This is a genomic window from Paenibacillus oceani, assembly GCF_014705615.1.
GTDB classification, from domain to species: Bacteria; Bacillota; Bacilli; order Paenibacillales; family NBRC-103111; genus Paenibacillus_AB; species Paenibacillus_AB oceani.
Map to the genome: position 1 here is coordinate 1 of NZ_JACXJA010000059.1, position 46,424 is coordinate 46,424.

The following is a 46,424-nucleotide window of genomic DNA, read 5'->3' on the forward strand; positions in this document are numbered from 1 at the left end:
GGGGGTTTTTGGGGTTCTGGGGGTTCTTGGGGTTCTTGGGGTTCTTGGGGTTCTTGGGGTTCTTGGGGTTCTTGGGGTTCTTGGGGTTCTCGGGGTTCTTGGGGTTCTTGGGGTTACTCTGTTTCTTTGGTTTGTTCGGGGTTCCTCAGGGTTCCTCGGGTTGCTCGGGGTTCAGCAGTTTCAGCGGATTTCAGCAATTCCAGCCGTTCCAGCCGTTCCAGCAGTTCCAGCAGTTCCAACTATTTTTTCGCGAATTCCGGATCTGCCCATCATATCTTTTGGGGAACTGATCCCGATGATGAATAAAAAACCAAGAACAAGCTTGCAAAGCTTATTTTTGGTTTTTTTAGTTCCTAGTGGTTGCCGAGTACCCTATCCAAAGTTAGTGACCAGACAAAAAAGCCCCGCTCCTTCACACTTAAGGAGAGGGGCTTTCCGCAAGTAAATCCGCCTTACGGCTGAGGATTCACCAAAATTTTGATTTGACTTTTGTTTTTCGTCAGCGCCTCGAACCCTTCGGTTACGATATCGTCGATGGCGATTTTTTTCGTAACGAGCTCCAGTGCCTGAATTTGTCCGTTCGCGATCAGTTGGATCACTTGCGGGAAAATGTTGCGATACGCGATAATGCTCGTCATCTTCCGTTCCGTCAGAATAAGACCGTTCAGCGGAATGCTGGCCGGCTTCTCCCAAATGCTGATGTTGACAATATTGCCTTCGGAGCGCGTTGATAAAATAGCCGCGTTGATCGTCTGCTCGATCCCCGCAACTTCGTACGCCACGTCAACCCCCAGCCCGCCGGTATGCGAACGGATCGTCTCGACGGTGTCGCATTCCTTCGGGTTGACGATTACGTCCGCGCCTACCTTGCGCGCAAACTCCTGACGCTCCGGAGACACTTCCACGGCGATTATTTGGCTCGCGCCTGCCGCCCGGGCCGCCTGAATCACCAGAAGACCGATCGGACCGGTGCCGAATACGGCTACCGTACCGCCGATCCGCAGATCGCTTTCGCGCACCGCATGTACGGCTACGGCCGCGGGTTCGACCAGCGCCGCCTGCTCCCATGTCATATGATCGGGAATCAGGTGAATCATGCTTGCCGGAACGACGCTATATTCCGCAAAGCCGCCGTAGCCGCCCGACAGTCCGATAAAACCCAGCTTTTCGCAAACGTTATAATGACCTCTTTTGCAAGAAGCGCACTCCCCGCAATGATAGATCGGCTCGATGCATATGCGGTCGCCCGGCTTCACATTCGTGACGCCTTCGCCCACCTCGACGACTTCCCCTGCGAATTCGTGGCCCATCACGACCGGCGCTTTGTCTTTGGAGATCGGATGAGGCTGATCGACCGGAATAAAGATCGGTCCGGCCAAATATTCGTGCAGGTCGGAGCCACATATGCCGCAATACGCCACCTTGATTTTCACTTGTCCTGCTTGTACTTGGGGGACCGGAATATCCTGTACTTGAATGTTGCGAACGCTTTGCCATAGTGCTGCTTTCACAGGTGTACACCTCTCTGGTTGTTTGTTTGGGTTAGATAACCATGGTACTACAGCACTAGTATGCGCGGAAGTGATTTTTCTCACAAAGCTAAGCTGAACAAGCGGGACATGGACACCTGCAGAAAACCGTCCGCTAATCAAGCTGCTTGGCCGATGCCTCTGCCGCGTATCAAAACCGCCTGTTTGGATAAAAATAACGGCGCAAGGCAATCATGCCAACCCCTAACTTGGACTAGCAGGAGGAGAGCCGGTTTATGCGTTTGCTTCACAAGCTCAAACGTCTCTTCCATAAATCGCCCTCCCCGTCCCGCCAGCAAACGGAGCCATCCATGCCCTCCAGCCGTTTGCATCGGAGGCTCCAGCCGAATCTTCGGTATATCCGGCAAGTTCTCGGAAACAGCGGCGACCTGATCATCCGGGAATTTCCGGTCGGACCGGACGCCCGGCTGAACGCCGCGATTTTATATACGGACGGTCTTGTGGACGCGCCTTCGGTACAAAGCTTTATCCTCGAGTCTCTTATGACCGATCTGGACAAGGCGGAGCTGGAGAAAGCGATTCGCACGGGACGTAACATGCTGCACTACTTGAAGGATCATGCGCTTACCGTAAGCGGAATTCAACCGCTGCTTGACTGCGACAAGCTGTTTAACGCTTTATTGTCCGGCAGTGTCATCTTTTTACTGGACGGCTATGACGAAGGCTTTACCATCGATTTGAGCAAGCACGAGCATCGGCAAGTTTCCGAACCGGCCGTAGAATCGGTCGTGCGGGGGCCGCGGGAAGGCTTTACGGAAAATTTGCGAACGAACACGGCGCTTGTCCGCCGGAAGATCAAAGACCGGAATTTATGGATGGAGAACCGGACGATCGGCACCGTGACGCAAACCGAGGTCGCCGTCATGTACATCCGCGGAATCGTGAACGGGCAGATCGTGGAAGAGGTTCGGGCAAGGCTGGACCGGATCGATATCGACGGCATCCTGGAGAGCGGATATATCGAGGAGCTGATTCAGGACGAGACGTTTACGCCTTTTCCGACCATCTACAATACGGAACGGCCTGACGTAATCGCTGCAGAGCTGCTGGAAGGCAAGGTTGCCATCTTCGTCGACGGCACTCCGTTCGTGCTGATCGTCCCCGCCCTGTTCGTCTCGTTTCTTCATTCCGCCGAGGATTACTATCAGCGTGCCGATATTAGCACCTTGCTGCGGATGATCCGGTATGTCGGATTTTTTACCGCCTTGCTCGCCCCGTCGCTGTATATCGCGATTACTACGTTTCATCAGGAGATGCTGCCGACCCAACTGCTGATCAGTCTGGCCGCCCAGCGCGAGGGTATCCCGTTTCCGGCGTTCATCGAAGCGCTGATGATGGAGATTACGTTCGAGATCTTGCGCGAGGCCGGACTGAGGATGCCCCGGGCGATCGGTCAGGCTGTCTCGGTCGTAGGCACGCTGGTCATCGGGCAAGCGGCGGTAGAAGCCGGCATCGTCTCCGCAGCGATGGTTATCGTCGTATCGATAACAGCGATTTCGAGCTTCGTCTTTCCGGCTGTTAATATGTCGATCTCGATTCGGATGCTGCGCTTTCCGCTGATGATTTTGGCCGCTACATTCGGCTTGTTCGGCACGATCTTCGGGCTGCTTGCGCTTGTGCTTCATCTGTGCAGCCTCCGTTCGTTCGGCGTGCCTTACATGTCGCCGTTCGCCCCCTTCCATCTGGAGGAACAAAAAGATACGATATTCAGGCTGCCGCTCTGGATGATGCGCAAACGCCCCCGGTCCATCCGCCCGGGAAACGCCGTCCGGCAGCAACCGGCGCCTGCCCCGAAATCCAGGCCGAAGCCCCAGCATTAAATCGGCGGCGGATGCCGGGAAAGGAGTACCGCGGATGAAGCCTGCTACGATCATAGCCGTATTGTTGACGGTCGTGCTGCTGTCGGTCACGACTGGCTGCTGGAACCGCAAAGAATTGAACGATTTGGCGATTACCGCTGGACTCGGGATCGATTTGACGGATAACGGGGAGTACCGCGTCTCGGCTCAGGTCGTCAAACCCGGCGAAATTACGAAGAGCAAAGGCAGCAGCCTGAGCTCGCCGGTGCTTCTGTACAGCGAAACCGGAAGCACTGTATTTGAAGCGATCCGCAAGATGACGATCTCCAGTCCGCGAAAAATATATTTGGCGCACCTGCGCATACTCGTCATCGGAGAGAAGCTGGCCCGGAAAGGAATCGGAGAAGCGCTGGACCTGGTGTCCAGGGATCAGGAGCTGAGAACCGATTTCTTCATCGTAGTCGCCAAGGGCGGCAAGGCCGAAGATGTGCTGAAGGCGCTGACTCCGCTGGACATCATCCCTTCGGTCAAAATGTTCAATTCCTTGGAAATATCCGAGAAGGTATGGGCCCCTACGGCGAAGGTGACGCTCGACAAGCTGGTTACCGCATTTGCAAGCACAGGCCGGCAGCCGGTTTTAAGCGCGATTCAATTAATAGGCGACAAAGAAATCGGCAACCAAACGGCGAACCTGGAGCGGATCGAGCAGGCGGCCTATCTGAAATATACGGGTCTGGCCGCGCTGAGGGAGGATAAACTGGTCGGCTGGCTAAACGAAAATGAGAGCAAAGGGCTCAATTACATGCTCGGCAATGTGAAAAGCACCGTCGGATTCGTAAATTGCCCGGGCGGCGGGAAAACGGCGATGGAGGTCATCCGGACCAACTCGACATTAAAAGCCCGTATCGTAGACGGAGAGCCAGTCGCGGATGTAGTCGTCAGAATGGAGACCAACGTCGGCGAAGTGATGTGCAAAATCGATTTGACGAAGGAAGAATCGATACTCGACCTGGAGAAACGCTCCAATAAAATGGTCCAGTCGTTCATTGCGGCCGCTCTTCAACAAGCCCAAAAACAGCTGAAGGTCGATATTTTCGGATTTGGCGAAGCCGTTCACCGCGCCGATCCGAAGGTGTGGAGACAGCTGGAGCCGGATTGGGACCGGCATTTCTCGAACATGCAAATCCATGTGAAAGTCATATCCAAAGTACGTCGCGTCGGTACGACGAACAACTCGTTTCTGAACAAGCTGAAGGGGGACCCCGGATGATTGTCGCTTCCATCATCGCTTCCGCCGTCCTGATCGCTTTGCTCGAAGCTCCGGCGTTATGGCGCAAGCAGTCTTGGAAAGAGCTGTGGACTGTCTGCGTTCTGCTGACGGCCGGAGCCTTTTTAAGCGTCGCGCAGGCGCTGCATTTGCCGATTCCGAACCCGGTCGGCTGGATCACTATTATATTCAAGCCGGCCAGCGAGGTTGTAACCCGATTATTATCGTGAGCGCAGAACAGACCTCAGTCCGAATAACGCTGGCACCAAGAAGGGAGGGGCTTATGCCGAACAAAAACGCGATCAGCCTGCGTCAGTTCACCGTGCTTGTCCTGCTTATGACCGTGGGCGACTCCCTCCTCGTTCTGCCGGCTATTCCGGCATCCGAAGCGAAGCATGATGCATGGATATCGGCGCTGGCCGGCCTCGCTTTCAGCTTGCCGATCCTGTGGCTGTTCGGGATCGCGAACCGGCGTTTTCAAGGACTCAGCCTGATCGAATATGTCCATGAACGGCTTGGCCGAACGGTTGGAACAGTGTTGGGACTTCTGTTCCTCCTCTTTCCGCTCACCTGCTCGGCCGTTCAAATCCGCGAAATCGGAGATTTTATGATCACGCATATTTTGCCGGAGACACCGATTCAGGCGATTCATCTGCTGTTTATCGCCGTCATTTTGTTCGGCGCCGCACAAGGCCTCGAGCCGATCGCGCGTACGGCGGAAATATTGTTTCCCTGGTTTCTGCTGCTGTTCACCACATTCGTGTTTTTTCTATTCCCGCAAATCGACTTCAGGAACGTCCAGCCGGTTTTGGGGGAAGGAGTCAAGCCTGTGCTGCGCGGAGCTCTCACAGCTGCTGCGTTTCCTTATTCGGAGCTTGTCATTCTGCTCATGATCGCCCCCTACGTGACCAACCGTGAGAAGGCAGGCAAAAGCCTGTTCGTCGGCGCCGTGCTTGGAGGGTTGGTGCTGATCACGGTCGTCTCGTTATGCATCTGTGTTCTCGGACATTACGTATCCGGCAGCCAGCTGTATCCCACGTATACGCTTGCCAAGAAAATAAGCGTTGGCTTGTTTCTGGAGAGGCTGGAAGCGATTATGGCGATCATGTGGTTTATCAGCGCGTATTTTAAAATTACAATATACGTCTATGCGCTTCATCTGGGGATCGCGCAAACGTTCAAGCTGAACGGCTACAAGCCGCTTCTGCTGCCCGGGGGCATGCTGCTCGTCTCCCTGTCCATCGCCATCTCCCCGAATATCGTCCATTTCCAGACGTTGATCACCCGCTACTGGCCGTATCTCGACTTTTTCTACGCCATTGTGTTTCCATTAGTGGTTATAGGCGCCCATGCGTTGCGGAAAGCCGAAAACAGCGGACCCGGCGGAGCCGCAGGCAAGATGAAGCCGGAAGCCCGGTAGCAGTGCCGTTTAAGAAAAGCCGGACAAGGCGCGCGTAAACCGGAGCTCGATCAAAACGATCGATTATTCGTCCCTCCCCGTTCCGTCCTCATCCGGCGGTGCTGCAATCCGTATTATGGCAAGAGCGCGATCTTAGCGGTCAAATGTGAACACCGATGTGCAAAGCCCCTCTATGCTTACCTCGCGCCGTAAACCGGATGATCCGGTATCGGTTACGGTTAGGGTGCAGTTCGATACGCTGCGGGCTTCATTCGTCACATAAACCCGGGCGCCGGACACCGTCACTGTCAAATGGAATAAATCCGGTAAAGACTCCGGCAGCTCAAGCCGGAAACGGCTCGCGGCGTAGCCGGCATAACTCGCCTCGACCGTTCCGGTGCGAACAATCTGCCCGCCGTTCACATGCTGCGTTCCATCGAACAACTGGACAGTGCGGCCGGCTCGCACGGCTGTTACTTGATACTCCGTCCGTCGTCCGCCAAAGTTGACGAGGATTAGATAGCCCTCCGTCTCCGCTACGATGCAATCGTCCATTCGTGCCGACAAAAGGCGGGTTGCGTTAGCCGACTCGCGGGTCAGCTCGACCGAGGCGTTCGGAAGGGCCAGTACGGCAAATACGGGAAGCTCGGCCGGTCCACCGAAGAGAAGCCCGCTCCTGGCATTCAGCGTCAGAACGTCCTCCACGCCTTTCCACTTCGCATATTGGTGACGATTCCAATACGTAACATTGTCCGAGCCGATTACGACGTATCCGATCTCCCCGTTAACGTTAATGTAAGGGACCGGCCCGAACGATTCAACGATGTCGGGGTCCTGTCCGTAATATCCTTCAAATTGCTTCGTGCTGCCGGGAACGGTCACCGTTTTCGAGCCGTCCGCATAACCGGGAAGCGCGGAGTAACGCTCGTTGCGGATGCCGATCAGGCCCGTCGACAGCCTCTTGATCGTGCAGGGCCGCTGGATGCGAATGCGTTCGGCGTAGAAGCTTCTCCCGTCCGGAAGCGACACGAAGCCGATTCGCTGGAGCAGCTTGCCTCCCTTGCCGCGCTGAAGCTCGGCCACAGCCCCGAAGCCGTCGCTGAACCGGTGCAGATGCTGCTCGTCGCATTCGACCGGCGTCGTCTCATTGTACGCCACATCCGGTTGTTCCCCATCGAACTCAACCTCGCCGATGTAGCTCGAATAAGCGGGCGTGACGCTCCACACCCCGTTCCGCGGCAGGGTGATCGCCATGACGTGATTGCGCCAGCTGAAGGCGGTAAACGATACATCCGTCCGGTGAACGATCGAGCTGCCGTACGGGTAGTAGTGAACTCCGTTGACAGCCTCGCTTAAGTCCCTCTCTCCCGACGGCTCCGTCCCCGCTCCGCCGAAACGGTGCAGCAAGTACGCGATCAGCACACTATGCGCGCAACCAAATTCCATCTCCTTGGCCGTCTGATGGCCTTCGGTCACGATGCAGGCTTCCCCGTTCTGCTCCAGTAGGCAGCCTCTCGTATTGCTGATCTGCAGCTTTTCGACGAATTCAAGCGCCGAACGTTCCAGGGCGGCGGCGTCCGGGTTGCCGTGCAGGACATGGATAAACGCATGGCACATCATCGAAGCGTGATGAAGGTTGTACCACCAGTCCTGCCCTTGGATCGGCACCGGGATTCCGTCCGTATAGCTCCACAGCTTGATCGTCCGCTCGTACATCGGCACGTTGCCCACGGTCAACTGCTCGGGGACCGGACTTCCCGCCATCATTTCCAACAGCGCATACAACCCGCGCAGCGAGATCCCCGCCATCATATAGGAAGGATGGACGAATGCATGGTTTTCCGTCGTATAGTCCGGATGAAACGTAACCGTGGACACTCCTCCGGTCCGCTTCACGTTATCGCCCGGTGTCGTCACCGAATTGCGCGCCCAGCGAAGCGCCGCTTGTCTCCACTCTCCGCCGCGCGGATGGTTGGGCAGCAGGGCGGCGGCGGCGCCGATTCCCGACGACGTCCAGCCGTTCTCCTCGCATTGCGTGTCGAAGTAGACGCCGGTGCCGGGTTTCATCGCGCTGTAGCGGTCGGCGTAATATTCCAGCACCGACTCCATGAGCCGCTTCGTTTCCTCGTCCAGCTCGTCGTGAAGGAGCCAGGCTGCGCAAGCCATCGCGTGTACGACCGTCCCGGTCTGGCTCGCCCGGAAGAATGGATCTCCCCTTCCTCCCCACTTTTTCCGGCTGCAATGCGGATTCGGCCCTTCTACTCGGACACATTCCTCCGGACCCGTATCATGCGTAAAGCTTAAATAACGGATGGCCCGGATCGCTTTGCTTCGCACCTCCTGCTGCGGCATGCCGGTAACCGCTTCGTCGTATTCGGGCATCGTGCCGACCGCCGCGAATACCGCCGCCGTGTAAGCGCTCTCGATCCCGTACCAGTAAGAGCCACCGAAGAAATGTCCGCAATTTTCCCGGTCCGGCCAATCGGCGTATTGTTCGTTGGCATACCGGGTCCACTTCAGCAGCACTCGGGACAACCGGCGCGTATATTCGTTCTCCCCCGCCCTTCCCCAATCGATCGGCGTCCACGCCGCCCGCGATGCGGTTTCCTCATTCGGCATGATCTCATCTCCCATCCCAACTCTTTTCGCAGCCGTGAAAAGCCATCAGGCACATTGCTGTATTTTACTTATTTGCGTATATATACGTTCGTTCCGCCAAAACGAAGTCCTTCCGGGGTTGGAATTAAATTTGAACGGCATGCCGTCTGGCAGTTATAAGGCAACGCCTGCCTGTGCGGGGAGCGGCTCGACGTGTGCGAAGGATTTTTTACGATAGGCACCTCACATTACGGCCAAAATCGTCGGTTTTGCATTCATTCGGAAATGTGTTAGCCTGCCACAACTTGGAGATAAGAGTCTTTGGTATGTTCTATATTCGGCATATTGGAGTAACGGGGACGAATATAGGCGGTTTGCACCCTTATATCAACACTTTAATGCTTTAGTAAAGCCGAACATTTCATTCCTTGATGATAAAAAAACGGCTTGAGCAACGAATGCCCAAGCAGTCTATTCTGTAACAACGCCACGGTCCGAATTGTGCGAGAAGTACCAGCGGATTACGTCTACCGCATTACGCCCCGGCGCAAAAATCATGTACCGCCTGCCAATCTACCATCGCCAGCTGCAGAGGTACGTTAGCTGCATTCGACCGGAAACGGCGGAAGCCAGTTAAGACGAAAACCGGTTAAGGCCTGCCGGTACCGGTACTTGCCCCGGTGCCAGTTGTGCCCGTACCTGTTGCACCTGCTCCGGTTCCGCCGCCGCCACCTGCGCCTGTTGATCCCGTTCCCGTTCCCGTTCCCGTCCCCGTGTTGCTGCCGGTTCCGGATCCCGCGCCGGTGCCGGCGTCAGCTCCACCATTGCTTCCGGTACCGGAGCCGCTGCCGTTGCTTCCGGTGCCGCTGCCGTTGCCGATTGGCGGCTGGCCGCTCAGCGGCGGCACGATGGTCGTGCCTCCCGGCGAAGTGCCGCTGCCGGACGGCGTTCCGCTTCCGGGCTGGCTGCCCGGCGAAGTGCCTGTTGACGCGCCGGTACCCGACTCTGTCCCGGGAGCGGGAGGGCCAAGCAGCGGATCGTTCTGCCCGGTGTCTCCGCCCGGCACCTGCTGCACCGGCTGGACGGGCTGGAACCACGTCTGGTACCCGACGATTCCGATCGTCACCAGCACGGCCACTCCAGCGAATATGCTTCCGAATTGAATGAGCATTTTCCGGTTCCCCTTCATGAACCGGATGAGCGGATTCGCCTGCGCCAGCCGGATATCAGCCAGCACTTTCCGCATGGAGGCGTTCGGGATACTTTTCAGCTTCAGCCAGACGTTTTTCTTATTCAATGCTCCGCGGTCCGACCTGAGAAAATATCCGCGAAGCGCCGCTTCGTATTCCTTCGTCATCGCCATGTTCGGAAGGTGAAAATAAGCGTATCCGGCCGACCAGTGGATAAAATCATTAATCTCATCGGCGTGGTCCGCCTCCTGCCGGATGTACGCAAGCATCTGCATAAAGGCAAAGGAGCATTCGCCCGGCTCCAGCCCGTTCTCATAGAAGGCGTACGCGATCTTCTCGTAGTTTTCCGGGCGGGCCCGTCCCTTCAACACTCGCTGCAGCAGCGCTTGAAGCTGATCGAGCTCCTTGGGCATAAGCCGGCTCAGCACCATATAGCTCTCGGCTTCCTTCGAATTGACGTTGCGCAGCAAATAGGAAGCGCATTGCAGCGTATGGAATACGGCCTGATCTCTCGGACCCAGACTTTCGGTCAACACGTGAGAATGATTGCCCAGCATATATTTCATGCTTTCCAGCTGCTGCAGCGTGACTTGGTCCAGATCGATCTTGCCGATAATCGTTTTCTGCGCGTGCACGTCCAGATCGTTATAAAAACGCTGCAGCCGCTTCGTGTTGCCGGTATCACTTTTGTACAGCATATCCAAAAACACGTTCAGACTGCCGCCCGACGCGATTCGTTCGCGGTCTTTCTCAAGCAGCTCCTTCGTTCTGCGCATCAGCTGTTCCTGGAAATAAGCGGAGCCGACCGCATCTTCGATATGTTTGAGCCAAAACGAGATTTCTTCCTGCAAAGCCTGCATCGTGCCCGCCTGCTGAATCCGGTCGAGCATATACGCCTGCAGCACAGGCGCGAACTGCTCGGTGGCGAGCATTTTATGGGCAACGGCCTGAAACAACTCCTCGTGCTTGAGGACGGCGTCGAATACCCGGTTCGGATAACCGCTGTCTTCATGGAAGTTCCAGCCGTTATAGAGCAGCTTGATCAGCGAAAACACCAGGTTTTCCTTTAAGCCGCCGATCCGGTAATAGTCGATCATCGCTTCCACGTAACCGAGCGACAAGATATGGCCTTTGCCGAACAGCGAGATTTCCCGTTCCGCCAGCTGCCAGAACAGCTCGTCCAGCCGCGGCTTGCTCTCGACATTCCGATCGTTCAGATAGGTCAGGATGCTAGTAACGATCGATTCCTTCTTCGATTCATAAATATCTTCGCCGCCCTGCTCGATCTGGTACAGCACGTTCAACTGATGATAGGCCGGCAGCGATGCCGCCGTCTGAGCGTCCACGTCTTGAAGCGCTTCTTCGGCGAAATCGAAAAAAGCTTCCAGCTCCGCAGGCTGCCCCCGGTACGCCCAGGCAAAATCCAGATAAGGCATCTCCGCCCCGGGAGGCTCCGTATTGACGAACCTGCGATTCGGAAAATCGAACAAGTAATCCTTGTCGATCTGGCGGTCGCCGCTGCGGATGCTGCCTTTCTCCACTACCATCACATCGATATACTTCTTGCCCTGCGGCTCGTGCGAATAAGTCGTAAAGCCGAACTTGCGGCGCATTCCATACGGCAGGCAATGATACAAAAGCTCAAGCAGCTGATTCGCATACAGCGAACTTTCGGTGACGTCTACGTCCAGCGCGATGTACACCTTTTTGTTGCTGGAGATGGACATGCATACCGACCAGAGCAGCTGTTTAAACAACGCTTCGTCGATTCCGAGCCGGTCCAGCATCTGCTGCTGGCCCGTTACGTAGGATTGCTTGTCGTACTCCAGCTCGTCCAGCTCGGGGAGCTCCTTGATTTCTTCGTTATATTTGCTGGCAAAGCTGGTGATCCGGAAAATCGAGTTCGGCAGCCGGTACACCGACTCGGCCAGCTCCTGCGGGACGATGTAATGGTGCAGAAACACGGTATCCCGCTGCCCGGTAAAATCCGCCCCCGCAAATACGCCCCGTCCGATGACGAGTTCCCCGGTTTCCGCCGTAAATACGGTCAGCGATTCGGGATACTTCGACACGTCCTCTTCGCCCCGCTGCCGCAGCTCCTGCGGAGCATGATACAGGCAAAACGGATGAAGCGTCTTCTTAATGAAGTTGTTGTCTAGAGAGGGGGATTTGGCCACCGTATCGAGCCCTTCGTTCGTCCGGAACACGCCTGACCGGCCGCGCGTATAGTATTGCTGCTGGATTTTCCCGCTCTGGCTCAACTGCCTTCGCCCCCTTCTCTCCCCTCGATATAATTCAGCTTGTAGAGCAGCCATACGAAAGGTTCGTCAACGCGCCACGGATTCACGACCCCGGTAATTTTCCGGTCCACCGGGTTGGACCCGAGCGCCGATACGGCAAAGTAGGCGGTATCTGTAAAGTAGACGTCCAGCGCGTCTTTGAACGGCCGGTCGACCTTCTCCAGAAACCGGCGTATTTCGCCGTTAATGTTTTCAAATTCGGTCATATTCAAATGCTGCCGATGAACGACGTCGCGGAATACGTTGCTGTTCGAGCGGATGTACTCCCCGTCTTCCTCCTTCAGATGCTGCAGCATATCGCTTTTGGTCAAAACAACGGCGGTCGGGATGTCGGTCTTGGCTTTGTCCTGATGCCCGATAAAATTTTCAAACATCGTAATAGCGACCTCACGCGGCTCGTCGTAACGGCTTGCGAATTCGCCGGCCTGATTGCCGACGTTCAGCAGCAGCCTGTCGCGGATCGTTTTAATTTGCAGCGGGTCGACCATGAACAGGATGCCCGACGAGTTTTTGATATGGGCCGCGTACAGGTCGAGCAAATCGCGGTCGGTCATAATCTCGCCGGCGACATCAAAGAAGACGAGCGTAAGCGGAGCTACGTCTTCCCCTTTGAAGACGAACTGGAAAATAAACGGCTCCTGCTTCTCTTCCTTCTGGGTCATTTCCAGCATCGTGCCCCGTTCGAATATCGGCTCCTCGTAGTTTTGCCGGAACCGGCGGCTGATCTCGGCGTTAAGCGGGATGCAGGCCGCATTGAAATTCGAGGCGGTGGCGTGCTGCAGCGTATGAATGAGCGAGGTCATGTATACCGACTTGCCGACCTGGGAAGCGCCGACGATCGAGATGATGTTGCTGGCGACTTTCCCCGACGTGATCGGAAGCTCGTTATGACAATGGGGGCACAGCCGCTTCCGGGTTACCCGGCCGTAACGGTCGTTTACGCCGACCAGCACTTTGCCGGAATAAATTTTGGATTCGTCCGGGATGGAGATCGGATCGATAACCGCTTCGATCTCATCGATCGGCGACAGATTGAACCGCCCGCGGTATTTGTTCAACGCTTCGTCTTCCTGCAGCGCGTAATCCTGATCGTCCTCTACGTGGTGCGCCGCCCGGAACACTACGGCATCGGGATTAAATTTGCTGAAGCAAAACGGGCATACGATCGGATAAAACTCGGGTTTTACTTTCTCCGGCGGCTTCTTCTCAAACATTCCTTTCAAAAACTGCAGCATGCTTCGTCCACTCCTTATTCCGGTATGAGTTCGAACAGCTCGCCGTACTTTTTACCGTCTGTAAAAAACAATTTGATCCGGCTGTTTTTCGGAATTTCGATGTCCGGCAGCACGTTTCGTCCCGGCTGAATATCGTCGATGAACGGATACACCGTTCCGTCCTCCGGATGTAGCGGCATCCTGCCTTCTTTCAGGACGTAACACAACGCTTCCTTCGGAACGGCAACCTCGCTCGTCAGCTCGATCCGGACCGGCTGGTATTTGCGAAACAGAGCCATGCCGGTTTTGATCGAATACCGGATTCTGGCTTTGGCGGCAGCGAACCGGATGAGGTTGTCCCCATCTTCCTGACGCAGCACGACGATGCCTTCCGGTTTGCGCACACACGGGTAGACGCGATACGCATAACGTCCGATTCCATCGAGGCGTCCGCGGTACCCCGCCTTCGCTTTGTATTCCTCGCGCGTATACAGCTTCATCGCAGCCGGCGGCCGCTGCTGCGGAGGTTGCTCCGCCTCGGCCGGGAACAGGTACACATAGACGAAGTCAATACCCGCCGGCCATTTCCACGTCAACACACTCTCGTTGCTGCCTTGTACCCGGTGACGCATCTCGGTGATCCGGCTTGTCCCGGACAGCTCGTCGCTCCATTGCATCCGCGCGTTCCTCCTTCTTGGAGAGATGACTTTATATATATCGCTTTTTAACTAAGTAGGTTCCTCAATACATGCTGCTTATCCATGGAGTACAGTGAGTTCAACTTGTATAGTCAGTCAGCTGTTTATCTGAACCTCTTATTCACGTTCCCTTGCTGCTGCCCGAAAGTGGTGGCTGTGTTTTTCCGGAAGCGGCTGAACGGGCCATTTCCCGATTCTTCGGCTCCCCGGCTCTCCTTGAACGGGATAAGCAGCGTAGCCAGCGACAGCACGGCGGCAAGCGTCAGATCGGCGGCAGCCCGTACGGCCCAGAAAGGGAAATCGCCGCTCTGCAGCCCTTGCTCGAGAATCAGCCCGGCCAACAGTCCGGCTAACGCCCCACCGGCGGAGAAGGAACGCGCCAGAAAGCGGTTATCGAATATAATGCCGAGCGACAAGCCGATCAGCAGTCCGATTACAGCCACGATGACGATCCGTTCTAATGCGTACAGGAGACTGCCCGCGGCCGGTCCGGTCCGTTCGCCGACCAGATGCCAGCTCTGATTCGCCCTGTAAATTTGCTCAAATACGTTCGTCAGCTTCTGGACGTCATCGACGCTGTGGTACTCGCCGCCCGTCCTCAATGCGATATTCCTTAACAGTTCGTTGCCCTGGACGTCCTGCGATTTGACGCCAACCGTATTCACGATGATCTGGTTGCTCGTATACGGATGAAGCGCCCGATTCAGATCGACGTCGCTGTAACCGTCCGAGATGAGGATCACCATGCTTCTGCGCTTATCGGTCTGATCGGCTTCGATCTGCTCCATCGCCATGGCCAGCGCTGCTTCGATATTCGTGCCGCCGATCGGCGGACCGTAGCTGTCCAGCTTGCCGATGACCGTATCCTTCGCGGCTTGGCTCGAGACGGACGTAAGCGGCTGAAGCAGCTCGGCCTGATCGCTGAACGTCAGTACGCCGACGCGTTTGCTCGGCTTCATCGTCTGTACAAGCTCTTTGGCTGCGCGGAAACTTTCACGGTTCGGATCGGTTTCCTTCATGCTCTCCGACACATCGATCGCGACGACAATATTTTGTGCGGGCTTGAAGCCGCCCAGATGCAGACCGTACACCAGTTGGAGCAAAGCGCCCGACACGAGCAGCAGCACTAGCGTCGCGGGAACGAGCAGCTTCCAGCCGTCCTTCGCATACCGCAGCCGCCAGCCTTTGCCGTTCAGCTTCGGAGACACCAGCTCGGCGATCAGGCACATAAGGCCGATCCACAGCGCCAGCTGGCCGAAATAAGCGCCCATCAGCAGCGCGTTTGGAATCCGGCCCTCCCACTCGGCGAGTATGACTTCTCCAACCGCGAATCCGGCCAGCCCGCCGATCAGACTGCATACGAGCAGCAGCACATTCACTTTCCGTTGGTACACCGTCCGACTCCCCCCTTTGGCGAAATTTCACAACCCTGGACCTCAAGCTAATTAGTGGACGTTTGCAAGATTCTTATTATGCGAAACCCCGAACACGTGCTAATTAGCGGACGTTGGCGACTCTTATTATCTCGAATCCCGGAACACAGGCCAATTAGCGGACGTTTGTAACTCCTATTTTCGCGCATCCCGGAACACGTGCCAATTAGCGGATGTTTGCGACTCTTATTTTCGCGATTTCTCGGAACACGCGCCATTTAGCGGATGTTTGCGACTCTTATTTTAGGCAAAATCCCCCTATCCGGCAGAAACACCCCACAATAAGAGCTGCTAAAGACTCGTATTCGGGAAGGACGAGTTATTTTACCTAAAATAAGAGTTGCTAGAGACTGTTATCTGCGCACTGGGCTTGGGCTTTGAGCTTTCGGCTCTTGCCTCTTGCCTCTTGCCTCTTGGCTCTTGGCTCTTGGCTCTTGGCTCTTGCCTCTTGGCTCCAGAACCCGGGGAGCAACCGGCGGCTGGCGGCTCTCCGCCGGGCATTCGCAGCACGGGCGACTGGACGCTATCTCCAGCGGGTATCGCCGCAAAAGCCGTCCGGCAAACCGGCCAGTCTCTTCAATCGGCCGGAACGTTCCCCCGCCAACAGCCACCCCCAGCCGCACAACCTGTTCTAGTCCAACTGCACGGCGTGGAACTGATACCCGTTCTCCCGGTAGCTGTCATAATACTTCCTGCCGTTCCGGAACACAAGCAGGTCCTCGATCCGGAAGCCGCCCATCAGTATCAGCTTCTCGATGCCGCTGTTGCGGTTCTCGTGCACGCAGCCCAGCTTGTGCGTCCGGCTGTCCCGGTCCACCTCGAACGCGTACCGGATAAACTCGCTGTCGGCATCGCCGAAAAAGTAATGCTCCTCGTACCGGTGCTTTTGCGTATAGTTGTATACGTCGAGATGAACGGCTGCCCGCTGCCTCAGCGTATCGTACAAATCTCGGAACAACTGCTCCTTGGACAGCACCTGATCCCGGTCGTCGAACCGGACGGTGACGTTCGCCCTGCGGATCAGCTCATCCTCGAACGACTCGCGGAACGGCTCGTACAGAAACACCTCTCTTCGGCACAGCTCGATCAGCCTCTCCAGGAAAGGCTCCGCGCCTTCCTTGAACTGGATCGCTTCCCCGCCGATATACCGGTCCTCGAACCAGAACTCGTCGCCGCGTTTGCCTTGCAAATCTTTGATAACGCCTTGGACGACCGAAGCGTAATATTCCGATATGTTGCGTCCGAGATAATCGTCGGCTTCCGATACGCTTTGCCGGCTAACCTCGCGGATCCGGTTTTCCAGCTCGTGAAGCTGCTCGATCCTCGGGCTTACCCGCTCATGCAGCCGGACCAGCACCGCCTCGTACCGTCTCAGCAGCGCCAGCTTCATTTCCAGATACAGCAGCTCCAGCCGCTCGCCGTAGACGTGTTCGAACAAGTAACGGCTAAAATGCTTAAGTGTGCTTTTCTTCATAAAAGGCACGCGGCGGAACGGCTGCATATCGACCGATTCCCCGAGGAGCGCCTCGAGCCTGTGCCGCCCTTCCTCCAGCTGCTTCGCCGTTTCCTTGACCGTCTGCCGCAGCTCCTGGTACACGACGGCCGCATCTTCCTTCTCGTTCGTCCAGGCATAGGCGGCGTATACGCCGAAACGCGGGTTGCCGATGATGTTCCGCTCGAGCGCTTCCCAGCCTTCCCGCTCCAGATCGAGCTGCTCCAGCTTCCGCTGCGCCCTATCCGCGAACTGCTCTCGGAAAAAATTCCCCGCATGCCGGCCGTACATGGCCTCTTCCGCTTCCGCAAGCGTCATCGACTTCACTTCGTCGAAGGAGACCGGCGAAGCCAGCAGCGCGTTCATCTCCTCGAGCTTGCCACGTTCCGGCATAAGCGTCTCCGTTCTCCGCTCGATCGAAGCGGAATCGGCCTGAAGCAGCTCTACGGCCGTCTTGCGGTCGATCTTGCTCCGCTCCTTCAGCAGCCCGGTAACCGATTGAGTCAGATGATGCAGCACCGTCAGCGCGATCGCCTTGTTCGGGCGCTTTACTTTGGAGAAGCCCGCCGTGGAGTAGACGCCGCCGCCCCCGCTGCCGGAACCGATATGCTGCTTGTAATGCTGATTGTTATACGTCTCCAGTCTGCGGTCCGTTTCAGCGGCCGTCTTCCGGTTTTTCAAGAGGCACAGGCTGCAAATGATTTCGTAGTTCGCCTCCATGCTGCCTTCGACGAAGAGACCTTGTTCGTTTTTGTCGCTGAGCAGATAAACGAGATCGAACAGCGGCGCCTCCTTGTGCTCAACCAGCAGCCGGATGCCGTCCTCCGTCACCTGCAGCGGCGCGCTGAAGCTGTAACGGCGGTCCTGAATCCGCTCCAGCTCCCGCATAAAAGCTACGCTAACCGAAGCGGAGTAAGCAAAATCCCCGTTCCCCTGCTTCTCCCGGATCAATCCGTGCAGATCGGTCTGGATTTGCTGGAACGACTCGCCAAGCACCGCCTTAAGCAGCAGCGCCACTTCCGGCAATACGACATTGCACGGATCGTCCGCCATCGTCACGACTGCGATATTCACCTGCTGGAATGAGGCGTAGACACGGCCGAACTCCGCTAGCCGGGTACCGAGCTGCCGGACGGTGCGGTTCAGCTCCGCCAGCTTAACCGAATCGTCGTGAAACCGGCGGTGAAGCTCCGGCCTGACCGTCTTGCGGTCCGCGATTGGGGCATCGAGACGGAAGCCGAACACATTGTCCCGCTCCAGCGTCTTCTCCGTATACAGATGCAAATAAACGACGCCTCTGCTGTTGCTCCACTTCGTTTCGTTCCACTCGTACACAGCGGTCAGCGCATCCAGACTCTTGTCTCCGATAAAGGCAAAGACGAGCGGGTGATGAATGCCTCGCTGTCCGTCGTTCTCATACGCCAGCTTGTCAGCCCGGGCGTCGAATTCGCCGGCGAATGCCCATAGTCTCTCCTTCACGCGCGCTACCTCCACTCGCTGTAAGTTGTGCCGCCGTTACTGCACCGTTCTCAGCATATCGCTCACTTTCGCCGCAACCTGCTTGTAGAACCGGTACATCTCTTCTCCGTTAGCGTAATCGCCCCGGTCGTAGTCAAGCGCCGACTTCGACTCCTGGTACGCGGCCGCCATTTCCTTCAGGGCTGCGACCAGTCCCGATATGTCGTCCGACGCCGTCATCTGCTCACTCCGTTTGGACGCCTTGCGCTGCAAGAGCGCCTGCCGCTTGGCATCAAGCCCCCGCATCTGCTCGAAGATGACGAACTCGTAAAACTTGTTCACTTTCATCAAATTGACGAACGGTTCCCACGTATCCTCATCCGCGTCGTGGTCGTAGACGTACTGGGCGCCCCGCTTCATAATCGTCTTCGTATACATCGCCTCGATAAACCGGTCCAGCAGCTTCTCCTCGTCCTGGTGCGAATTCAGCACCGTCTCCAGCTCGGCGATTTTGGCGCGGATCTGCTCGTACTTCGCCACTTCCTTGCGCAGACGCTCGATCATCTCCGGCGAACGGACCAGGTTTTCCTTGGCCATCTCCTCCGAGGTGCTGTTGAAGATGTCCTTCGTCTCCACGCGTTCGATTCCGTTTTGGAGCAGCTCCTTGAGTCCCGCGATGCATCGCTTCAGCTCGCCGAAGTTGATCTTCCCGCCTTCCAGCTGCATCGGGTACTGCGCGGTGTACGCCTGAATATCGAACGGTTTCGTCATGTAGCATTCGAACCGGCTGCTCGTATTGGCGGTGCCGGACTTCTCCGCGATGCAGCCGAACGATACCGCCTTGCCGAACAACGTCCGGACATCGTGGTTGTATGTTCGGACGCGGGAGTTGACATACACGTCTCCCCACGACTTCTCCGGGATTGGCGAAGGCAGATACGTCCAGTTCGTCTTCTCCGTCTGCACGAGGTGGCGTCCGACGCCTTCCGGCTCGAGAATCGTCTTCTCATAGCTTTCCTCCAGCACTTTCAGCGGGGAATAGGCGAACAGAGGAACGCCGTTTTTCGTATTCAGCCAGAAGATCCGGTTTTTGACCCGGCTTTCCTTGATCGTGAATTTCGTCTTGCCGAGCGCCAGCTCCTTGAAGCCGTTCACGCCCTTGAAAATGTTCGGAGCATCGGCCGGCACGGATACGAATCCACATTCCGGGAAATGGAAGCTGCCCGCGCTGTTGCTCAGGTGGAAGACGGGAATCGCCTCGTCGTCGAGCCGCTTGGCGATAATCCGCTCGATCACCTTCTCGATCGATTCATCCTGCCCGTACTTGATCGCCAGGAAATCTTCCATCGAACGGGTAATCAGCTCGCCGAACTGGTCGGTCAAAAATTCCGAGATCGAGCCGACGATGTCAATATCCTGCTCCCGGATCCACTGGTTCGTCTTGCGCAGCAGCTCGCCGGTGAAGTCGCGGATCAGATCGCCCGCATTTTTGTCGTCCATCATCCGTCCGATCAGCTTCTCGATGTCCGGCACGTTAACGACGTTCCAAAAGTACGTTTTATTGCCTTTGTGGTCGACCTGCTCGTCCCCGTTGATCAGGATGTCGCCGTTTTTCTCGAAGATCCGGTTGAGGGCGTTCAAGATTTCCGTAAAAATCGAATAAATCCGCGAGTTCTGGTCGTTCAGCAGGTTGTACAGATCCTCGTAAAACTCGATCATCTGCTCCATCCGCTCGCGGTCCGCGTACAGGAGATACTCCTGGATTTTCGCCTCGATGTAGGCGTCCTTCTTCTTGTCGCGCGAGATGAAGGCGCTCCGGGCGTCGCCCAGCTTCTGGCCGGCGCTCGTCTTGGCCGCCTCGACGTCCTGGGGAATCCGGTACACGTTCTCCTTCAGCGCCTCGATATACGAGCTGATCAGGTTCAGCAGGCTGTAGCCTTTATTCGAGAAAATGGCCCGCGACGCGTAAAACGGCCCTTGCTCCGGATTCAAAAACATCCGGTTGATCTGCTCGGTGAACCGTTCGAGGCACGCTCCGGGAAGCTGCTTCTTGGACTTGATATACTCTTCCCGCGCGCGGGACAGGAAGCTTTGCTCCAGCTCGGTATCGATGCTGACGACCTGCTGCTTAATGACGTTGTTGTAGCTCAGCCGCTCGCTGTTCTGGTAGCCGGGAATCGGCTCCGGCACCCGCTTGTTGAACTCCCGGTGCACGGAGTCCGGGTCGATCTCGAGCTTGCGCGCCAGCTTTTCCACGTCTTCCTGGGAAGGAGCGGCGTCGAACATGCCCTCCATCTTTTTAAACAGGCGGTAGGCGAGAAACGTCGTCATCTCCTCGATCGGCAGCACGGCCGACGAAGCCCCGATGACGTTGTACTGATAGTTGGCCGCATACTGCTTCGGCATCTGGGCGATGTTCGTATGAATGTTGCTCATATAGTCGTGAATGGCGAATTCTTCGCCCGATTGCTTCTCTTCGCTGGCCATAAAGGTCGTGATCTTCTCCGCCGTCACGTTCATGCAGTAATCGTAGCCGTTCTCGAGCAGCGTCCCTTCGAGATTGGTCGCCGAGATCAGATGCGCGAAGTTAAACGGTGCGACCGGAGAATTCACCGACAAAATGCTGCCGTACTGCTGCTTGAACCTTTCGTTGCGCTCGTTGACGTTCATCCAGTAGTCGAGCTCTTTGAGGGCGGCGTAGCCGTTTTTCTTGATGTACTCCCGCGTATGATCGGAGATGCTCTTGTTCGACAGGTTGACGTCCGGCATGAACAGATAGCCGAACATATTGATCTTGTCCACCCCGGAGTCGCCGTAGTCGCGCTCGATGAGCCCTCTCGTAATGTAGGCGATGTCGAGGAAGCAGCCGCTTCCAGTGCCGCCCGACAGCCCTGTCAGCAGGAAGACGATCAGTTTTTTGTTCGTGCCGACGGATAGCGCTTTGATTTTCTTCTCGATCGCCTGCACGACCTGGACGATCTTCGTAAACAGCAGCAGTCTTCCGGCTTGCCGGATGCCGGACGCTCCGTTGATGCCGTCGGTGATCAGCAGCTCCGGCGACAGCCAGTCCTTCACATGAGGCTCAAGCAGGCTCCGGTTCTGAAGCAGGCCGCCCACCTCGGGGTTGGACAGCAGCACGTATTCGGTCAGCGGGTCAAGCCCGATGCCGCGGTATTTTTTGTTCCGGTCGTGCTCGTTCGTCTCGAACGCGAGAAATTCGACGTTGTCCGGCTTGTCCTGCTTTTTCTTCGAGATCGGATCTTCCGGCAGCTTGAATCTGCGGTTGATCTGGTATTTCAAGCGGAGCAGCGCGTCGATGCCCGTCCCGCCGAGTCCGATGACCAGCATCGGGTTGTCGATCGTGTCGACCCGGATCTTGTCGCTGACGATCCCGCCGCCCTTGGATACGTCCAACTGCTCGATATGCTCTTTGACGACTGCCTTCATGGTAGGTTCCTCCTAATGGGTGTAATCCGAATTAATGAATATAGTCGAGCCAAATCGACTTATGAACGTTTTGCAGCGTAATTTTGATCCGGTCGTTGTTTTTGAGCTCCTTCGGCTTCGTGACGTCGAACGCTCTGCCCGACTTCTCGACCAGGCAATCCGTCTGACTTATTATAAACACCGAGTCGCTGCCCGGGGTAAATACGATTTTGTCCGTCTCCGCGAATTCGGGCGCGAGCTGAAGCAGTTGATGCAGCTTCACTTTGCCCTTGAAGGCGTTTAGCTTCCTGTATTGCGGACTGGAGCGCTCCCCCGTATCCTCGTCGATAATCTCGATGACCAACTGGCCGTAAAAGCCTTTGTTCGCCTGCTTCACCTTGCTCAAAATGAACAGGCCCAGCGCAAGCAGCACGATCAGGAGAACCGCTCCGCCGATCACCATAACCCATGGAAACGGCTTGGCCGGTTCGGCCGGCTCCACAGGAGTCGTAGGGGTCGGGGCCGGTTGCTGGCCCGATGCTCCTTTCGCGTTGATCGTTACCGGCGCGGTTTCCCGGAAAAAGCTCGAATCCTCTACACGCACTTTCGCTTCGTAGTTGTGCCTATCCGCGATCGTGAACGATCCCGTAAAATCTTTGCCGCTGTTCGTCAGCGGCACTTCTTTCGTCTGCTTCGTGTCCAGATCGGTGAGCTGCAGGACCGATTTCAAGTTTTTGTACAATTCCGCATCCGCCACCGGCTGCCCGTTCGACTGAAGCAGCGCGTTCACCTGGATCGAATCGCCTTTCTTCGCTGTCTGAGGCAGCCCGTTCACAACCAGCTCCAGATCGTAGTTGTAGACGAGATTGATGTTGATTTTGTCCTGGCTGACCCCTTTAATTTGCAGCTTCCAGTCGCCTAGCGCCGGTTTCAGCAGCTTCACGAGCGAGTAAGCGGCCGACTTGGAATAAACGACGCCGTCCGACGGCACCTTTCGCTCTTGCCCCGAAGGGTCGAACAGCTTCACCTCGACCGGCTTGCCCGACATGATCGAGATGTTCGCTTCCATCACATTGGCGTTCGGGATCGTGACGATAACGTCCTGATAATCGCCGTTTGCGGTAAAACCGGTGAGCGGCACGACTTTCAGCTTCAGATGGTTGGCGAATATTTCGCTTAAAATTTGCGGCAGCGTGTCCGCCGTGCTCGTAACGAACGACTTGCCTCCGGTTTCCTTCGAGATGCTCTCCAGCACGTCCTTGTTCAGCTGCCCGTCCGCGTTCAGACCGATCGTATAGATCGGGATGCCGAGATCCTTCGCATTTTTCACGGCGGCCTGAAGCTCCTGATCGGATTGCTGCTGCGTACGTTCCTTGTTCAAGGAGTTGTTTCCGTCCGAGAGCAGCACGATCAGCGGATGACGGCCGGGATCTTTGCCCCGCTCCAATATTTTGACCGCTTCGGCTACCCCGACGGCGATATCGGTATAAGGACCTCTCGACAGCTGATCGATAAACGATTTGAGCTCCTCTTTATCTTTGGCCGAGTTGATCGTAAGCGGCGCTTTTTCTCTCATGACCTGGTCGGTATACGAAAGCACCCCGATTTTGTCGCCGCTGATCGAGGCCATATCGACGAACAGCTTCATCGCTTCGTTGGCCACTTTGTTTCTGTCGCTGTCGTTCATCGAAGTGCTTGCGTCCATGGCGAGCACCGCGTCCATCTTCTGATCAGCGTCCGCCGCGTATACGGCTGCCGGGCTTGTCCCCAGGATCAGGAGAACGATGAGGATGGAGGCAAGGACCGACCCGATGCCGTGTTTGGTTAATTTGTTCACGATTCGCACCCCCGTGTAAGTCTTCGCTAGTTGCAGAGCTGGTTGTAAGGTTTTGAAACTCATTTCTACCTCTATAAATGTATCGCAATCATGGCGGTCCGGCAAAGAAGTGGTCAAACGTGCGGACAGATAGTACAATGAATGTGTGTCGAAATGGGTCGGAATGCTAGAATTTACAAGTTTATGATACCCTCTAGAAGCGACAATTTCCATCGTTTTCTGCCAATCCGATCCGCTTGCGGGCGGATAAACGCACAATTTGAAAGAATGGGAGAGTAGACCGACTATGCTGACTTACATCCTGTTGATCGCCGCAGCGATATACCTTCTAGTAAAATGGGCGTTTTATCACGCCTATAAGAAAAAAGCGATAACCCGCGAGCAGATCGATTCCTCCCTGATCAACCGATTGAAGATGGGGGACAGCGCCCATGCAGACTAAGCTCGCCGTCCAATTCCGCCCGAGCAGGAACACGTCCTGCGCCTTCGAGCGTTTAAAAACTTGCAAAAAGTGCGGAGCCTACTCGGTCCTGTTCGACGATCGCTGCAAGGAATGCGGGGCAACCGGGAAGTTCATCCCCGTCGCCCGCTATATCGCCTCCCTGAACCGGGTGCTGCCGATGGCGGAAGCATTCGGCGCGGTCGCTCTTGTGGCGCTGGCCGTCGTTCTGGCGAACGATTGGATGCAGATCGCCGCCGCCGGGATCGGAGGAGCCGCGTTCCTTGCCCTGCTCTTTCTTCTCCGCCAACGATACAAACCTTACGCCGACCTGTACCGGTTCCATGAGGTGCTCGTCGATCATACCCCGGCTATCCTCAAGGGAATCCGGGCCGACCTGCAGGAGGCCGACGGCGATATGAGCGCTAACCATCCGAAGGAGGCGTATGAGAAGCTCCGGGAGATCGGATATTTGTTAAACAACGAGTCCATCAAACAGCGTAAAATCGCCTGCCTGCGCCGCTTCTACATCCGTAAAGACATGGAGCTGGAGCTCGACCCGCTCGTCCCGAAAAAGTTCGATCCGGAATTCGTCCTGTACATGCGCGATGCGGTCAAAGTGAACAGGCAGCTGGTCCGGCACAGTGCGCTAGACTATGTCGTCGCCTTCCGTCCGCAAATCGAAGCGATGGAGGGCGGCCGGGAATTTCTCGTCTCGATGGCCGGCAGCGCTCTGCGCATGAAAAAATATGTACAGATGTACCCTCGCTTCATCATTGATTACTTAGACGAATTGCCAAGGGAAAGGTTTCATCGGTTATGCAAGCTCCTGGCGGATACGCCGGTCCAGCAGCGCAACGAGCTGTATGCGAAATGCAAAGAAACGGCCCAGACCCGTTACGCCGTCGATCCCGATTTCCAGGGAATGTTTTAGAAAGGAATAAGATGTTATGCAACTTACCCTATCCTATAGGAACGCCTTACGTCTGCGGGCAGCCGCATTCGTCCTCATGCTCGTTCTGCTCGGCGTTGCGGCCTGCAAGCTGTACAACGGCTACATGAAGGTGAAAGACTATGAGCGGGCGCTCCTGCTGTACGCAGAACAGGACTGGGTGCAGGCGGAATTATACGCAGCCAAAGTCGTGCAGAACCGGTGGATCAGCTACAAAGATACCGATATAACGCAAAAGGCGGACGAGTTGAAGCCCGTGACCGCCATCCGGCACGAGCTCAGCCAGTTGGCCGGTCGAATCCAAAGCGCGGATCGCAACGGCGAGCTTCAAGCGCTGCTTGGCGTATATGCCGAATACGGGGAGAGAAAAAAGGCGGCGCTTGCCGAGGTAGGTCTCATTGCCGAAAGCTTCGCGGAATTTGCCGCCGCGGACGACATCGAGGACAGGCTGGCGAATGCGCTGGCACGCGCCGCGGAGAAGGCGGAGAACGAGATCCGCACCGGGATCGCGGGCAAGACGTTTTCGGACGAGCCCGCCATCGCCCTGATGCTGCTGCCCGCGGATTTTTACGGCGGAGAACGGCAAAAAAACGAGAAGATCCGCACCCTGCTGACGCCCTACGATGCAGCCCGCCTCGACACATGGAACGCCCAGAAAGGACTCGCCGATTTATTCAACGAGGGCGGCCGGCTGAAGAAGCTGTACGAGCCATACGGCAGAAAGGCGGACTGGCTGCTTCCGAAAATCGAGCAGGTCGTGTTTGGCCGGCTGTCCGCCCAGCAGGCGGCTAAAGATTGGGCTACCTTTTTCCAGACGGCCAAGCAATTCGAAGCGGCCAAGGATTGGGCCGTATCCGGCTCCAAATCGTTAAAGCTGATTCAGGACAGCTACAAAAGTCAGCTTGCGGCCGCCGATCAGCTCGTTAGCGCCGGCAAATTTGCCGAGGCTGTGGCTCTGTACGAGACGCTCGGCACTTACCGCGATACGTCCGCAAAGCTGAAAGACGCCGAGCTCGCTTGGGCAACGGCCGATCCGAAGCATCTGCTGCAAAAGGCGCTGCCGGACGCCGCATTCTCGAGCGTCGTAACGGGCCAGTCCCAGTTCGGCGCGCTTGTATACGCCGCCGGGATTACTGCCGATAACAAGCTCGTGCTCGTCCGAATGAAGGGCGATAAAACCGTGGACACGCTGGAAGCGTCCCTGGACAAAAACACGAAGATCAAGGAGCTGCGAGCGGCGGAGAGCCCCGCCCAGCAAGGAGCGCAGGCACTCCTGCTGCAAGCGGCCTCGGCGGACCGCGCCTCCCGGTACATCGCCTACGACTACACGTCGTCCGGGCTGCGCAAGCTGTTCGATTTCGAAGCCGACGGCTACCAAGAGGAGCGCCCGGGCGTCCTGGCCGTCGACAACGATACCGGTAAAGGAGCGGGACGGATATCGCTGTACGAATACCGCAGCGGCCAATTCGCGTTCAGCCGGATCAAGCCCGACTTTACGGAGATTAACTTGGCCGAGCTGGGCAGCTACAAAAACGTGAAGGTTCGTTTCCGCTGCACCATCTCGGCAGTCGACAACGATAAAGCGTTCGTCGTGCAGGGCGGGCAAACGATCGTGCTCACCGGGATGAAGCTGAAGCCCGGTCAGGCGACGATTACCGGCATCTGGACGGGCAGCGAGAACATCAAGCGTGGAGAATGGACGGTCAGCGCGATGATCGTAGCCGTGTCGGAGGCCCAGCAGTAAATGCCGGAGCATCAATCGGACCGCCCCGCTCCCTTTGACTGTGTGATAGCGGAAGTTTCATTTCCTTTATTACTGAGAGTATACGCATAAATAAGGGATAGCGGAAGCTTTACTTCCGCTATCCCTCCCTACCTGACCTCATTCGGCCTCTTTTTCAAGAAATAACGGCAGTTTTTCTTCCGCTTTGCCCTACTTTGCAGCTGTACGAATCGATTAGAGGAAGTAAATCTTCCGCTGACGTTTCAGATCACCTGCTCCTAGCGCGGATGGGCGGCCCCGGCCGTTGAGCCTTTTTTCCGTCTCCAATCATACGTATCTGTTCTGACATCGAGCTTATGACCATTAATTGTAACGGTGTGGTCGTCTAAGCAAGTTACATTGGTTTGCTCTTCACGATAGCCCCATGAGTGACTCTATGAGAAAAAAAAGCAGCCGTAACGGCAGCCGTCGCTTGATATTTAACTATCTGATACAGTTCTCCATTTATAATGGCAATTAATTGTTACTATGAAGAGCGTGAAGTGCTTCCTGTTTATCTTTTAAAAAGAATACCTGTTTGCCATTGTTACACTCATAAATAAAATCCTTCAAGCTTTTGCTGTTATACTTATCGAAATCTCCAACAATAGCGAGCTTAACCTTGTAGTTCGCATATTTCTGCAGTACATCACCTGCAAGTCCGGTTTTTAGCTCGAAGAAATCTTCCGTTATGTTCGATTTGTTAATCAATATTTTATAGCATCCATTGTTGTTGTAACTAATAGAAGCCATTAAATCCAATGCATCTTGAACATCGTGTACGAACAAATATCGACACCCGGACCAGCGATAACGCGCCATACCTCGGTTTGATGTTTGCCACATAAAATGAACAATACACCCCCGGTCTTTGCCGGCAAGGGGGCAGGAAAGCAAGCTATCCTTTTCTGGGAAGAAAGCTCGCCAAAGCAAGGAGTCGATCCTTCCAAGCAATCCCAAACTTAGCATTGGAGAAGACAGCGTTTTGCTTTATAATGAAAGGGATTTCACTTTGCTGCACAACATGGACAGAGGAGGCGCGAAGATGGGAAAAACGATGCTCTCCGGCCTGCATCCGCGTGTGAAATTCAGCGTCTACTGGCTTGAGAAAGAACGTTTTTTGCTATATGAGGATACATACGACATTTGGGTCATGTTCGCGATCGAGTCGGGCTCGTTTTATTATGAGATCGGCGACCAAAAAGGCTCCGCGACATTCGGCGATCTGGTGCTTTGTCCACCGGGCGTCCCCTTTCGCCGGGTGATCAATACGCCCCTTACGTTCTACTACTTCGAATTGACCTGGCGTCCCGCGGACGGAGGGCCTCCCCATGATGAAAGCGTGCTGCCGACCGGAAAAATCAGCCTGTTTGACACAAGCCGTCTTACCCATAACTACAATTTGATGCGCAAGTGGCAATCTTGGCCTTCCGATATCAGCTTGCCGCAATACTCTCACTATTGTCTGGATATATGGCTGCTTTACTGCGAGGAGCTTGGCGAAGGCTTCATTCAGAGCATTTCGTCCAAAAGCAGCCACACCGACCCGCTGATGCAGGAAGCGCAGTTGCTGATTCAGCAGCATGCGTTCTCGCCATTGAACCTGAGGACGGTCGCGGCCGATCTCGGCATTTCGCCGGCGCAGCTGACCAAGCGGTTCAGCTCTTGCTACGGGATAACACCACTCCGTTACTTGACCTCGCTGCGTCTGGAAAAAGCGAAAACGCTGCTGCTCGAAACGCGTATGACGATCGACAGTATCTCCGAATGCTGCGGCTACCAAAATGGCTTTTACTTGAACCGCGTTTTTGTCAAAAATGAGAAAACAACCCCGTCGCAGTACCGAAAAGCGAGCCGCCTGTAAGCGCACGCAACGAACAAAAGCCCCCGATCTCCTTCGCAATCGCGAAGAATCGGGGGCTTTGTTCGTTTACTCCGAGCCTCCGCCAGCTGTCACCAGCGGCGTAATCGTGCCTCCGGCGATGCTGCGGATGCCGGTTGCAGTCGTTGCCTCCAGCCGGTACGTGAAGCTCTTCGAGCTGTCAGGCACCTCGATAATCGCCTCGTACGGATATACGTTTGTCGTCTCTACCTGCTCCGGGCCGTTGCCGATCCGGTAGTAGAAAGATACGCTCTGCGTCTGATCCGGCTTATCCGTCATATACACATAGGCATAATACGATTCCGGGCTCATCTGGAGCACCATCGCTTTGCCGTACGCGTGCTCGGATACGGTCTGCCCGAGGTCGGGGTTTCCATCCAGCACATAGCTCATCCGGGCAAAGGCAGGCTCCTGGACGCCAGGGATGCGTAATATCGCTGCGCGCAGGCTCTTGCCCGGGATCGTCACTGCAAAGCTGCCTTGAACCACATCCACTTCCGTCATGCCGCCGTTCGGCTCATACAGCTCCACCTTGCCGGAATAGCTGCCGCCTCCGGGCACTTTGCTGCCCAGATACACCTGGGCTGTGACGCTGTCCGCGCTTTCGTTGAGCAGCGCGACGCCGAGCACGCCATTTTTGCGCGACGCCAGCCAGTCGATCTGGATGCTGTCCGTCGTGACAATGCCCTCGTCCAGCCAGGGCCACATGCCCTGCTCTCCGAAAAACTGCCCCGGTTCATGAGCATACTGATTCGAATTAAAGTAGGCGTATCCCTGCTGGCGCAGCGAAGGGAAGGAGATACGTCCTTCCGACCAGAGAAGGGTCTGATTGAACAGGAAATCCTCCAGCATCGCCAGGAACGGCGGCAAATGATGCCAGTAGATGCCCGTGTAGTCCGGCCCAAGCAGCGGGTAATCCGCCTGCTGTTGGAACGTGGAGAACGTATTCTGGTAGTAGCCGGAATAGTTGGCGAACCGGCCGACAATCGCGTTGCGCGCCGTGTCGGCAAAATACGTATCGCCCGTATATTCGGACAGCCGCAGCAAATCGCCGACCCAGCTCGACATAATAATGTTGGAGCTGCGGCCGAAGGTAGACGCCTGCTCCAGACCAAGTCCGACGCGTGACGGAATCCATGCCGGCTCCTGCGTCATCTGCTGCTCGATCCGCACATTGCTTGCCAAATTGCCGGGATCGCCCGTCGGCCGGCCGATCCGCTCCTGCTGATCGCCATGCCACCAGAAATTCAGGTTGCCTTCATTGCCATAATGGAAAACACTTTTCATCTGATTGATATCATTGACCGTAACCGGCTGGTTCAGCTTCGCGCCGTCGATTCCCGGCACCCACAGCGTCGTTACCAGCCAGCGGGCTACCTGCTCCGCCACCGCCAGATCCTGCAGATCGCCGGTTGTTTCATACAAATCCAGCAAGGACGCGAGGTTCGGGTAGTAGGAGATATAGATAAAGCTGGACCAGTTTATCGGCTCGGTTTGCGGCTGGTAGACGACATTGGTCACATACTGCTGCGCCTGCTGACGGGCCTGCGTCAAATACGCCGGATCGCCGGTATATTTATACAGCGCCAAATTGTTGGCGAAGGCAGGGATCGAGCCGTACGAGTTCGTGACCGACGACATCCCCTTCTGCAGACCGTATTCGTACAAATACGGCACGGCGCCGCGGGTCATTTCGTACAAGCCGCCGACGACATTCAGATTGTACCCGCTGATCGGATCGCCGATCGGCTTCGGCACATCGCCGACCTGATGAACACCGCCCTCATCGTTCGTCCGGTTGAAGTGCAGCCCTTTGCGGGTCAGCAAATTCGCCAGAGTCGGAATCGCCCGGCGGGTCAGAATCTCCTTGTCCTCCGTCAGCAAATAGTCCTGAAGCGCCTGCATCGGGTTCGCCGACGAAGTCGTATTTTTGCCTTCCATATTATAGTGGGCTTTGTCGTACGGGTCCCAGCCGCCGAAATGATCGTCCAGCATCAGTTGCCGGGCATTGAAGATCGCGTCGTTCAGCGTGCTCGTGACGTTTTGACGGTAATCGTGGACGCCGAACAGATCCCGGGCCACGAGCTTATACGTATCGTACCAGTCCGCCACCCGGCTGATCACGCGGTACTGGAGCGTGTAGCTTTGCTCAGCGGCAAAGTTCGCTTCCGGCGAGCCGAGCACCGGAGCGAAGATCGACCCGCGCGGGCTGTAGCCGGTGCCGCGCATCGTGATCCCGAATGCGCCGTTATTGCCGTACACCCAGCGCAGCGGAATCCAGGACGGCTCGGCGGCGATTCCCTTCGTTACCGGGCGGCCAGGCGCATAGCTGTTGTCCGGGCCAAGGGTAATCGTGCCCATCGGCGTAAACAAATGCTGCTCGGTCATCAGCCCCGCCTCGGGCGCAATACGCTTGCCGAGCACCCGGTAAGGCGCCAGGGCGAACGAATAGCGGTCATCCGTAAATTCCCGGCCTTCCCAAGCGCCGATCGAATAGCTCCCCGCCTCGTGGAAGGTCGCGTCCACCGTTACTTTGGGCGCCGGATGGTTGCCCTCCAGCTGCCAGCTCGCGCTGAAATCCGCCAAAGGCTGGTCGAACAGCAGTTCCACTCCGCCCTCCGGCGTCGTCGTGTAGTCGAGCGGAATGAACCAGTTGATCCGGCCGGACTTATACAGATCGGTGCCCGCATACCCTTTCTGCTGAGCGGCAGCCGTACTGTAGCGGCTCCTGAACATATACATGTCCTGTGATGTGGACACCGTCGAAGCCGCATCGGCCGCCAGTACGACATAACCCAGCTCCTCCGAGCGGTCCTTCGTCTTGATCCACACTCCCTCCGACTTGGCATACACTTCATTTTGCACCACTTGGCCGTTTACCGTCGGCACCTTGTAGAAGACGACCTTGGTATGGTCGTTTTGTATCGTCGTACTGGCAGTCGGCGCGGCGTCGCTCAGCGCCCAGGCCGGAAAACGCTCTGCTTCTGCTCCGAGCGGCACAGCGAGCTGCAGCAGGGAATGGTACGATTCAGGCGGGGTCGCCTGCAAATCCGCCGTCAGGAGCACCGCGTCCGCGCGGGCGTAGAAGCCAGACGTATCGTGCAGCTCCAGCGTATGCGCGCCCGCCGCAAGCGCCACGGTTCCGCCTGACGCCCATCTGAAGCCTTCGTAGCCGTGGGTGCCGAACGTTTGAGGCAGCATCTGTCCGTCCAGCCCGACATGGAAGGAGCGCGTTCCCGGCTGGTTGGTCGCGAAATCCCGCGAGCGTACCCATACGTTGTACGTACCGGCCTGATGGACCTGAAACGAAGCGACAGCCGGCTCCGTCGATTCCGGATCGCCGTCCTCCGGCGTAGATCCCGCGCCACTCGGGTTGACGCCCCGCAGCAGCATGCCTTCGAAAGCGCCGTCCACGCCGCTTTCCATCGTCCACGTACCCAACTCGTCAAAGCTGCCCGGTCGGAACAAATACGCGTTCGCCGGTGTATTCGCCACAATCACGGCCGTTTGCCCCCCTTCGTCCCAAGCTGTTAGCGCCCCGAAATAGTGGCGCACAAATTCCAGCGGCACTAACGCCGCTCCTTGCTCCCGGATAACCGGATGCGCGAGTGAGACATTTCTCCCGTTCACGCTGGCCATATCTTCCCCGGGCCGCACCTGAAATCGCTGGCCGTTGCGCACGGCCGTCTCCTGATACGTCGCCGCGTCCACCGACACATCCGCGCCCAAAGCGGCGAACACTTCGCCGAACGGCACCATCACCGTTCCTTGACGGATCACCGGCTCCTCGTTCAAGGTGACATAGCTGCCGTTCAGACGCAGCGCTATATCGACAGGCGGGCGATTCGGATCAGGAGCCCCGTTTGATACGCTGCCGGGCACATACCGCTGATTGGCGGCCAGCCATTGCAGCGCGGACGCGCTTTCTTCGGCAGTAAAGTCCAGATCGTCGGTCAGTACGACCATATCGAAGCGGGCATAGTTGCCGCGAAAATCGAGCGCCTCCAGATCGTATTCCCCGCGAATCATCGCCAGCGGTCCGCTGGACTCCCAGTACCATCCGTTATTGCCGTGCGCGCCATATACGGCCGGTTCCCGCGAGTCCAGCTTCAGGTGAAACGGCCGCACGCCTGGACTGACCGCAAAGTCCCGGGAATGGACCATCATCTTGTAAAAGCCGTCCGTCGGAATGCCGTATTTGGCCAGCGCCGGCGTAGAGCTGTGGTTCTTACCGTCCGTCTTGCCCATCATAATATTGGAAAGCGGGCTGCCGCTTCGATCCGCCGGGTGCGTCCAGTTGCCCATCCGGTCCGTAAAGCTTTCGGCCGTCAGCACAATATAATGCTTGCCCGGCTTGATGTCGGGCAGCGGTCCGGAATCCGCCCGCGCCGAGTCTGGGCCTAAGCCCATCCCCGTCATTAGCAGCGCTGCCGACAGCACCAGGGCCGCCGTCTTCTTCAAGCGCATCTTCATCATTACACTCCCTCCTTATGGACGCCCGCGCCTGCTTCCCCTAATTCCGGGCGCATCTATCCGCTGTCTGCTCCTTCCCCTTACGCATCTCGTGAAGCCTATTGGACTTGTATCCGGCCGCTAATAGCCGCCTGTGCTTCAACGCTGCTCGTTCAGGATGCCGATCGCTGCGGCTGCCTGTGCCCGCCGGGTCGCATCCCCTCCTTTCCCGCTTTCAATCTCTATACGCAGACGACTTCGAGGAGGCAGACAGAACCTGCTGCCAGCCTTCTCCCCTTTTCGGTCATCTGCCCGTACTCGGGACACGCCTGCGCGCCGGCCGGCTGCTTTGCCCTTACTTGCCGGCTTCCGCAGCCACCTTCGCGTTGATCGACTCTTCCGTTTCGCGAATAAGCGTGTTGATGTCCTTCGCATTGGTAAACAATTGGACGCCTGCGGCATTAAGCGCGCTGTCGGCAATGGCGTCGTATTTCGTCGGATTGTTATGATACGGGACCGGACGGTGTTTGAAAATCGCCTGCACATTTTTGCCCTTCAGCACTTCGGAATCTATGCCGAATTGGTCGGTAATTTCTTTTTTGCTGAGCGGCGGCACGCTTGCGCCCTTTTTGGCGGAATCGAGCTGCGCGCTTTCGTCCAGCACGGCGCCGATCAGCTGAAACGCCTCTTTCTGATGCTTGCTCGTCGGCGAAATGAGCAGGAAGTACCCGTCCGCCTCGCCGTACAGTCCCTTTTTGTCCGGGTACTGCGGATAGGTCGCCAGATCCCAGTCCAGGCCGCCCTTGGCCGCTTCGGCCATCCGGTGGAACAGCCCGATGAACGGATACATGGAAATCGTTTTTTCGTACAGGAACGCGTTCAGCTCATCCGAGTTTTTCTTCGCCGTCGTGTTGCCTGGAATCGACAAGATCGCCTGGTACGTCTGGAACGCCCGCTTCCATGCCTCCGTGTTAATGCTGGCCTTCCCGGTGACCGGATCAAACCGGTTCAGGGAAAAGGGAGACGCGACGCGCACGATGTTGCTGGAAGCAAGGCCCCGGTATTGGACGCCGGCGTCGGTGCGGCTCACTTTCCGGCCCAGCTCAATCACTTCATCCCATGTCATTCCGTCCTTCGGATAAGCGACGCCGAACCGGTCGAACAGCGTTTTGTTGTAATACAGCGCATTGTAGTTCATCCCATAAGGCAGCGCGACAATTTCTCCGTTTTTGCCAAAACTTTTGACCGTCTGTAAAATGCTCGGGTCCAGCCGGTTCAGGTCGAAGTTTTGCAGCTTGATCTGCTCGCGCAGGTCAAGCGCTACCCCAAGATCGAGCAGGCTCTGCATCCCTTCGACGCCGGTAATGAGCAGGTCGGGTACATCGCCGGCGGCGACCATGTTGCGAATATTAATGTCGCCGGACGCAGTGATCGTCTCCACCTTGATATGCGGATATTTCGCCCGCAGCGGCTTGAAAAAGATTTGCTCGTAATCCTCGTCCGTAATTTTCCACCCCGCATACAGCTTGAGCGTCACTGGCTGCGGCGGCGCTTCTTCCTTGACCGACGGCTTTTCATCCACCGGACTGCCGCTTCCTCCGCCTTGTCCGCAAGCCGCGGTCACGATGGCGAGCATAGCCAGCGCAGCCGGCCAAATGATCGGTTTACGTTTCATTTCAAATTCCCCCTGTAAAATTATTTACTTGAATGAAAAGGATAAATTTCTTAATTTTTAAAATATTTCTAAAGTAAGCGCATTCAATTCGATGTCGCATCCTGAGCTCAAGCGCTTTCCCCTTCGGTATGACATCTGCCGCAGAGGCGGACCTCCTTCCCCGAAAACTGACGGCTCGTTCAAGCTTGCCGGGTCAATCTATCCATAATTGCCCCTTACTATTAAGATAAAGAATTCTCCCGGCAAGCAACATACACATTTTTATAGCAAAATTTATCCGAAATTTCCTTTATCCGCCTACCCGTTCATGAGCGGTCACAAACCGGCGCATCACCGTTTCATCCATCGTCACGCCGAGACCGGGGGCATCCGGTACGGTTAGGTGCCCGTTCTCCAGCCGGAATAACACCTGGGCATAATCCGCGCTGGCCCGCAGCGCATTCGGCTGGTACTCGTAGATCATAAAATTGGACAGCGCGGCGGATACATGAATGGAGGCGGCATGGCCGATGCCCTGATGTGCGCTTAAGTGCGGGGCGAACGGAAGGTGAAACGCCTCCGCCAGATGCCCGATGCGCATCATCTCCGTTATGCCGTTGCGCCCCATATCCGGCTGCACCACCTCGACCGCGCCCGAGGCGATCCATTCCTTGAACGTATAAATCGTCCGCAGCGGTTCTCCGACGGCCACGGCTGTATCGATCGCTTCCGCCAGCCTGCTGTGCCCAGCCCGGTCCTCGAACGTCAGCGGCGATTCGAAAAACAGCGCATCCAGTTCTCCCAGCGCCCGGCCGATCCCGAACGCCTCAGAATGGGTGCATTTGCCGTGAGCGTCGTACATCAGATCCAGCTCATCCGGGCCGTACCGCTCGCGAATCGCCTGGAGCAGCTTCAGATCGGACGCTTTGCCTCGGCCGAACGTATGAATCTTGACGCCCTGGAAGCCTTCCTCCCGCAGCCGCGCGATATGCTCCAGCTTCTCCTCGACCGACCCTCCCGGCACGCTGGAGCAGTAGCAGCGCAGCTTATCCCGGTACTGGCCTCCGAGCAACGCATACACCGGCAGCCCGAGCGCCTTGCCTTTCAGATCCCAGCAGGCAATATCCAGTCCGGCCATCGCATCGACCAGATAACCGCCGGTATAGCCGCGCTCGCGCAGCGTATCCAGCATGCGGTCCCACAGCACCTGCTGGTCGAGCGGCCGCGCGCCGAGCAATAGCGGAGCCAAATGAGTCTTGAGAACCGTAGCGGCAATTTCCGGATGCGTCGGCGCCAGCAGTTCTCCCCAGCCGTTCACGCCTTCATCGGTAGACAGCTTGACGAACACTGTCTCCGCATTGACCGAATAGACGCAAGAACGGCGGTTGCTGTCGCTGACGTAATAGTCGGCGCCAAGGAAACGCTTGCCTCCTGGCTGGACCGGACGGGCCGGCGGTATTTTCACGATGTAGATATCAACGGCTATAATCTTCACTGTCCTTCTCCTCCTCGTCCATCAGCTTGTAGCTCCCGCTCTTCCAGCGACGGCGCAATTCGGGCCGAACCAGCGCGCTGACCGACTGGATCGACATGCCGCCGTCCACCGCCAGATCGACGCCATTGACAAAGGCGGCCATGTCGGAGGCCAGAAACAGCACGGCATCGGCCACGTCCTCCGGCTTGCCGAGCCGGCCGAGCGGGTAGCAATCCGTATCGATTCGATAGCGGGCTTGGGCCGCCAGCTGCTTCTGCTTCTCCTCGCTCACCGTAAGCCCCGGCGAGACACAGTTCGCCCGGATGCGGCTCGCCGCCCCCTCAAGAGCAGTCTGTCGCGTAAACGCCGCAATAGCGCATTTCGCCGACGCGTAAGCAGACAGACCCGGATTGGCGCGATTCGCATTCACCGACGACATATTAACGATCGCCGGCGTCTGCGACTGTACGAGCAGTGGCCATGCGTACCTTGTGCAGAGGAATACGGAGGTCAAGTTCACGTCGAGCAATCGTCTCCATTCCTCCAGCGTGCCGGCGGCGATCAGACCGCTTCCCGTCCGGCCTGCATTGTTGATCAAAATGTCGAGTCGATCGAGCCCGGCAAATACTTGGCGCACCGCGCCTTCATCCGAGACATCCATCCGATGCGCCGTCGCATCCGCCCCAACGCGGCGAAGCGCCTCCGTCACAGCTTCGACACGCTCTTCATGCACATCTGTCAGTTGCAGCCTGCATCCCTCGGCTGCAAAGCGCCTCGCAATCGCCGCGCCGATCGAACCCGCAGCTCCCGTAATGAGCGCCGTTCTGCCGCTTAGCAGCATGTTAGCGCACCTCCGCCCTCACTCCCTGCCGGCCGGCGACAGGGGAGTCTGATATGAAGCTGTGGTCAAGCCCGCACATCCTGATCTTGCCAGCGCAGCGCCAGCAAATCCAGTCCTTCCAGCGTCTCCATCACCTCACGGCGAAGCGCTTCGTCGATCGGCGCATTCGGATTGCGTACACGGGCTGAAGCGATTACCCCGCCTGCCTTCAGCACTTCCTTATGCACGGCTGTAGCGAAGCCCGCAATCGTGCCGATCCGGATAAACGGCAAGTACCGGTAAAACAGCGCCCGGGCTTCCGCCTGCTTCCCCTCCCGCCAGAGACGGTAAATGCGAACGCACACCTCGGGGAACTCGCACGCCGGCATCGTGCCGATCGCGCCGCGGCTCAGCTCTTCGCAGTAATAAATGCCATTCAGTCCTCCGAACACCGCGAGGCGTCCTTCTGTCTGCTCCAGCACTTCAGTGATTTTTACCGTCGTCGGCGGCGCCTCCACCTTGACATAGCAAATGTTGTCGCAGTCCTTGGCCAATCTGGCCATGATCGGGACAGGAATGGCGACGCCGCTGGCGATCGGCGCATCCTGCAGCATGATCGGAATGTCTACGGCATTGGCGATCGCGGTAAAGTATTCGACCATACGCTGGCCGTCCGGCTTGACCATATGCGGCGGCATCACCATCAACGCGTCGGCCCCCGCCTGCTGCGCCCATCGGCTCAGGCTGACAGCGCCTTCCAGCCCCGTATGGCCGCTGCCGAATACGAGCGGGACCCGCCCTCTCACTTCCTCCTTGACAATATCGGCGATCCGCTCACGCTCCCGGTCCAGCAGCGTATAAGCCTCGCTCGCATTCCCGAACAGCGCGATCCCGTCCACCTGAGCCGCCAGTTGAAACCGGACCAGCTCGCGCAGGCTATGTTCATCGACCTCGCCCGCTTCGGTAAACGGCGTCGCGAGAATCGGGTACACGCCCTCCAGAACAAACTTCCCGTTCCCCATCCGCGGTCCCCCCCTTTTTCGGATTGATTGATTCCCTTTCATCATAAAAAAAGCGCATTCCGGAAAACATGCACATTCTTGTGCCGCATTCTATCCATAATTTCCTTGCGGCCAATGAGCTGTTCCCAGATGCCGCCGTTTCGCTGTCCAGATTCATATGCGAACAGCAAAAAGCCTTCAAAGCCACTGCTGCAGCAGGCGGGAAGGCTTCTTGCTTTGCCAGAAGGTTGTCCGATGAACCATAAACAACCAATAAAAATAACCCGCAAACCGTTAACCTGAGCGGGTTATTTTCCTTTAGGTGTAAAATCGCTACGAGGGTGACCTTCTCCCTGAATCGAAGCTTCGACACTCACGTATGCAGCTTAAGTCCTTCGGATTGCATCTCGAAAAATTTGTACATCTCCTCCGGCGTCACATTTTTATGATTTTTAATCCACTGAAGCAGGACGCGAATGACCGCCCCCGATCGAAAGGCGAGAAAATAGTCCAGGTGGGGAGACCGATTCATCATGGCGGGAGGCAGCATTCGTACGAGCTTTTTCATGGTATCCTCGAATGCGGCAAAGATGACGTCCAACCGGTTGGCCTCGACCAGTAATTCGATGATTTCCGAATCAGCGTGCCAATACCGAAAAAAAGGCAGTATAAACGGAAATTTTCCCGTGCCGGTTGGAACCGTCTGCGGCGAGATCGATTGAAGAATGTTGTGGTAGAGATCATGGAAGGTATCGTCGCATTTCCATATCAACACATCCTCCAAATTATCGAAGTTGCGGTAAAAGGTAGACCTCCCCACCAGGGCGCTATCGACCACCTCCTTAATGGTGACCGATTGAAAGGTTTTTTCTCGCATTTTTTTCGACAAGGCATCATATAGCCTGATCTTGGACTCGACTGACCGTTGATCCTGTTTAATGTGGTACATATTCCCCCCAAATGTCCTTTATCTCCGGATTCGCTTGACTTCCAAACCGTATCCACTGAGAATTCAATATGTATCCTAACTATACCATTTTAATGCGCTTCCAAACATACAGAAATCTGCCAAGGACAGGTACCCATAATTAAATCAAGGGCGGTATCAATCAGGTACTGGCCGAAAGCGTCGGGCGAATGACGTGAGGTTTATTGCCGCATCGTTGCTGTGCGGTGACGTTCCTATTCAACGATACGGACGTCCCGGCATTCCAAGCACAGCCAATGACAAGTGATGAAAGGATGTCTCCGCTTTGAATGACGAACTATTTCGATATCCGATCATTGGGAAGTTGAACGATGAGGATTTGCATTCGATCCGTCCTTATTTGACAGTCCATTCCTTTGATAATGGAACCGTCATTCTTCGTCAAAATCAAGAAACGGCCCATTTCCATATTCTATTAGACGGGATATTGAACGTTTACGTAGAGCAAGAAACCAAGGTACATGTGGCGAAACTGGAAAAGGGGCAATTTGTCGGAGAGATGTCGTGCTTGACGGGTGGCGCCGTGAGCGCGACGGTTCAGGCGCAAGGGCAGGTTCGGACGGTATCGATGCCGCGTGAAGGCATGCTTCAATTAATGGATAGAAGCCCCGAGTTCCGCAATCACATGATCGAAGCGATGATTCAACGGGTGACGAACACCAACCACCGGGTATTGGAGGAATATACGCGAAGCTCCGTGGTTTTGCGCCAGTTGCAGGAGGAGCGGCAATCCCACTACGGGCCGTTGGTCGGAGACGGCCGGTTCATGCGGCAGCTTCGAAAGAAGATTACCGAGTTGTCTCAAAAAAACGAACCGTTGTGCATCATCGGTGACCGAGGTGTCGGAAAATCCCATGCGGCCTGGGAGATTCATGCTCAATCGGGACGGTCCGAGCATCCCTTTTTCGTGGTGGAAGGGAAGAGCTTCGGCACGGAGGAATGGGAAATGAAGGTTCGGGCCGCCAAAGGAGGCACGATTGTACTGGAGCAGGCCGACAGTTTGCCGTCCGATCTTGTGCGCCGCTTGGTTCATGCGCCGGATGAAACCCGCTTCATCCTGACCGCAGGTCGGCGGCTTCACGCGGACGTAGAGCACCTGGAGATTCCGCCGCTGAGAGAACGGCAGGAAGATCTTCCGGCGCTTGTTTACTCCTTTATTGCCGAAGCGGGCTTCCAGAACCCCGAATCCCTGATTTCACAAGAAGCGATGAATCGGTTAAGCGATTTTCCTTTTCTTGGGGGGAATATTCAAGAACTGAAGCGCGTGGTGCACGATGCAATGGTGCGGAGCAGCGGGAAAGAGATCCGTAATTCGCACCTCCGGTTCGGGAGTGTACGCGAACCCGGAGCCCGTCCGAAAATCGGTCTGGCCCTAGGAAGCGGCTCCGTGCGGGGGGCGGCGCATGTCGGTGTAATCAAAGTGTTGGAGCAGGCCGGCATTCCGATCGATCTGATCGCCGGTACGAGTGTGGGCGCTTTTATCGGCGCTCTATACGCAGGCGGGCAGCCTGTATCGGCTTTTGAAAAAGTGCTGCCCACGGTACGTTGGGGCCAGCTTGTACTCCCGACACTACCGCTGAATGGAATCGTCGACAACTCCCCGATGGTCCGATTCGTGGAAAAATATATCGGTCCCGTTGATTTTAAGGATTTGTCCATTCCTTTTGCCGCAGTTGCCTCCGATGCCGTTAACGGGGAAGCCTGCATTCTCAATCAAGGCAAAGTGTCTCGCGCCATCTGCGCTTCCACCGCCATTCCCGGCGTGATGAGACCGGTCAAATATGGGGATAAACTGCTTCTGGATGGCGCTGTCGCTCATCCGGTGCCCGTGGCCCTGGCCAAAAGCATGGGGGCGGACATCGTGATTGCGGTGGATGTCAGCACGCCGGATGACATGAAGAAAGAACCGAAAAACTTCGTGGCAACGATCCTCAACACGATGGATATCATGAGCAAGCGGATGATTCAGGACGAATTGCAGCTGGCCGACGTCGTATTATCCCCACGGCTGAAAAACAATCAAATCACATTCAAGGCATCCGCGTCTTATATTCAAGCGGGGGAATACGTCACTCGCGAGTCTCTTGAAGCGATCAAACAGAAAATGGAAACGTTCGTGTGTTGTTAAAGGGTGGGCATTGCCCTCCCAACGCCAAATGTTCATATAGGTCATTGCAGCAGGCGGATCAAATCTGCGCTGAGTGTTTCAGCATCGAGCGGCTCCCCATACAAATTGTAGTTGATAATCCCCCCATCGAGTAGCTTATATATCGATTTCGATGCACGCAAGGAGTCGATGTCGTCGGCGATCCAGCCTTCCGTTTTCAAGCTGTCTAAGGGAAAACCCAAACATTCGGAAATACTCCCGGCTGAATTGCGAAGGACTTTCATAACCAACTCGAAATGCAGTCATTCCTAACATCCCTCCTTCCGTTACTGTAATTGGACTGAGTATTTGACCTATTCAGACGTAAACCGGCTGCAAGCGCGATGCAACCGGTTTACGATAATACATTACATGTATTTTTTTGCTGCCATACTACTTATTAGAAGCTCCCAACTTGGCTGCATGAATCCCCACAATGATTAGCCACGCAATGTCCGCCAAGATTAAGAATCGTCCAAACAAACCAGCCAAAACCTCAGGCCCAAATTGCCCATTTTGCGGAATTTGAATCACAAATACGAGCATCGAGACGATTGCAATAACCGAACTGGTGAGCAGCACTCTCTTCATAGGTCTCCAAACATCAAGTCGACATAACGAAAGACTAATCAACAATGCGGCTACTGGCGTATAGTCCAGCATCGCTCCAATAGAGTGCATGCTGCCACTAAACGTTGTATCATCCGGACTAACGGAGATGGGATCGGTCACGAAGATTGCCGCGATAATAACGCCAACTGCACTGATTCCTAGAATGACAAGCCCAATGTACCCCGTAACCGTACGAATATGCGGGAAAATCGTAATCGCCACACTGATTTGAGCAACAGCCAGCAATCCAAAAGCCAGGTGCATCATCCATCCATAGTTGCCAAGAGCATATTCGCTGATAAAACGCCACGTCGGGTCAAATTCAGGCTGAAGCAGATGCAGACTACAAAGGAGAAGCACGAACAATGCACCTGAGAGAATCGAGGCAAGCGCGAATCTGGAGGCCGTCACCGTCAAAGGTTTTGCCACGACCAATTGCTTAGCCAATGCCCATCCCTCCTGCTTGCGAGACTCTCGTCATCATCAATTCATAACCTCGCCCGCCGGGATAATGCCACAACCCCGCATTGGAATTGCCATCTGAACTGAATGTCCCTTTAAAGGTTGAAGACGATCCTTTGTCTCCAGCCCAAATGACGAGCGAATCCCCATCCAATTCATACACATAGTCGAAGGTATTGCCCAGCGTATCGTAATAACGAGACTTAATATCTTTGCTCGCAGTTTCTCCGAAGGGTTTTAAATGCCCAATCAACTCGATCCCTTTCACTTCTTGTCCATTTTGGGAAAGATGAACGCGTTGAATCAAAAAGTGCCCGCCTTCCATCCACTCGTAGGTTACCGTTCCTTCTGCTCCGCCGCTGATTTGCCAAGTACCGACTAGTCGATCCAGCGTTTGAAGATTCGTCATACTCCCATTCCCCTTATCGTTCAAAATCTACTACGGCTTTTGCCACCACATCAGGAGACATCATAACTGCAGAATGGTCTTGGCCGGCGAGTGAATGAGTATCAGCCTTTGGAAGAAGATCGGCAAGCGCGCGTGCCGCGTCATGGAAAAGCGGTTCGCTGTTTTCCCCTGTCATAATCAACGTAGGGATGGCTATATTCCATCTGTCGGACGGCAGCGGGTTCCCGGATTGCGTCGTTCCCATAATCACTCCATCGTAAGCAAGCGTATGTGCCAAGGACTCCATTTTGTTCCAGGAGGGATCGGCCTTCATGTAGCCGATGTATTCTCCAGGAATGCCCAGAGCCTCGGATGCGAAATATTCCACTGCTTCAGATCTCTTCCCGGCTTCGACTAACGAATTCAAATGTTCTACGTAGTCGCGAGGCACAGGCTTACGGCTGTCGTTGATGATGAACGGCGGTTCGTACAAATAGAGCTTGGCGACTGAATCCCCTAGCAAGTTTGCCGCCTCAAGCGCCAATACAGCTCCGGACGAGCTTCCGAACAGGTAAGCTTGACCGCCGGCGGCTGCAAGTAAAGCCTCGATATCTTCCACTTCTCGTGCGGCTTCATAGGGCGCGGTATCCGTACTACGTCCACGTCCGCGACGATCGTAATTGTATACGGTGAAATTTGCCGACAAGCGCTCGCCTAACGGTGAAGCATCCTGATGGTCAGCCGCAGCCGATGAAACCATGATGAGGGCTGGACCGGTCCCTTGTTTGGTATAAGCAATCTGTGTCCCATCTTTTGAGATAACGGTCTCCATCGTTTCATTGCCTCCCATTAAGGTTTCTAAGTATTCTTCCAGTCGATCATAGGCATCGGTGAAACCTTCAATCATGCCCATTGCTTCTGCGTTGTCCATTTGTTCGTTGGTAGCGAATCGCGTCACGATGCTAATCCGCGTTCCTTCGCTTTTTTCCTCGAACAACACTGTCGTGTACATTTCACTGTCCGAAACCACATTCCACTCGCTGTCAGCAAAAGTGTCTGTGTATACCAGTTTGTGCGGTGCCTCTACTTCTTCATATACGGCTCTGCAATAGGCCTCTTCGCCGCTATTGTCAACCGCTTTGAGACTATACCGCCACACTCCGCCTGGCCGCACATCCATTTCATATACAGTTGTCGTCCAGCCTTTTGGCCCCCACCATTTTGTAATATGTTTAAGCTCCGTCCAGCCTTCCCATGCAAGCTGGGCAGGCATCGCGACATTACGTTCGACAGTGAGTTCTCTACGCTCGCGGTTTTTACGAATGGTTGTTTTTCTTTTCATCTACAGTCATCCTTTTCAGGTAGTTTTCAAGGGAATCGAGCCTCTTGTTCCAGACGTCGCGGTAATTCAACATGTAGCCCGCGATAAAACTGTTGATACCTGTCATAAATCCTCCTTCTTCTTGTAATCCTGCATATACTCCTCAAAATTGTCGAGACGTTCTTCCCATAGAATGCTGAAGGAATCAAACCATTCATCCAACTCCTGAAACGGCCCGGCTTCGAGGCTGTATATTCGCAGTTGTGCTTTGCTGCGTGAGCGCACCATCCCGGCCTCGCTCAAGATGCGCAAATGACGGGATACGTGCGGCTGGCTGATGCCAAGGGCTTGGACGATTTCTCCAACCGATTTGGGCCCATTTCTTAGCAACTCAACGATGTTGAATCGATTGGGTTCGGCAAGAGTAAGTAATGTTAACTGCATGGTTGATGATCTCATGAACTTAATATACACTAATATGTATATACACGTCAATGTATATACAAAAGTTAACTTTCACTTTTAAAGAGATAAATAGGGTACTCCTGATTTGAAGATATTAGACCATGCAAAACAAAAAACCAGACCTCACGAGGTTTGGTTTTCCATGGTTGACATGGAGTCGAGGGGAGTCGTCTCCTACTATATACAAACATTGTTGTTGTTTTATGAAACTATCGTTCCCAGTTAGTCTAACGATACGAGCAGGGAACTTCAGATTCTTACTTGTTTGTGTTTAGTTCTCATATTAAGCTCCGGGACTTTATAAGTTTTGGTGATTTTAGCTAAACGACTTTTGTCAACTTGATATCCATCCAAGGTATCCAACTGTCATCGTCACCCGACAGCTCCCAACTGCCGGTTAAGGTGTTGCTGTCATCACTACCTACCTGTAAAGCGCTCCGATTTTCCTGCAATGGTCCAAAGTATCCTTTTCTGACACTAATTAAGTTCCTCCTTCATCATCAGGCGGTTGCCACACTGCATGAATGAAATGATAATTTACTACTTTTATTCTAGCATGATACAGGAGATGTGGTTTCTTATCGATTGCTATTTTCGGAAGTCGAATCACCTCTCTTCGGACATCAACACGCGCCTCACCACAGGTGGTCCTTATATAATCAGGGTTGTCATTTATCTCAATTTCCCACCCAAATTCCATCACATCATTTTTATCACTTTTTCACCCTGTTACTCGTTGTGGTATTAAGCTAATCTCCCGTTAGCGCAACAACGGCAGCCGTACATTTTAACCGGCTGCCGTTGTGTCACGATTGAGCTATCGTCCCCGTTAGCGTAGTGGAGATTTAGAAGTCGAGGATTAATTTCTCCTGATTTCGCCAATCTGTTTTGTTAAATTACTCAATTCATTTCTTATAGTTTCATTTTCAATTTGAATTTCTCTAATTAGTTTTAGGAAGATAAAACCCAAGACATTTAACATCAAACCCAGTGACGGAAAGGCTACTCGTTTTGCTATGCTTAACATAAACACGCTATCTGGAGTTTCCGATGAATATGACCTAGGAGCAAACTCCCATAGACCAATCGCTGCGAGTAATATTCCCACTAAAATCATGAAGTACGATATTTTTTTCGTAGCTTCATAGTACATTAGCTTCCCCTCATCCCCATAAAGTCATGTTTCCAGTAATTTACTTTATAGAGTTTACGCTGAATACTTGGATTTGTTGCGTTAAACCGTCCGTTAGTTGAGCAAAGGCAGCCGATCGTTCTGGATGGCTGCCTTCGTGTATCTTTATCAGCTATCGTCTCCGTTAGCGTAATGGAGTTACGATAGGTGACCGATGAGGAACACTTCGCATGTCACATGAAGTAAAACATTATTTTCTCTTCACCGGAATCCAAATTTCCCCAGAAATATATTCTGCCGTTCCATAGTACATTTCGAAGGTTGGACCTTCAACCTGTTCGAATTCCGATGTCGGAAACCACTCGGAATAAATTCGTCCCCATAGCTTTATTAAATCACATTGCGGTTCCGGGAATATCGCCCACGTTAATTCCGGAACAGAAAGTTTTGTAAATCTCTCCGGAATATCTAGACCTTTTGGCAAAAAATAACTCACCATGTATTTAAACGATGTTCCAGTATGATCATATAAGGCAGCATGCAAGATTGTGTTACTAAAGCGTCCCAGTAATTCATTCATCCCTTCAACACTGCCATCTACATCGCATTGTTGACGGAATTTAGCAACCTCTTCATATACTTTTTGATCGGAATTGACCAGACCATAAGCTCCAAACATCTCAAAAGGACCTCTTGATTCGATGCGGTAATTCATTTCGACATCTCCCACTATAAAGTAATGTTTTCTCCTGTTTTCTCGCTCATTCTTAGTTTTTCAACTTTGACAACCTATGTCCGTTGGAGGAAGATTGA

The 46,424-nt window shown here is 55.2% G+C and carries 33 protein-coding genes and 2 pseudogenes; 10 read left to right on the forward strand and 25 right to left on the reverse strand.

What is annotated here, in order from left to right; genetic code table 11:
* Window positions 1–445, forward strand: a pseudogene (locus IDH45_RS34465) (hypothetical protein); the annotation flags it as partial.
* Window positions 446–452: 7 nt separating this feature from the next.
* Here the strand turns inward: IDH45_RS34465 and IDH45_RS31145 are convergent.
* Window positions 453–1,511: a 2,3-butanediol dehydrogenase gene (locus tag IDH45_RS31145; RefSeq protein WP_190932058.1), complete on the reverse strand. Its 1,059-nt coding sequence runs from the start codon at window positions 1,509–1,511 to the stop codon at window positions 453–455.
* A 254-nt stretch (window positions 1,512–1,765) separates the two neighbouring features.
* On the opposite strand from IDH45_RS31145, the gene IDH45_RS31150 reads away from it, so the two are divergent.
* From IDH45_RS31150 to IDH45_RS31165, 4 genes are read left to right on the forward strand one after another with little or no spacing between them, the layout of a single operon-like run.
* The gene (locus tag IDH45_RS31150) at window positions 1,766–3,370 is read left to right on the forward strand and encodes a spore germination protein (RefSeq protein WP_190932059.1); all 1,605 of its coding nucleotides are present in this window, start codon (window positions 1,766–1,768) and stop codon (window positions 3,368–3,370) included.
* A gap of 34 nt (window positions 3,371–3,404) precedes the next feature.
* Complete coding sequence (locus IDH45_RS31155; protein ID WP_190932060.1) at window positions 3,405–4,619, forward strand: Ger(x)C family spore germination protein; 1,215 nt, start codon at window positions 3,405–3,407, stop codon at window positions 4,617–4,619.
* A complete protein-coding gene (locus tag IDH45_RS31160) occupies window positions 4,616–4,846 on the forward strand; it encodes a hypothetical protein (protein WP_190932061.1) in 231 nt (76 codons plus the stop codon). The genes IDH45_RS31155 and IDH45_RS31160 overlap by 4 nt, the downstream gene beginning before the upstream one ends.
* Before the next feature lie 53 nt (window positions 4,847–4,899).
* Complete coding sequence (locus tag IDH45_RS31165; protein WP_190932062.1) at window positions 4,900–6,036, forward strand: GerAB/ArcD/ProY family transporter; 1,137 nt, start codon at window positions 4,900–4,902, stop codon at window positions 6,034–6,036.
* Between the two features lie 132 nt (window positions 6,037–6,168).
* Here the strand turns inward: IDH45_RS31165 and IDH45_RS31170 are convergent, their stop codons facing one another.
* The 8 genes from IDH45_RS31170 to IDH45_RS31205 form a co-directional block, all read right to left on the reverse strand.
* Window positions 6,169–8,634, reverse strand: coding sequence for a hypothetical protein (locus tag IDH45_RS31170; RefSeq protein WP_190932063.1), 2,466 nt, complete (start codon window positions 8,632–8,634; stop codon window positions 6,169–6,171).
* Window positions 8,635–9,262: 628 nt separating this feature from the next.
* On the reverse strand, window positions 9,263–12,064 hold the full coding sequence (locus IDH45_RS31175) for a GAP1-N2 domain-containing protein (RefSeq protein ID WP_190932064.1): 2,802 nt from the start codon (window positions 12,062–12,064) through the stop codon (window positions 9,263–9,265).
* Window positions 12,061–13,338, reverse strand: coding sequence for a TRAFAC clade GTPase domain-containing protein (locus IDH45_RS31180; RefSeq protein ID WP_190932065.1), 1,278 nt, complete (start codon window positions 13,336–13,338; stop codon window positions 12,061–12,063). Before IDH45_RS31180 ends, IDH45_RS31175 begins: the two co-directional genes overlap by 4 nt.
* A 14-nt stretch (window positions 13,339–13,352) precedes the next feature.
* Window positions 13,353–13,994 (reverse strand): hypothetical protein, encoded by a 642-nt coding sequence (locus IDH45_RS31185; RefSeq protein WP_190932066.1) that lies wholly within the window; start codon window positions 13,992–13,994, stop codon window positions 13,353–13,355.
* Window positions 13,995–14,119: 125 nt separating this feature from the next.
* Window positions 14,120–15,409 carry a vWA domain-containing protein gene (locus IDH45_RS31190; protein ID WP_190932067.1) on the reverse strand — a complete coding sequence of 430 codons (1,290 nt, stop codon included), beginning with the start codon at window positions 15,407–15,409 and terminating at the stop codon, window positions 14,120–14,122.
* A 670-nt stretch (window positions 15,410–16,079) separates the two neighbouring features.
* Window positions 16,080–18,419 carry a hypothetical protein gene (locus IDH45_RS31195; RefSeq protein ID WP_190932068.1) on the reverse strand — a complete coding sequence of 780 codons (2,340 nt, stop codon included), beginning with the start codon at window positions 18,417–18,419 and terminating at the stop codon, window positions 16,080–16,082.
* Between the two features lie 36 nt (window positions 18,420–18,455).
* Complete coding sequence (locus IDH45_RS31200) at window positions 18,456–21,845, reverse strand: tubulin-like doman-containing protein (protein ID WP_190932069.1); 3,390 nt, start codon at window positions 21,843–21,845, stop codon at window positions 18,456–18,458.
* A 31-nt stretch (window positions 21,846–21,876) separates the two neighbouring features.
* On the reverse strand, window positions 21,877–23,661 hold the full coding sequence (locus IDH45_RS31205) for a vWA domain-containing protein (protein ID WP_397327118.1): 1,785 nt from the start codon (window positions 23,659–23,661) through the stop codon (window positions 21,877–21,879).
* A gap of 286 nt (window positions 23,662–23,947) precedes the next feature.
* Here IDH45_RS31205 and IDH45_RS31210 point away from each other — a divergent pair, with 286 nt between their 5' ends.
* From IDH45_RS31210 to IDH45_RS31220, 3 genes are read left to right on the forward strand one after another with little or no spacing between them, the layout of a single operon-like run.
* Window positions 23,948–24,103, forward strand: coding sequence for a hypothetical protein (locus tag IDH45_RS31210; RefSeq protein WP_190932071.1), 156 nt, complete (start codon window positions 23,948–23,950; stop codon window positions 24,101–24,103).
* On the forward strand, window positions 24,093–25,034 hold the full coding sequence (locus tag IDH45_RS31215; RefSeq protein ID WP_190932072.1) for a hypothetical protein: 942 nt from the start codon (window positions 24,093–24,095) through the stop codon (window positions 25,032–25,034). The genes IDH45_RS31210 and IDH45_RS31215 overlap by 11 nt, the downstream gene beginning before the upstream one ends.
* Window positions 25,035–25,050: 16 nt before the next feature.
* A complete protein-coding gene (locus IDH45_RS31220; RefSeq protein ID WP_190932073.1) occupies window positions 25,051–26,796 on the forward strand; it encodes a hypothetical protein in 1,746 nt (581 codons plus the stop codon).
* A gap of 257 nt (window positions 26,797–27,053) precedes the next feature.
* On the opposite strand, the pseudogene IDH45_RS31225 reads toward IDH45_RS31220, so the two are convergent.
* Window positions 27,054–27,188 (reverse strand): annotated as a pseudogene (locus IDH45_RS31225) (DUF5412 family protein); the annotation flags it as partial.
* A 103-nt stretch (window positions 27,189–27,291) separates the two neighbouring features.
* On the reverse strand, window positions 27,292–27,636 hold the full coding sequence (locus IDH45_RS31230) for a DUF4180 domain-containing protein (RefSeq protein ID WP_397327119.1): 345 nt from the start codon (window positions 27,634–27,636) through the stop codon (window positions 27,292–27,294).
* A gap of 223 nt (window positions 27,637–27,859) precedes the next feature.
* Here IDH45_RS31230 and IDH45_RS31235 point away from each other — a divergent pair, with 223 nt between their 5' ends.
* Window positions 27,860–28,678: a helix-turn-helix domain-containing protein gene (locus IDH45_RS31235; RefSeq protein WP_190932074.1), complete on the forward strand. Its 819-nt coding sequence runs from the start codon at window positions 27,860–27,862 to the stop codon at window positions 28,676–28,678.
* A gap of 66 nt (window positions 28,679–28,744) precedes the next feature.
* On the opposite strand, the gene IDH45_RS31240 is transcribed toward IDH45_RS31235, so the two are convergent.
* The 6 genes from IDH45_RS31240 to IDH45_RS31265 all read right to left on the reverse strand — a co-directional run bounded on the left by IDH45_RS31240 (window position 28,745) and on the right by IDH45_RS31265 (window position 38,869).
* Window positions 28,745–33,172: a stalk domain-containing protein gene (locus tag IDH45_RS31240; protein WP_190932075.1), complete on the reverse strand. Its 4,428-nt coding sequence runs from the start codon at window positions 33,170–33,172 to the stop codon at window positions 28,745–28,747.
* Window positions 33,173–33,503: 331 nt separating this feature from the next.
* Window positions 33,504–34,823, reverse strand: a complete 1,320-nt coding sequence (locus IDH45_RS31245) for an ABC transporter substrate-binding protein (protein WP_190932076.1) — start codon at window positions 34,821–34,823, stop codon at window positions 33,504–33,506.
* Between the two features lie 289 nt (window positions 34,824–35,112).
* The gene (locus tag IDH45_RS35140) at window positions 35,113–36,297 is read right to left on the reverse strand and encodes a mandelate racemase/muconate lactonizing enzyme family protein (RefSeq protein ID WP_190932077.1); all 1,185 of its coding nucleotides are present in this window, start codon (window positions 36,295–36,297) and stop codon (window positions 35,113–35,115) included.
* On the reverse strand, window positions 36,278–37,117 hold the full coding sequence (locus IDH45_RS31255; protein WP_190932078.1) for an SDR family NAD(P)-dependent oxidoreductase: 840 nt from the start codon (window positions 37,115–37,117) through the stop codon (window positions 36,278–36,280). Before IDH45_RS31255 ends, IDH45_RS35140 begins: the two co-directional genes overlap by 20 nt.
* Window positions 37,118–37,182: 65 nt before the next feature.
* Window positions 37,183–38,118, reverse strand: a complete 936-nt coding sequence (locus IDH45_RS31260; protein WP_190932079.1) for a dihydrodipicolinate synthase family protein — start codon at window positions 38,116–38,118, stop codon at window positions 37,183–37,185.
* 352 nt (window positions 38,119–38,470) lie between these two features.
* Window positions 38,471–38,869 carry a TetR-like C-terminal domain-containing protein gene (locus IDH45_RS31265; protein ID WP_190932080.1) on the reverse strand — a complete coding sequence of 133 codons (399 nt, stop codon included), beginning with the start codon at window positions 38,867–38,869 and terminating at the stop codon, window positions 38,471–38,473.
* A gap of 481 nt (window positions 38,870–39,350) precedes the next feature.
* Here IDH45_RS31265 and IDH45_RS31270 point away from each other — a divergent pair, with 481 nt between their 5' ends.
* A complete protein-coding gene (locus tag IDH45_RS31270) occupies window positions 39,351–41,213 on the forward strand; it encodes a patatin-like phospholipase family protein (protein WP_190932081.1) in 1,863 nt (620 codons plus the stop codon).
* 41 nt (window positions 41,214–41,254) lie between these two features.
* Here the strand turns inward: IDH45_RS31270 and IDH45_RS31275 are convergent, their stop codons facing one another.
* The 8 genes from IDH45_RS31275 to IDH45_RS31310 all read right to left on the reverse strand — a co-directional run bounded on the left by IDH45_RS31275 (window position 41,255) and on the right by IDH45_RS31310 (window position 46,326).
* Entirely contained in the window at window positions 41,255–41,434 is a 180-nt protein-coding gene (locus IDH45_RS31275) for a hypothetical protein (protein ID WP_190932082.1), read from the reverse strand.
* 190 nt (window positions 41,435–41,624) lie between these two features.
* Window positions 41,625–42,290 carry a DUF998 domain-containing protein gene (locus IDH45_RS31280; protein ID WP_190932083.1) on the reverse strand — a complete coding sequence of 222 codons (666 nt, stop codon included), beginning with the start codon at window positions 42,288–42,290 and terminating at the stop codon, window positions 41,625–41,627.
* A complete protein-coding gene (locus tag IDH45_RS31285) occupies window positions 42,283–42,714 on the reverse strand; it encodes a hypothetical protein (RefSeq protein ID WP_190932084.1) in 432 nt (143 codons plus the stop codon). The genes IDH45_RS31280 and IDH45_RS31285 overlap by 8 nt, the downstream gene beginning before the upstream one ends.
* 13 nt (window positions 42,715–42,727) lie before the next feature.
* Window positions 42,728–44,035 (reverse strand): alpha/beta fold hydrolase, encoded by a 1,308-nt coding sequence (locus IDH45_RS34475; RefSeq protein ID WP_223837186.1) that lies wholly within the window; start codon window positions 44,033–44,035, stop codon window positions 42,728–42,730.
* Entirely contained in the window at window positions 44,010–44,141 is a 132-nt protein-coding gene (locus IDH45_RS34840; protein ID WP_263364901.1) for a hypothetical protein, read from the reverse strand. The genes IDH45_RS34475 and IDH45_RS34840 overlap by 26 nt, the downstream gene beginning before the upstream one ends.
* Window positions 44,138–44,458 (reverse strand): ArsR/SmtB family transcription factor, encoded by a 321-nt coding sequence (locus tag IDH45_RS31300; protein WP_190932085.1) that lies wholly within the window; start codon window positions 44,456–44,458, stop codon window positions 44,138–44,140. Before IDH45_RS31300 ends, IDH45_RS34840 begins: the two co-directional genes overlap by 4 nt.
* Window positions 44,459–45,338: 880 nt before the next feature.
* Entirely contained in the window at window positions 45,339–45,632 is a 294-nt protein-coding gene (locus IDH45_RS31305) for a hypothetical protein (RefSeq protein ID WP_190932086.1), read from the reverse strand.
* Window positions 45,633–45,861: 229 nt separating this feature from the next.
* A complete protein-coding gene (locus IDH45_RS31310; RefSeq protein ID WP_223837187.1) occupies window positions 45,862–46,326 on the reverse strand; it encodes a GyrI-like domain-containing protein in 465 nt (154 codons plus the stop codon).
* Between the last annotated feature and the right edge of the window lie 98 nt (window positions 46,327–46,424).

Coding starts and splice junctions, on each gene's coding strand:
- IDH45_RS31305 (WP_190932086.1), bottom strand. CDS start 45,632: ATGTACTATGAAGCTACGAAAAAAATATCGTACTTCATGATTTTAGTG.
- IDH45_RS31220 (WP_190932073.1), top strand. CDS start 25,051: ATGCAACTTACCCTATCCTATAGGAACGCCTTACGTCTGCGGGCAGCC.
- IDH45_RS31260 (WP_190932079.1), bottom strand. CDS start 38,118: ATGGGGAACGGGAAGTTTGTTCTGGAGGGCGTGTACCCGATTCTCGCG.
- IDH45_RS34840 (WP_263364901.1), bottom strand. CDS start 44,141: ATGACAGGTATCAACAGTTTTATCGCGGGCTACATGTTGAATTACCGC.
- IDH45_RS31155 (WP_190932060.1), top strand. CDS start 3,405: ATGAAGCCTGCTACGATCATAGCCGTATTGTTGACGGTCGTGCTGCTG.
- IDH45_RS31170 (WP_190932063.1), bottom strand. CDS start 8,634: ATGCCGAATGAGGAAACCGCATCGCGGGCGGCGTGGACGCCGATCGAT.
- IDH45_RS31215 (WP_190932072.1), top strand. CDS start 24,093: ATGCAGACTAAGCTCGCCGTCCAATTCCGCCCGAGCAGGAACACGTCC.
- IDH45_RS31240 (WP_190932075.1), bottom strand. CDS start 33,172: ATGATGAAGATGCGCTTGAAGAAGACGGCGGCCCTGGTGCTGTCGGCA.
- IDH45_RS31235 (WP_190932074.1), top strand. CDS start 27,860: ATGGGAAAAACGATGCTCTCCGGCCTGCATCCGCGTGTGAAATTCAGC.
- IDH45_RS31310 (WP_223837187.1), bottom strand. CDS start 46,326: ATGAATTACCGCATCGAATCAAGAGGTCCTTTTGAGATGTTTGGAGCT.
- IDH45_RS34475 (WP_223837186.1), bottom strand. CDS start 44,035: ATGAAAAGAAAAACAACCATTCGTAAAAACCGCGAGCGTAGAGAACTC.
- IDH45_RS31210 (WP_190932071.1), top strand. CDS start 23,948: ATGCTGACTTACATCCTGTTGATCGCCGCAGCGATATACCTTCTAGTA.
- IDH45_RS31200 (WP_190932069.1), bottom strand. CDS start 21,845: ATGAAGGCAGTCGTCAAAGAGCATATCGAGCAGTTGGACGTATCCAAG.
- IDH45_RS31150 (WP_190932059.1), top strand. CDS start 1,766: ATGCGTTTGCTTCACAAGCTCAAACGTCTCTTCCATAAATCGCCCTCC.
- IDH45_RS31230 (WP_397327119.1), bottom strand. CDS start 27,636: ATGGCGCGTTATCGCTGGTCCGGGTGTCGATATTTGTTCGTACACGAT.
- IDH45_RS31300 (WP_190932085.1), bottom strand. CDS start 44,458: ATGCAGTTAACATTACTTACTCTTGCCGAACCCAATCGATTCAACATC.
- IDH45_RS31285 (WP_190932084.1), bottom strand. CDS start 42,714: ATGACGAATCTTCAAACGCTGGATCGACTAGTCGGTACTTGGCAAATC.
- IDH45_RS31185 (WP_190932066.1), bottom strand. CDS start 13,994: ATGCAATGGAGCGACGAGCTGTCCGGGACAAGCCGGATCACCGAGATG.
- IDH45_RS31255 (WP_190932078.1), bottom strand. CDS start 37,117: ATGCTGCTAAGCGGCAGAACGGCGCTCATTACGGGAGCTGCGGGTTCG.
- IDH45_RS31160 (WP_190932061.1), top strand. CDS start 4,616: ATGATTGTCGCTTCCATCATCGCTTCCGCCGTCCTGATCGCTTTGCTC.
- IDH45_RS31165 (WP_190932062.1), top strand. CDS start 4,900: ATGCCGAACAAAAACGCGATCAGCCTGCGTCAGTTCACCGTGCTTGTC.
- IDH45_RS31245 (WP_190932076.1), bottom strand. CDS start 34,823: ATGAAACGTAAACCGATCATTTGGCCGGCTGCGCTGGCTATGCTCGCC.
- IDH45_RS31180 (WP_190932065.1), bottom strand. CDS start 13,338: ATGCTGCAGTTTTTGAAAGGAATGTTTGAGAAGAAGCCGCCGGAGAAA.